57 protein-coding genes (2 of these 57 cut by a window edge) are annotated in these 54,947 nt (G+C 64.0%); 24 read left to right on the top strand and 33 right to left on the bottom strand.

The annotated features are described in order from the left end of the window. The 3 genes from L6D64_RS16540 to L6D64_RS16530 all read right to left on the bottom strand — a co-directional run. On the bottom strand, positions 1 to 494 hold the 5' portion of the coding sequence (locus tag L6D64_RS16540) for an HAD family hydrolase (protein ID WP_176507106.1). It extends 97 nt beyond the left edge of the window; only the first 494 of its 591 coding nucleotides appear in the window; the start codon lies at positions 492 to 494; its stop codon lies beyond the left edge, outside the window. After that, entirely contained in the window at positions 491 to 1,360 is an 870-nt protein-coding gene (tesB, locus tag L6D64_RS16535; protein ID WP_176507105.1) for an acyl-CoA thioesterase II, read from the bottom strand. The genes L6D64_RS16540 and tesB overlap by 4 nt, the downstream gene beginning before the upstream one ends. 147 nt (positions 1,361 to 1,507) lie before the next feature. Then, positions 1,508 to 2,080 carry a GNAT family N-acetyltransferase gene (locus L6D64_RS16530; protein ID WP_176507104.1) on the bottom strand — a complete coding sequence of 191 codons (573 nt, stop codon included), beginning with the start codon at positions 2,078 to 2,080 and terminating at the stop codon, positions 1,508 to 1,510. A gap of 167 nt (positions 2,081 to 2,247) precedes the next feature. On the opposite strand from L6D64_RS16530, the gene pmrG reads away from it, so the two are divergent. The 3 genes from pmrG to L6D64_RS16515 all read left to right on the top strand — a co-directional run bounded on the left by pmrG (position 2,248) and on the right by L6D64_RS16515 (position 5,278). Beyond that, a complete protein-coding gene (gene pmrG, locus L6D64_RS16525; protein WP_176507103.1) occupies positions 2,248 to 2,934 on the top strand; it encodes a lipopolysaccharide core heptose(II)-phosphate phosphatase PmrG in 687 nt (228 codons plus the stop codon). 38 nt (positions 2,935 to 2,972) lie between these two features. Next, positions 2,973 to 3,887, top strand: coding sequence for a histone deacetylase family protein (locus tag L6D64_RS16520; RefSeq protein ID WP_176507102.1), 915 nt, complete (start codon positions 2,973 to 2,975; stop codon positions 3,885 to 3,887). 149 nt (positions 3,888 to 4,036) lie between these two features. After that, positions 4,037 to 5,278 (top strand): TIGR03862 family flavoprotein, encoded by a 1,242-nt coding sequence (locus tag L6D64_RS16515; protein WP_176507101.1) that lies wholly within the window; start codon positions 4,037 to 4,039, stop codon positions 5,276 to 5,278. 21 nt (positions 5,279 to 5,299) lie between these two features. Here L6D64_RS16515 and L6D64_RS16510 read toward each other — a convergent pair whose 3' ends face one another. The 5 genes from L6D64_RS16510 to L6D64_RS16490 form a co-directional block, all read right to left on the bottom strand. Further along, positions 5,300 to 6,631: an RNA helicase RhlE1 gene (locus tag L6D64_RS16510; RefSeq protein ID WP_176507100.1), complete on the bottom strand. Its 1,332-nt coding sequence runs from the start codon at positions 6,629 to 6,631 to the stop codon at positions 5,300 to 5,302. Between the two features lie 55 nt (positions 6,632 to 6,686). Then, the gene (gene yedA, locus L6D64_RS16505; RefSeq protein WP_176507099.1) at positions 6,687 to 7,604 is read right to left on the bottom strand and encodes a drug/metabolite exporter YedA; all 918 of its coding nucleotides are present in this window, start codon (positions 7,602 to 7,604) and stop codon (positions 6,687 to 6,689) included. A 109-nt stretch (positions 7,605 to 7,713) separates the two neighbouring features. After that, the gene (locus L6D64_RS16500) at positions 7,714 to 8,319 is read right to left on the bottom strand and encodes a 3'-5' exonuclease (protein ID WP_176507098.1); all 606 of its coding nucleotides are present in this window, start codon (positions 8,317 to 8,319) and stop codon (positions 7,714 to 7,716) included. Between the two features lie 8 nt (positions 8,320 to 8,327). Beyond that, positions 8,328 to 8,807: a LabA-like NYN domain-containing protein gene (locus L6D64_RS16495; RefSeq protein ID WP_176507097.1), complete on the bottom strand. Its 480-nt coding sequence runs from the start codon at positions 8,805 to 8,807 to the stop codon at positions 8,328 to 8,330. 67 nt (positions 8,808 to 8,874) lie between these two features. Next, positions 8,875 to 9,648, bottom strand: a complete 774-nt coding sequence (locus tag L6D64_RS16490) for a DUF2076 domain-containing protein (RefSeq protein ID WP_176507096.1) — start codon at positions 9,646 to 9,648, stop codon at positions 8,875 to 8,877. A gap of 155 nt (positions 9,649 to 9,803) precedes the next feature. On the opposite strand from L6D64_RS16490, the gene L6D64_RS16485 reads away from it, so the two are divergent. Next, positions 9,804 to 10,454, top strand: a complete 651-nt coding sequence (locus tag L6D64_RS16485; RefSeq protein ID WP_176507095.1) for a YciC family protein — start codon at positions 9,804 to 9,806, stop codon at positions 10,452 to 10,454. A gap of 16 nt (positions 10,455 to 10,470) precedes the next feature. On the opposite strand, the gene hrpB is transcribed toward L6D64_RS16485, so the two are convergent. After that, on the bottom strand, positions 10,471 to 12,999 hold the full coding sequence (hrpB, locus tag L6D64_RS16480; RefSeq protein ID WP_176507094.1) for an ATP-dependent helicase HrpB: 2,529 nt from the start codon (positions 12,997 to 12,999) through the stop codon (positions 10,471 to 10,473). Between the two features lie 115 nt (positions 13,000 to 13,114). On the opposite strand from hrpB, the gene L6D64_RS16475 reads away from it, so the two are divergent. Together L6D64_RS16475 and L6D64_RS16470 are read left to right on the top strand one after the other, a co-directional pair. Beyond that, a complete protein-coding gene (locus L6D64_RS16475; RefSeq protein ID WP_054886744.1) occupies positions 13,115 to 13,534 on the top strand; it encodes a hypothetical protein in 420 nt (139 codons plus the stop codon). A 25-nt stretch (positions 13,535 to 13,559) separates the two neighbouring features. Further along, positions 13,560 to 14,429, top strand: coding sequence for a cation diffusion facilitator family transporter (locus L6D64_RS16470; protein ID WP_176507093.1), 870 nt, complete (start codon positions 13,560 to 13,562; stop codon positions 14,427 to 14,429). A gap of 1 nt (position 14,430) precedes the next feature. Here the strand turns inward: L6D64_RS16470 and L6D64_RS16465 are convergent, their stop codons facing one another. Next, complete coding sequence (locus L6D64_RS16465; RefSeq protein WP_176507092.1) at positions 14,431 to 15,249, bottom strand: DUF6515 family protein; 819 nt, start codon at positions 15,247 to 15,249, stop codon at positions 14,431 to 14,433. A gap of 391 nt (positions 15,250 to 15,640) precedes the next feature. On the opposite strand from L6D64_RS16465, the gene L6D64_RS16460 reads away from it, so the two are divergent. Both L6D64_RS16460 and L6D64_RS16455 read left to right on the top strand, forming a co-directional pair. Beyond that, positions 15,641 to 16,117, top strand: coding sequence for an Lrp/AsnC family transcriptional regulator (locus tag L6D64_RS16460; RefSeq protein ID WP_003249795.1), 477 nt, complete (start codon positions 15,641 to 15,643; stop codon positions 16,115 to 16,117). A gap of 52 nt (positions 16,118 to 16,169) precedes the next feature. Continuing rightward, entirely contained in the window at positions 16,170 to 16,373 is a 204-nt protein-coding gene (locus tag L6D64_RS16455) for a DUF2788 domain-containing protein (protein ID WP_027917747.1), read from the top strand. A gap of 17 nt (positions 16,374 to 16,390) precedes the next feature. Here L6D64_RS16455 and L6D64_RS16450 read toward each other — a convergent pair whose 3' ends face one another. The 4 genes from L6D64_RS16450 to L6D64_RS16435 all read right to left on the bottom strand — a co-directional run bounded on the left by L6D64_RS16450 (position 16,391) and on the right by L6D64_RS16435 (position 22,349). Further along, positions 16,391 to 17,020 (bottom strand): pseudouridine synthase, encoded by a 630-nt coding sequence (locus L6D64_RS16450; protein WP_236192504.1) that lies wholly within the window; start codon positions 17,018 to 17,020, stop codon positions 16,391 to 16,393. A gap of 6 nt (positions 17,021 to 17,026) precedes the next feature. Further along, positions 17,027 to 18,490 carry an AMP nucleosidase gene (gene amn, locus L6D64_RS16445; RefSeq protein ID WP_176507091.1) on the bottom strand — a complete coding sequence of 488 codons (1,464 nt, stop codon included), beginning with the start codon at positions 18,488 to 18,490 and terminating at the stop codon, positions 17,027 to 17,029. Positions 18,491 to 18,574: 84 nt separating this feature from the next. Then, positions 18,575 to 20,227, bottom strand: a complete 1,653-nt coding sequence (locus L6D64_RS16440) for an acyl-CoA dehydrogenase family protein (protein ID WP_176507090.1) — start codon at positions 20,225 to 20,227, stop codon at positions 18,575 to 18,577. Positions 20,228 to 20,369: 142 nt separating this feature from the next. Next, on the bottom strand, positions 20,370 to 22,349 hold the full coding sequence (locus tag L6D64_RS16435; protein WP_176507089.1) for a sensor histidine kinase: 1,980 nt from the start codon (positions 22,347 to 22,349) through the stop codon (positions 20,370 to 20,372). Between the two features lie 265 nt (positions 22,350 to 22,614). Here L6D64_RS16435 and L6D64_RS16430 point away from each other — a divergent pair, with 265 nt between their 5' ends. The 4 genes from L6D64_RS16430 (at position 22,615) to L6D64_RS16415 (ending at position 26,132) form a co-directional block, all read left to right on the top strand. Next, positions 22,615 to 23,412 (top strand): hydroxymethylpyrimidine/phosphomethylpyrimidine kinase, encoded by a 798-nt coding sequence (locus L6D64_RS16430; RefSeq protein ID WP_176507088.1) that lies wholly within the window; start codon positions 22,615 to 22,617, stop codon positions 23,410 to 23,412. A 13-nt stretch (positions 23,413 to 23,425) separates the two neighbouring features. Then, complete coding sequence (gene thiE / locus L6D64_RS16425) at positions 23,426 to 24,049, top strand: thiamine phosphate synthase (protein ID WP_176507087.1); 624 nt, start codon at positions 23,426 to 23,428, stop codon at positions 24,047 to 24,049. Positions 24,050 to 24,065: 16 nt separating this feature from the next. After that, a complete protein-coding gene (hemL, locus tag L6D64_RS16420; protein WP_176507086.1) occupies positions 24,066 to 25,349 on the top strand; it encodes a glutamate-1-semialdehyde 2,1-aminomutase in 1,284 nt (427 codons plus the stop codon). 237 nt (positions 25,350 to 25,586) lie between these two features. Then, positions 25,587 to 26,132, top strand: coding sequence for a tetratricopeptide repeat protein (locus tag L6D64_RS16415; RefSeq protein WP_176507085.1), 546 nt, complete (start codon positions 25,587 to 25,589; stop codon positions 26,130 to 26,132). 3 nt (positions 26,133 to 26,135) lie between these two features. Here the strand turns inward: L6D64_RS16415 and L6D64_RS16410 are convergent, their stop codons facing one another. Continuing rightward, positions 26,136 to 26,462, bottom strand: a complete 327-nt coding sequence (locus tag L6D64_RS16410) for a DUF1820 family protein (RefSeq protein ID WP_176507084.1) — start codon at positions 26,460 to 26,462, stop codon at positions 26,136 to 26,138. Positions 26,463 to 26,636: 174 nt separating this feature from the next. Here L6D64_RS16410 and L6D64_RS16405 point away from each other — a divergent pair, with 174 nt between their 5' ends. From L6D64_RS16405 to lnt, 4 genes are read left to right on the top strand one after another with little or no spacing between them, the layout of a single operon-like run. Further along, positions 26,637 to 27,635, top strand: a complete 999-nt coding sequence (locus L6D64_RS16405) for a PhoH family protein (protein ID WP_176507083.1) — start codon at positions 26,637 to 26,639, stop codon at positions 27,633 to 27,635. Beyond that, entirely contained in the window at positions 27,628 to 28,101 is a 474-nt protein-coding gene (gene ybeY / locus L6D64_RS16400) for an rRNA maturation RNase YbeY (protein ID WP_176507082.1), read from the top strand. Before L6D64_RS16405 ends, ybeY begins: the two co-directional genes overlap by 8 nt. 25 nt (positions 28,102 to 28,126) lie before the next feature. After that, positions 28,127 to 28,966, top strand: coding sequence for an HlyC/CorC family transporter (locus L6D64_RS16395; protein WP_027917759.1), 840 nt, complete (start codon positions 28,127 to 28,129; stop codon positions 28,964 to 28,966). A gap of 8 nt (positions 28,967 to 28,974) precedes the next feature. After that, on the top strand, positions 28,975 to 30,492 hold the full coding sequence (gene lnt, locus L6D64_RS16390) for an apolipoprotein N-acyltransferase (RefSeq protein ID WP_176507081.1): 1,518 nt from the start codon (positions 28,975 to 28,977) through the stop codon (positions 30,490 to 30,492). Between the two features lie 126 nt (positions 30,493 to 30,618). Here the strand turns inward: lnt and L6D64_RS16385 are convergent, their stop codons facing one another. Both L6D64_RS16385 and L6D64_RS16380 read right to left on the bottom strand, forming a co-directional pair. Then, positions 30,619 to 31,380, bottom strand: coding sequence for a YdcF family protein (locus L6D64_RS16385; protein ID WP_176507080.1), 762 nt, complete (start codon positions 31,378 to 31,380; stop codon positions 30,619 to 30,621). A 131-nt stretch (positions 31,381 to 31,511) separates the two neighbouring features. Then, positions 31,512 to 31,826 carry a hypothetical protein gene (locus tag L6D64_RS16380; RefSeq protein WP_176507079.1) on the bottom strand — a complete coding sequence of 105 codons (315 nt, stop codon included), beginning with the start codon at positions 31,824 to 31,826 and terminating at the stop codon, positions 31,512 to 31,514. Between the two features lie 229 nt (positions 31,827 to 32,055). Between L6D64_RS16380 and leuS the strand changes: the two genes are divergently transcribed. The 5 genes from leuS to L6D64_RS16355 all read left to right on the top strand — a co-directional run bounded on the left by leuS (position 32,056) and on the right by L6D64_RS16355 (position 38,058). Next, on the top strand, positions 32,056 to 34,662 hold the full coding sequence (gene leuS / locus L6D64_RS16375) for a leucine--tRNA ligase (protein ID WP_176507078.1): 2,607 nt from the start codon (positions 32,056 to 32,058) through the stop codon (positions 34,660 to 34,662). Positions 34,663 to 34,723: 61 nt separating this feature from the next. Next, complete coding sequence (locus tag L6D64_RS16370) at positions 34,724 to 35,329, top strand: LPS-assembly lipoprotein LptE (RefSeq protein WP_054886153.1); 606 nt, start codon at positions 34,724 to 34,726, stop codon at positions 35,327 to 35,329. A 36-nt stretch (positions 35,330 to 35,365) separates the two neighbouring features. Next, positions 35,366 to 36,403, top strand: a complete 1,038-nt coding sequence (holA, locus tag L6D64_RS16365; protein ID WP_176507077.1) for a DNA polymerase III subunit delta — start codon at positions 35,366 to 35,368, stop codon at positions 36,401 to 36,403. A gap of 113 nt (positions 36,404 to 36,516) precedes the next feature. Further along, a complete protein-coding gene (gene arfA, locus L6D64_RS16360) occupies positions 36,517 to 36,681 on the top strand; it encodes an alternative ribosome rescue factor ArfA (protein ID WP_176507076.1) in 165 nt (54 codons plus the stop codon). A gap of 60 nt (positions 36,682 to 36,741) precedes the next feature. Continuing rightward, positions 36,742 to 38,058 carry a lytic murein transglycosylase gene (locus L6D64_RS16355; protein ID WP_176507075.1) on the top strand — a complete coding sequence of 439 codons (1,317 nt, stop codon included), beginning with the start codon at positions 36,742 to 36,744 and terminating at the stop codon, positions 38,056 to 38,058. Between the two features lie 33 nt (positions 38,059 to 38,091). Here the strand turns inward: L6D64_RS16355 and L6D64_RS16350 are convergent, their stop codons facing one another. The 13 genes from L6D64_RS16350 to L6D64_RS16290 form a co-directional block, all read right to left on the bottom strand. Continuing rightward, a complete protein-coding gene (locus tag L6D64_RS16350) occupies positions 38,092 to 39,030 on the bottom strand; it encodes a S66 peptidase family protein (RefSeq protein WP_176507074.1) in 939 nt (312 codons plus the stop codon). 82 nt (positions 39,031 to 39,112) lie between these two features. Beyond that, positions 39,113 to 40,129, bottom strand: a complete 1,017-nt coding sequence (gene lipA, locus L6D64_RS16345; RefSeq protein WP_054886158.1) for a lipoyl synthase — start codon at positions 40,127 to 40,129, stop codon at positions 39,113 to 39,115. Between the two features lie 2 nt (positions 40,130 to 40,131). After that, the gene (gene lipB / locus L6D64_RS16340) at positions 40,132 to 40,779 is read right to left on the bottom strand and encodes a lipoyl(octanoyl) transferase LipB (protein WP_176507073.1); all 648 of its coding nucleotides are present in this window, start codon (positions 40,777 to 40,779) and stop codon (positions 40,132 to 40,134) included. Next, entirely contained in the window at positions 40,779 to 41,054 is a 276-nt protein-coding gene (locus L6D64_RS16335; RefSeq protein WP_003249736.1) for a DUF493 domain-containing protein, read from the bottom strand. The genes lipB and L6D64_RS16335 overlap by 1 nt, the downstream gene beginning before the upstream one ends. Positions 41,055 to 41,128: 74 nt before the next feature. After that, positions 41,129 to 42,289: a D-alanyl-D-alanine carboxypeptidase family protein gene (locus L6D64_RS16330; protein WP_176507072.1), complete on the bottom strand. Its 1,161-nt coding sequence runs from the start codon at positions 42,287 to 42,289 to the stop codon at positions 41,129 to 41,131. A 209-nt stretch (positions 42,290 to 42,498) separates the two neighbouring features. Then, positions 42,499 to 43,500: a septal ring lytic transglycosylase RlpA family protein gene (locus L6D64_RS16325; protein ID WP_054886162.1), complete on the bottom strand. Its 1,002-nt coding sequence runs from the start codon at positions 43,498 to 43,500 to the stop codon at positions 42,499 to 42,501. Further along, the gene (gene mltB / locus L6D64_RS16320; protein ID WP_176507071.1) at positions 43,500 to 44,510 is read right to left on the bottom strand and encodes a lytic murein transglycosylase B; all 1,011 of its coding nucleotides are present in this window, start codon (positions 44,508 to 44,510) and stop codon (positions 43,500 to 43,502) included. Before mltB ends, L6D64_RS16325 begins: the two co-directional genes overlap by 1 nt. Positions 44,511 to 44,527: 17 nt before the next feature. Continuing rightward, positions 44,528 to 45,631 carry a rod shape-determining protein RodA gene (gene rodA, locus L6D64_RS16315; RefSeq protein ID WP_054886191.1) on the bottom strand — a complete coding sequence of 368 codons (1,104 nt, stop codon included), beginning with the start codon at positions 45,629 to 45,631 and terminating at the stop codon, positions 44,528 to 44,530. Between the two features lie 38 nt (positions 45,632 to 45,669). Continuing rightward, complete coding sequence (gene mrdA / locus L6D64_RS16310) at positions 45,670 to 47,559, bottom strand: penicillin-binding protein 2 (protein ID WP_054886163.1); 1,890 nt, start codon at positions 47,557 to 47,559, stop codon at positions 45,670 to 45,672. A gap of 16 nt (positions 47,560 to 47,575) precedes the next feature. Beyond that, positions 47,576 to 48,043 (bottom strand): 23S rRNA (pseudouridine(1915)-N(3))-methyltransferase RlmH, encoded by a 468-nt coding sequence (gene rlmH, locus L6D64_RS16305; protein ID WP_176507070.1) that lies wholly within the window; start codon positions 48,041 to 48,043, stop codon positions 47,576 to 47,578. Positions 48,044 to 48,052: 9 nt separating this feature from the next. Further along, on the bottom strand, positions 48,053 to 48,475 hold the full coding sequence (gene rsfS, locus L6D64_RS16300) for a ribosome silencing factor (RefSeq protein WP_176507069.1): 423 nt from the start codon (positions 48,473 to 48,475) through the stop codon (positions 48,053 to 48,055). 45 nt (positions 48,476 to 48,520) lie between these two features. Beyond that, positions 48,521 to 49,180: a nicotinate-nucleotide adenylyltransferase gene (nadD, locus tag L6D64_RS16295; protein WP_176507068.1), complete on the bottom strand. Its 660-nt coding sequence runs from the start codon at positions 49,178 to 49,180 to the stop codon at positions 48,521 to 48,523. A 1-nt stretch (position 49,181) separates the two neighbouring features. After that, positions 49,182 to 50,453 (bottom strand): glutamate-5-semialdehyde dehydrogenase, encoded by a 1,272-nt coding sequence (locus L6D64_RS16290; RefSeq protein WP_176507067.1) that lies wholly within the window; start codon positions 50,451 to 50,453, stop codon positions 49,182 to 49,184. A gap of 204 nt (positions 50,454 to 50,657) precedes the next feature. On the opposite strand from L6D64_RS16290, the gene L6D64_RS16285 reads away from it, so the two are divergent. Both L6D64_RS16285 and L6D64_RS16280 read left to right on the top strand, forming a co-directional pair. Further along, on the top strand, positions 50,658 to 51,350 hold the full coding sequence (locus L6D64_RS16285) for a DNA-3-methyladenine glycosylase (protein WP_176507066.1): 693 nt from the start codon (positions 50,658 to 50,660) through the stop codon (positions 51,348 to 51,350). Between the two features lie 3 nt (positions 51,351 to 51,353). Next, a complete protein-coding gene (locus tag L6D64_RS16280) occupies positions 51,354 to 52,670 on the top strand; it encodes a bifunctional DedA family/phosphatase PAP2 family protein (protein ID WP_176507065.1) in 1,317 nt (438 codons plus the stop codon). A 96-nt stretch (positions 52,671 to 52,766) separates the two neighbouring features. Here the strand turns inward: L6D64_RS16280 and L6D64_RS16275 are convergent, their stop codons facing one another. The 3 genes from L6D64_RS16275 to L6D64_RS16265 are packed head-to-tail and all read right to left on the bottom strand — an operon-like array spanning position 52,767 to position 54,445. Continuing rightward, complete coding sequence (locus tag L6D64_RS16275) at positions 52,767 to 53,357, bottom strand: LON peptidase substrate-binding domain-containing protein (RefSeq protein WP_054886169.1); 591 nt, start codon at positions 53,355 to 53,357, stop codon at positions 52,767 to 52,769. Between the two features lie 9 nt (positions 53,358 to 53,366). Continuing rightward, positions 53,367 to 54,083, bottom strand: a complete 717-nt coding sequence (locus L6D64_RS16270) for an LrgB family protein (protein WP_176507064.1) — start codon at positions 54,081 to 54,083, stop codon at positions 53,367 to 53,369. Beyond that, positions 54,080 to 54,445 carry a CidA/LrgA family protein gene (locus L6D64_RS16265; RefSeq protein ID WP_176507063.1) on the bottom strand — a complete coding sequence of 122 codons (366 nt, stop codon included), beginning with the start codon at positions 54,443 to 54,445 and terminating at the stop codon, positions 54,080 to 54,082. The genes L6D64_RS16270 and L6D64_RS16265 overlap by 4 nt, the downstream gene beginning before the upstream one ends. A 144-nt stretch (positions 54,446 to 54,589) precedes the next feature. Here L6D64_RS16265 and L6D64_RS16260 point away from each other — a divergent pair, with 144 nt between their 5' ends. Beyond that, positions 54,590 to 54,947 carry the 5' portion of a MaoC family dehydratase gene (locus tag L6D64_RS16260; protein WP_054886172.1) on the top strand. It continues 98 nt past the right edge of the window, so only the first 358 of its 456 coding nucleotides appear in the window; its start codon is at positions 54,590 to 54,592; its stop codon lies off the right edge, out of view.

Genomic DNA, 54,947 nt, shown 5'->3' with positions numbered 1-54,947 from the left:
GCGCCAGCGGCCCGCCCACAGTCCAGGTCAAAGCGATAATCCCCAACCATCACCAACTCGCCGGGCGCCACGCCCCAGCTGTTGGCAATCTTCAACAGCCCATCCGGGCTCGGCTTCGGCTCGGCCTCATCGCGCCCGAGAATGTGCTCGACCTGGAAGCAATCCGCCAGGCCGATCGCCTCCAGCGTCACATGCGCCAGCTCCCGCGCATTGCGGGTCAGGATGCCCAGCCGGCAGCCACGTTCGGCCAGCTCACGCACCAGCTCCACGGCCCCGTTGGCCGCTGTCGAGGCAATCGCCAGGTCGCGCTCATGTTCCAGCAGCCAGGCATGCTTGGCCGCCGCTTCCGCCGCCGGCAGTGCCGCCAGATGGGTGAGAATGTCGTGCTCGGCCGGGATATCCAGGGCGACGCGGATGGCGGCGAAATCGTGCACCGCCACGGTCAGGGTGCCGTCCATGTCGAACACCCAGTTGCGGATTTCGGCCAGGCTCATGCCCAGTCCTTGCGGTGGCGAATCAGGCCTTCCTGGGTCGACGATGCCACCAACTGGCCGGCGCGGTTGAAGATGCTGCCGCGGCAGAAACCCCGGGCATTACCAGCCCACGGGCTGTCGGTGGCGTACAACAGCCACTCATCGGCGCGCAGGTTACGGTGGAACCACAGCGAATGGTCGAGGCTGGCGATCTGCATGTCGCGCTGCCACACCGATTTGCCATGGGGCAGCAGCGACGTCGTCAGCAGGCCGAAATCGGAAGCGTAGGCCAGCAGGTACTTGTGCAGCGCCGGCACGTCAGGCAAAGAGCCGTCGGCGCGGAACCAGGCGTACTTCACCGGGTCGCCGGGCTGGGGGTTGAACGGATCGCGCTCGGTCACCGGGCGGATCTCGATCGGCTTGGCGCACAGCACCTTGTCGCGGATGCGTTCGGGCAGCTTGTCGGCATGGGCGCTGGCCAACTCGACTTCGGTCGCCAGGTTTTCCGGGCCGACCACGTCGGGCATCTGCACCTGGTGCTCGAAACCTTGCTCGTCGTACTGGAACGACGCGCTGCAGGTGAAGATCGGCTGGCCCTTCTGGATCGCCGTCACCCGCCGGGTGCTGAAGCTGCCGCCATCACGCACGCGGTCGACCGAATACACCACCGGCAAGCTGGCATCGCCCGGGCGCAGGAAGTAACCGTGCAGCGAATGCACATGGCGCGCATCCTCGACCGTCTGGCTGGCCGCCGACAGCGACTGGCCCAGCACCTGGCCACCATACAGCTGCCGGAAGCCGAGGTCCTGGCTGCGGCCACGGAACAGGTTCTCCTCGATCGACTCGAGGCTCAACAGGTCGACCAGGTCGTCCAAAACATGACTCATCGGGGGTTCTCCTTGTAGGAGCGAGCCTTGCTCGCGATGCGCCGCTGAGCGGCGCTCGGTTTCACAGGCGCTGAACATCTTTCGGCGAGCACCTTTCAGGGATGAGTAAATGATACAAGGTTTGTCACCGACACCGTGCATGGCGGCTCATTCAGTGCGCAGGGTCTGCTCCCAATGCGCGCGGTCGATGCGATACAGCACATGAGGGCGCAGCGGGTGGCCGATGGGCAGGCGGGGGTGGTCGAAGCTGCCATCGACGTCCTGGACCATGCCGATGGCCTGCATGACTTTTTGCGACGGCAAGTTGCTCTCGCTAGTGAACGACACCACCTCTTCCACGCGCAATTGGGCGAAAGCACAACGCAGGCAGGTCCATGCCGCCTCGCTGGCAAAGCCCAGGCCCCAGTGACGCCGGGCCAGGCGCCAGCCAATCTCCACCGCCGGGGCGAACGGCGCGTCGAAATTGACATTGAGCAAGCCCGTCATGCCGATGAACGCCCCGCTGTCTTTTCGCTCAAGCGCCCACAGGCCGAAGCCGTATTCGTTGAAATGCCCGCGGATCCTGCCGATCAGCGCCGCCGCTTCAAGCCGCGTCATGGGCGCAGGGAAATAACGCATCACCTGCGGGTCGGCACACATCGCCGCAAATTCGCGCAGGTCGTCATCGTGCCATTGGCGCAACACCAGCCGGGCACTTTCCAGGTGGAGGATGGGGGTCATGGGAACAGCTCCGGTTTTACGCGATGGCATTTTACAGCGTAGGCGCGGCCAGGTTTCTCACGCAACCGGCAGCGCCCGGAATGCAATTTTCACAACCCCTTCACCAGCCCCCGACAGACGGCTGAGCACAATGCCCCCACACCACCGCCGCGCCATTGGAGTGACGCATGCAGCCGAGCAACACCTTGGGCCATCCCGCCATCCACGCCCGTCGCAAGCGACGCATGTCACGCAAAGCCCTTGGTGCCGCTCTCGGTTTGTGCATGGTCATCGCAGCGGTCACCACCTGGCTGTCAACGAGGACCCATATCGTGGACCTTGGCAACGAGCGGCAGTTGAACGAAAGCGGCCTGCTGCAGGACTGGGCCGACGGTGCAGTGATCGTGATGATCCGCCATGCCGAACGTTGCGACAGCGCGCCCGGCCCTTGCCTGAACGACCCCACTGGCATCACCGTGGCCGGCAGCGAGGCCGCCACCCGGGTCGGCCAAGGCTTGAAACAACTGGGCCTGGGCAATGCCGATGTGCTCGCCAGCCCCAAAGTACGTACCCTGCAGACGGCTCACTTCATCCTTGGCCAGGCCGTTGCCAGCGAAGCCTGGCTGGAAAGCTGCGACAACCAGTTCGCCCGCGAAGCGCTGGCGCGCAAGCGTGCTGGGCACAACCTGGTGCTGGTCACCCACAATGGCTGCATCGATCACTTCGCCCGCCAGCAGGGCGTGGCCGGGGGTGAGCGCGAGAGCAACTACGCCAGCGCGCTGTTCGTCTCGGTGGACGCCAACGGCAAGGCGCGCATCCTTGGGCGCTTGAACGAGCCAGACTGGCAACGGGTATTGGCCAGCGTGGGGAAATAACTGGCAAGATCAGCGCTGGCCCCGATTGCGAACGTCCCATGCCGCTGCCGCTGATCTACCACGACGACTACAGCCCGGAATTCCCTGCCGGGCACCGCTTTCCCATGGACAAGTTCCGCCTGCTGCGCGACCACCTGGTGGGCAGCGGCCTGACCACCGACCAGGCCCTGCTGCGCCCGGACATCTGCCCCAACGACATCCTCGCCCTGGCCCATGACCGCGGCTACATCGAGCGCTACATGAATGGCGAACTGTCCCGCGAGGACCAGCGCCGCCTCGGCCTGCCCTGGAGCGAAGCCCTGGCCCGGCGTACCGTGCGTGCCGTGGGTGGTTCGCTGCTGACCGCCGAGATGGCACTGCAGCATGGCATCGCCTGCCACCTGGCCGGTGGCACCCACCACGCCCACTACGACCATCCGGCCGGTTTCTGCATCTTCAATGACCTGGCGGTGATCAGCCGCTACCTGCTCGAAGCCGGGCGCGTGCACCGGGTGCTGATCTTCGACTGCGATGTGCACCAGGGCGACGGCACGGCGCGCATCCTCCAGGACACCCCGGACGCCATCACCGTGTCCCTGCACTGCGAACAGAACTTTCCGGCACGCAAGGCCCACAGCGACTGGGACATTCCCCTGCCACGCGGCATGGGCGATGCGGCATACCTGAAGGTGGTGGACGATGCGCTGAACTACCTGCTGCCGCTCTATCAACCCGACCTGGTGCTGTACGACGCCGGTGTCGATGTGCACAAGGACGATGCCCTGGGCTACCTGCAACTCACCGACGATGGCCTGGCGGCGCGTGACGAGCTGGTGATGCGCCACTGCCTGGGCCGTGACATCCCGGTGGTCGGGGTCATCGGTGGCGGCTACAGCAAGGACCGCGAAGCCTTGGCCAGGCGCCACGGCATTCTTCATCACAGTGCGGCGCGTGTCATAGGTTGTTCACAATGACTGTGGAACCGCTTGTGGATAACCTGCGGGAAAGGCGCTGCAGCCCTTAACCGGTGGGGGCTGTAGAACACTGATCACTTTTTGTTCAGTACGTGGGTTGGCCCGGCTGCGCTAGAATGCGCAATCTTTTCCACAACCTGCTGCCTACCATGCCCGATAAAAAACCCGCTTCCCCTCCCCTGGCCGTCGTGATCGGCGGCGGCCCTGCTGGCCTGATGGCGGCTGAAGCCATGGCCCAGGCGGGCCTGGCGGTGGAAGTGTTCGATGCCATGCCTTCGGTGGGCCGCAAGTTCCTGCTGGCCGGCGTCGGCGGCATGAACATCACCCATTCGGAAGCTTATCCACAGTTCGTTTCGCGCTACGCCGAGCGGCAAGCTGAAATCGACGGGTTGCTGCACGACTTCGATGCCGATGCGCTGCGCCAGTGGATCCACGGGTTGGGTATCGACACGTTTGTCGGTACGTCAGGCCGGGTTTTCCCCACCGACATGAAGGCGGCCCCGCTGCTGCGCGCCTGGCTGAAGCGCCTGCGTGACAATGATGTGGTTATCCACACCCGCCATCGCTGGCTGGGCTGGAATGCCGACGGTAGCTTGCGAATCGCTTATCCACAGGGTGAATTGCAGGTCAAGGCCAATGCCGTGGTACTGGCCTTGGGTGGCGCCAGCTGGGCAAGGCTGGGCTCCGACGGCGCCTGGCAGCCGTTGTTGGCCGAACGCACTGTGGATATCTCGCCGCTGCGGCCGAGCAACTGCGGTTTCGAAGTGGAGGGATGGAGTGCGCTGCTTGTGGACAAGTTCGCGGGGGCGCCGCTGAAGAACATTGCCCTCAGCGTACCGGGCATGGCGCCGCGCAAAGGCGAGTTCATCCTCACCGCGCAGGGCGTCGAGGGCAGCCTGGTATATGCATGGTCGGCGCAGTTGCGCCAGGCCATCGAGCACCAGGGCCAAGCCAAACTACTGCTCGACCTGCTGCCGGACAAGCCTGTGGACAAAATTGCCCAGGCGTTGGCCAAACCACGCGGATCGCGCTCGATGGCCAAGCACCTGCAGGGTCAGCTGGGGATCGATGGGGTCAAGGCAGCGCTGCTGCGGGAGCTGACGGATCAGGCGACGTTCGCTGATCCTCAGGCGCTGGCACGTGCAATCAAAGCGTTGCCGATCGCGCTGGTACGAACGCGACCGCTGGACGAAGCGATCAGCAGCGCCGGTGGCGTGCGTTTCGAAGGGCTGGATGAAGGGTTGATGATTCGCCGGATGCCGGGGGTGTTCTGCGCGGGCGAAATGCTGGACTGGGAGGCGCCGACCGGGGGGTATCTGCTGACGGCGTGCTTTGCCAGTGGTTTGCGCGCGGGGCGAGCTGCAGCAGACTGGCTGAAATCTCGCGGCTGACCCCGCTCCCACAGTGTCTGCTTACGGTTTGCGCTTGCGCGGCCCGCTGTTGAAGCTCGGTACCTTGCGTACGGCCTTCACCGAGGGCTCCGCCACTGCCGACTCGGCACTGTCCATCCAGCGCCCCAGTCCGCGCTTGGCGCCGTTCTCTTTCGGTTTCTTGGGCTTTTTCGGCTTCTTGATCACCTGGCCACTGGCATCGGTCATCGGTACCCGGTGCTCAGGGATGAAGTCCGGTTCCTCATGGCGCGGCAGGGTCTGCCGGGTCAGCACTTCAATCGCCGACAGCATCTGCACTTCATCGGCACACACCAGCGAGATCGCCTCGCCCTTGTTACCGGCGCGGCCGGTACGGCCAATACGGTGCACATAGTCCTCGGCCACGATCGGCAGGTCGAGGTTGACCACCAGCGGCAGGTCGTCGATGTCCAGGCCTCGGGCCGCCACATCGGTGGCCACCAGCACCTGGATCTCCCGCGCCTTGAAGCTGTCCAGTGCACGCTGGCGGGTGGCCTGCGGGCGGTCGCCGTGGATACCGTCGGCATTCACCCCGTCGGCCAGCAAGCGCTCGACCAACTGATCGACGCCATTGCGGGTCTTGGCGAATACCAGCACCTGCTTCCAGCGCTGCTTGCGCAGCAGGTGCATGAACAAGTCGGCCTTGCGCTTCTTGTCCACTGGCACCAGCCACTGCTTGACCGTGGTCGCCGCGGCGTTGCGCGGGCTGACTTCGATGCTCAGCGGGTCGTTCAGGGCCAGGCCGGCGAGCATGCGGATCTGCTCGGAGAAGGTGGCGGAGAACAGCAGCGTCTGACGCTTGCGCGGCAAGGCGGCATAAACCGACTGCAGCTCTTCGGCAAAGCCCAGGTCGAGCATGCGGTCGGCTTCGTCGAGTACCAGTGTCTGCACCTGGTTGAACTTCACCGCATTCTGGCGGAACAGGTCGAGCAGTCGGCCGGGCGTGGCCACCAGCAGGTCGACGCCACGGCGCAGGCGCATCATCTGCGGGTTGATGCTGACCCCGCCGTAGACGGCATAGGTGCTCAGTGGCAGGTTTTCGGCATATTCGCGCACGTTGTCGTGCACCTGCTCGGCCAGCTCGCGGGTCGGTACCAGCACCAGCGCACGGATCGAGTTACTGGCAACCTTCTCACCTTCCAGGGCAAGGCGCTGCAGCACCGGCAAGGCGAAGCCGGCGGTCTTGCCAGTGCCGGTCTGGGCTGCGGCCATCAGGTCGCGGCCGGCCAGCACGGCGGGGATGGCCTTGGCCTGGACGGGGGTCGGGGTGGTGTAGTCCAGCTGCTGCAAGGTGCGCAGCAGCGGTTCGATCAGGCCGAGTTTGGCGAAATTCATGGCAATACCGTCAGGGGGTTCAGCGAAGGCGGCAAGTTTACCGCATCGCCCCTGGCTACTTGCTGCAGATTTCGCCTTTCATCGGCTGCTCTGGCGCCTTGCGCCATTGCGGCAGGCCGATCAGCACCACCGCGCCGATGATCACCGCCATGGCCAGGCACTCCTCGGTGCCGATCTGTTCCCCGGCGAAGAGGATACCCAGCAGCACCGCCACCGCCGGGTTGACGTAGGCGTAGCTGGTGGCCGCTGCCGGCCGCACGTTCTTGAGCAGGTACATGTAGGCACTGAAGGCGAGGATCGAACCGAACAGCACCAGGTAAGCCAGCGCCCCCCAGCCGGCAAGGGTCGGCATCTGTGTCATGCGCTCACCGGACAGTGCACTGCCCAACAGCAATACCGCGCCGCCTACCAGCATCTCGGCGGCACTGGCCATCGGGCCTTGGGGCAATGGCAGGCTCTTGCTCCACACCGAACCGAACGCCCACGACGCCGCAGCGAACACCACCAACGCCGCGCCCACTGGGCTGGCCTGCAGGTTGGAACCGAGGTTGAGCAAGGCGATACCCAGCAACCCGAGCAGGATACCGGCCCACTCCAGCCGCGAGTTGCGGTGGCCAAACAGCAAACCGAACAGCAACGTGAACAACGGCACCGTCGCCACCGCCAGCGCGGCCACGCCCGAGGCCACACCCGCATGCTCGGCCACTGTCACCCCACCATTGCCGCAGCTGAGCAACAGGAAACCGATCGCTCCGGCCGCACGCCATTGCGGCCAGGTCGGGGCCGGCACACCCCGCCAGCGCAGGAAGCCATACAGCAAACCGCCAGCGATGATGAAACGCACACCGGCCATCAGCATCGGTGGCCACGATTCGACACCGATGCGAATGAACAGGTAGGTGGAACCCCAGACCAGATACAGGGCAATGAAGGCGCCGATGAGCAACAGCGGAAAGCGACGGGAGGCAGGCATGGCAGGCAACTCAGAAATCCGTTTTCGGGTGACCGAGTTTAGGGCTGCGTCCAGGCAAAGATAAGTTACAAAACCGCGCGAAATGAGCGGCACACTTTTAGTGCGCCGATCAGACCAGCCTGGACAAGGTGTTGCGGACTTTCGCTGCTGGGGTTTTCTGCAGGCGGCATAGAAGCGCATGGGAGAGTTGCTCGACACCATGGCCCTGGCGTAGCACGCCGGCGAGGTGTTGCAGCAGGTTGGCAGCCATTTCGGCATCGGCCATGGCCCGGTGCGCGGTGCCGGTATCCGGCAGCCCGGCCCAACGGGTCAGGGTACCCAACTTGTGGTTGGGCGCCGCCGGCAGCAAACGCCGTGACAGCAGCAGTGAGCAGGCGAAGGCCTGGCGACGGCTGCGGCCGATACGGCTCAGCTCATAATCCCAGAACTTCTGGTCGAAGGCGGCGTTGTGCGCCAACAGCGGGGTCTCGCCGACGAATTCGGCAACCTCGTTCATCACCCTGTCCACCGGTGGTGCAGTGCGCAACATGGCGGTGGTGATGCCGGTCAGCCCGGCGACGAAGGCCGGGACTGGCACGCCAGCGTTCATCAGGCTCTGATAGCGCTCGACGATGCGCCCGCCCTCCAGCATCACCACCGCCACTTCGGTGGCGCGGCAACCGGCGCCAGGGGAAATACCGGTGGTTTCAAAGTCGATGACTGCAATACGTTCCATGAAAAACCTTAGTGCTTGAGCAACAGCGCACCCTCGATGGGCACATAACGGGTGGCGGCGCGAATCAGCGACAATGCCGTCAGGCCGGGGACGCCATAGACTACCGCCTCGGTGCCATGGCGCTGGATGACTCGCTCCAGCAGCAGGTCAAAGTCACCATCACCCGAGGCCAGCACCACCTGGTCGACCCGGCTGGCGGCATCGATCACATCGAGGGTGATGCCCACGTCCCAGTCGCCCTTGGCCGAACCGTCGCTGCGCTGGATGAACGGTTTCAGGCGCACATCGAAGCCGAGGTTGCGCAGGATCTGCTGGAATTGCTGCTGCTTGCTGTCACCGCGATCGATGGCATAGGCCACGGCCTCGACGATCTCGCCTTCGCGGCTGACCTGCTTCCACAGTGCGGTGTAGTTGAAGTGGCAACCATGGGCCTGGCGCACGGTGTAGTAGAGGTTCTGCACATCGGCGAACAGCGCGATCTTTTTCACCACATACCCTCGACATGAAAAGGGGCGCAAAGCGCCCCTTCGGAATGCCAGCAGTATGCCAGACCGGTCAGACGAACGTATCGTCATCCGAGAAGAAGCCACCCCCATCATTACCGTAGTCGGTATCGGCCCAGCCGCCCTGGTCATTGCCCCAGCCGCCATTATCGGCGACTTGTTGCTGTGCGCCCTGGTCATGCCAGCCGCCGCTGTCACTGGCCGGTGCCGGCTCTTCCTTGATCACCTCGACCACCTCTTCAGGCTGCGAGTTGTGGTGGAACAGGCTGCTGATACCTTGCGCCAGCAACACGCCACCGGCGACGCCCGCAGCGGTCTGCATTGCACCACCGAGGAAGCTGCTGGCGCCGCTGCGCGCTGGCGCGGCGCCAAAGCCAGGCTGTTGCGGCTGTGCTTGAGCCTGCATCTGCGGCTGCGGCTGCGGCTGAGAGAAGCCTGGCGCACTCGGCTCGCGCCAACCGCCACCCGATGCTACCGGCGCACTAGGGCGCTGCGGCTGAACCGGCTCCGGATTGCGCGCACCGGCACCAAAGATGCTGGAGAGGAACCCACCGCCGCCATTGCCACTGCTGGCACGGGTCGCCTCAAGCTGGGCCCGGGCCTGCTTCAGTTCGGCCTCCAGCTGCTTGTTCTGCTCGTCCAGGCGCTTGATCGCGGCTTCCTGAACCAGGATCGCCTGGGCCATGTAGTAAGGCGCTGCCGGCTGCTGGCGGACATGCTCCTCGATCCGTGCCTGCGCCTGCGCATCACGCGGCTGGTTTGGGTCTTCGGCTTGCTTGATGCGACCGAACAGGCCGTCGATCAGGGTTTGTTCATCAGTGTTCATGGGGCTACCTCATGGGCTAGCAGGACATCGGACATGGCAAAGATGGGGCGCCCGGCCCAAGGATTCAATCACCGCGCGGGTGAAACTTTTTTCAGCAAGTGACCGCTCTGGGCTAAAGTTAGGCCCCTGCTTTTACTGCCTTGCGATGTTGACTGATGAATCCGCTGAGCGTTCTGCGCGACTCCCTGTACTTCTTCCGCCGCCACCTGGCCAGCATCATTCCGCTATGCCTGCCGCTGGTGGTGCTCGAAGCCTTTTCCACCCAGCTGCTGTACCGCCAGCTGGGCGAGCAGGCCTCGCCGGCCTACGGCATGCTGATCAGCCTGTTGTTCTACCCGTTGTACAGCGCGGCGCTGATCCTCTACCTGGACACCCGCAGCAACGGCCAGCAGATCCGCAAACGCGACCTGTTCGCCCGCGCCGTGCAGCTGTGGCCGCAACTGGCCCTGCTGATCACGATCAGCTCGCTGCTGATCATGGCCGGCCTGGCGCTGCTGGTGTTCCCGGGCGTGTGGATCATGATCAACCTGGTGTTCGCCGAGTACCTGCTGGTGCTGCGTGGCCTGCCGGTGGTGCAGTCGATGCGTGAAAGTGCGCGCATGACCACCGGGCACTTCCTGCGCATCATGATCTGCGTGCTCGGCGTGCTGGCGCCGATCTGGCTGATCGATGGCCTGCTGCTGATGGCCTTCCCCGAGCCCGCGCCGGGCGTCGAACTGGCCCTGGACAGCTTGAGTGGGTTCTTGCAGTTGTTCAGCACCGTGGTGCTGTATCGCCTGTTCATGCTGCTGGAAGCTGAAGCCTGATCAGCTCCCGCCTTGCTCAGGTACCGCGCGGCTTGGCCCGCGCGGTAGCTTCGGCCACCAGAGGGTCATCCGGCCAGTAGTGCTTGGGATAGCGCCCCTTCAAGTCCTTTTTCACCTCGGCGTAGGTGGTGCGCCAGAAGTTGGCCAGATCCTGGGTCACTTGCACTGGCCGTCGCGCTGGCGACAACAGATGCAGTTTCACCTGCTGGCGGCCCTGGGCGATGCGCGGCGTATCGGCCAGGCCGAACAGTTCCTGCAGCCGCACGGCAAGGATCGGCGGGTGTTCGCTGTAGTCCAGGCGGATGTTCGAGCCAGAGGGCACTGCCAGATGCGCCGGCGCCCATTCGTCGAGGCGCTGGGGCAATGGCCAGGGCAGCAGATTGCGCAAGATCGACGGCAGGTCCAGCGCGGCGAAGTGGCTCAGGCGCGAGACCTTGCCCAGGTAGGGCTGCAGCCAGTCTTCCAGCGTCGCCAACAGCGCCTCGTCCCCCAGGTCGGGCCATTCGCTTTGCCCGTCCTTGTCCAGATCCAGCTGACGCAACAGCGCCACCCGTGCTTGCCACTGGCGCAGCTCCGGGGTCCAGGTGAGCAGGTTCAGGCCCTTGCGCCGCACCAGGCCAAGCAACGCCTTGGCGCGGGCCTGGTCGTCCAGCCCAGGCAACGGCTCGCGCGCCAGGGCCAGCTCGCCGACCTTGGTCTGGCGCTCGGCACGCAGCACCTGCTCGCGCTCGTCCCAATCGAGGATATCGACGTGCTCGACCTGCTCGGCCAGCACATCATCGAGCAGCGTTGGGTCGAACTCGGCCGCCAGGTAGATGCGTTCTTCCCGTTGGCCCTGGCGGCTACCCAGGTCAGCGATCACCAACCACGGGCATTTCATCAACGCGTCGGCCTCGGCGAACAACGCCGCACGGCCATTGGCCAGGCGATATTCAGCGCCACCCTCGCGACGCTGCTGGGCGACCCGATCGGGATAAGCCAGCGCCAGCAATGCGCCAAGCCAGCGCGGATGGTCGGGGTCGGCAACCGCCGCCGTGGCCTTGCCGCGCAACAGGCCACGGTATTGCCGAGCGAGTTGCCGCGCACGCTGCACGCCGCCCTGGCCACCCCGGCTGGCCTTGCTTTCACCGCTGACCAGCGCCAGGCGGCGGTGCAGGTCGGCACCACCACCGCGCTGGATATCTCGCTCGCCAAGCAAGGCAGCGACATCGCAGGCCATCGTTGCCAGGCCAAGGTCCTGCCCGCGCAACAGCAGGTGGGCGATGCGCGGATGGGTCGGCAGTTCGGCCATGGCCTGGCCGTGGTCGCTGAGGTTGTCACGGCTGCCCGGCTTGAACGCGCCCAGCCGCGCCAGCAGGTCCTGGGCTTGGGCGAAGGCCGCTGCCGGCGGCTGGTCGAGCCAGCGTAACTGGTCGGGAGTGACGCCCCAACGCGCAAGCTGCAAGGCCAGGCCGGCAAGGTCGGCCTGGAGGATTTCGGCGCTGCCGTGGGCAGCCAGTTGGTCATGCTGGGCCTCGGACCACAGGCGGTAGCACACCCCGGGTTCCAGGCGCCCTGCCCGGCCGGCGCGCTGGGTGGCGCTGGCGCGGGAAATCCGCTGGGTGTCCAGGCGGGTCATGCCGCTGCCCGGATCGAAGCGCGGCACCCGCGCCAGGCCGGCATCGATGACAACGCGCACGCCGTCGATGGTCAGGCTGGTTTCGGCGATGTTGGTGGCCAGCACCACCTTGCGCAGGCCCTTGGCCGGCGGGTCGATGGCGGCGCGCTGGGCATTGAGCTCAAGCTCACCATGCAGCGGGCACAGCAGCACATCTGGCCGCTCACCCAGGGCGTCCTGCAGGCTTTGATGCACACGGCGGATCTCGGCCTGGCCAGGCAGGAACACCAGCACGCTGCCGGGCTGTTCGGCCAGCGCCAGCAACACGTTGTCCACTACCCGCGGCTCGATGAACTCGCCCGGCTGGAATGGTCGGCCCCAGCGGATATCCACCGGATGCATGCGGCCTTCGCTGCGCACCACCGGCGCGTCGCCCAGCAGCCGCGAGAGGCGCTCGCCTTCCAGGGTCGCGGACATCAGCAGGATTTTCAGCGGCGGATCGTCACGCAGCAGTTCGCGGCCATTGAGGCTCAGCGCCAAGGCCAGGTCGGCGTCCAGGCTACGCTCATGAAATTCGTCGAAGATCAGCAGGCCGACCCCTTCCAGTGCGGGGTCGGCCTGCAGCCGGCGGGTCAGGATGCCTTCGGTGACCACTTCAATGCGTGTGTGCGGCCCGACCTTGCTGTCCAGGCGAATGCGGTAACCCACGGTTTCGCCGACCTTTTCCCCCAGCTCGCTGGCAAGGCGTTCGGCCGCTGCCCGCGCCGCCAGGCGACGCGGTTCGAGCATGAGGATGGTCTGCCCGGCCAGCCACGGCTCGTCAAGCAGCGCCAGCGGTACACGGGTGGTCTTGCCCGCACCGGGGGGCGCTTCAAGCACGGCTTCGTCGCGGTTTTCCAGGGCTGCGCGCAAGGCAGGCAAGACAGCATCGATCGGTAAGGAAATCATGGTGGTCCTCGAACAGTCTGGCGAGTATAACGGCGAACCCAGCCTGCTCTATCATGGTCTTAGCTTCAGGTGCTGGCGCTTCGCTTGCCCTGCTGAATACTTCTCGGAGATTTACATGCGCATCCCATCCCGCGTCATCGGTGGCGCCCTGATCGTCACGCTGCTGACCCAGCTGACGGCCTGCGGCACCATTTTCTATCCAGAGCGCCGTGGCCAGATCGGCGGCAAGATCGACCCCGTCGTGGCGGCAATGGACGCCATCGGCATCCTGTTCTATGTCATCCCAGGCCTGATCGCCTTTGGCATCGACTTCGCCACGGGCGCCATCTACTACAAAGGCGGGCACACCGCCCAGGTCGACCCGGTAAAACTGCGGGACGCCGTCAGCCCGGATGGCAAGGTCGACAACCTCAAGCTGCAGGCCATCCTGGAAAGCGAACTGGGCCAGCGCCTGCCGCTGGATGACCCGCGGCTGATCCAGCACCGCGGCAGCGTCGAGCAGCTGGCGGCGCTGGGCCTGGTACCTGCAGCCTGACAGCGACAAGGACAGTGCCCCGAGCATGATTACCCCGGCTGAACACCAACGCCTGCTGCGCCTGGCCACCCGCGCTTCTTTGGCGGTGGCCAGTATCCTGGTCCTGAGCAAGGCCATCGCCTGGTGGCTGAGCGGCTCGGTCAGCCTGCTCGCCGGGCTGACCGACTCGGCACTGGATGCCGTCGCCTCGTTCCTCAACCTGCTTGCCGTGCATTACGCCCTGCGCCCGGCCGACGACGACCATCGCTTCGGCCACGGCAAGGCCGAGGCCCTGGCCGGCATGGCCCAGGCGCTGTTCATCGGGGTCAGCGCGGTGCTGATCGGGATCCAGGCCTATGAACGCCTGCGAGCCCCGCAACCGCTGGGTGACACGGCCATCGGCATCGGCGTGATGCTGTTGTCGCTGGCGCTCACCGTTGCCTTGCTGGCCTTGCAGCGCAAGGTGATTCGCCTGACCGGCTCGACTGCGGTGCGCGCCGACTCGCTGCACTACCGCTCCGACCTGCTGCTCAATGGCAGCATCCTGCTCGCCCTGCTGCTGGCACGCCTGGGTTGGGCGCAGATGGATGCGCTGTTCGGCCTGGGCATCGCCTTGTACATCCTCTGGAGTGCATTGCAGATCGCCCGCGAGAGCACGGCGATTCTCATGGACAAGGAACTGCCAAGCGACATCGGCGAAGGGATGGTCGAACTGGTGCTGGGCATCCCCGGCGTCGAAGGCGTGCATGACCTGCGCACCCGGGTGTCAGGTAACCAGTGGTTCGTGCAGTTGCACCTGGAGCTACCTGGGCAGCTGCCACTGAATGCGGCACACGACTTGTGCGTGCAGGCATCGGACGTCATCCGCCAGCGTTACCCGCAGGCGGATGTGATGGTGCATGCCGACCCTGTGTGAGTCAGTTGACGCTGTAGCCTCGGCCACTGAAGCATGCACTGAGTGCCCGTCGGTAGTTGCTCGCCACTTCGACCGGTGGCGCATAGGGCGCCGTAGCCGGGTCAAAGCCTGACTGGCTCACTGCCCAGCGATGACACTGGTAACGGTCCTGGTCTTGCTGCTCCTGCCCTTGGCCATACATCGGGTAGGCAATCACGTCGTAGCTGTTGCCGGCCGGCGCTGCCGCCGGCAACGGTGCCGGGGCCATGGCGGGCGGGTTGACCACGACATACTCCTGGCTGTCGGCCAGGTACTGGTAGTAGGTGTCGGCCACCAGGAAGAACAATGCACCACCCAGCCAGACTTCCCGCGCATAGGAAGGCAGGTAGTTGACCCGCACGCCATAGGGCGGGGTCACCACCACGTAGCGGCCCCCATGCGGGCGATACCAGTAACCGCCGGAGTAGAAGTAGTCATCGCCGCGATAGGGCACCTTCCAGTAGCGGTCCGGGAAGTGATCGATGGTGTGCCCGGGGCGATACTGCGGCCCGGGGCCCCAGCCATTACCGTGGCCATCCGGGCGCCCCTGCCAGTCGCCGCCGGGCCGTTGCCCTGGGCCGCCGGCTTGCCAGTGGCGGTTGTCGCCGTTGTGCCGGGGGATATCTTGGTAATAGCCCTGCCGCGCGGGCTGCGTCTGCTGCACTTCGTCACGCGAGTTGAGTGCGCGGCCAGGGGTTCCCTCGTTGCCGTGCCCCTCGCCCGGGCCTTCGGCCATCGCCCCAAGGCTGATACTCAAACCCAGCAAACCAACACCTGCCAACTGCCAGATGCGTGACTTCATGTTGTTCCTCACGGTAAAGAAAACGGCATGCTGCCAGTCTACCGCGCTGGCACCAAGGGCAGATGAAATTGCGGCCATGAAAAAAGGGAGGCCATTGGCCTCCCTTTGAGAATTGTCGTCCGTGCTCGGCACTTGTGGCGCCGGCTCACCTCACAGCGTCTTCTGGAAGCTGTGTAGCCCGGGGGCCTGCAGATCCTGTTGGATGGCTGGCCGCGACCGCCCGCCTAGGGCGCGTCGCCGTGGACTGATGTCCGGGCAGTGATTCTGGGGTTAACGATACGGGAGCGGCTGCGGCACAGGATTGCGAAGATTGCTCAGATAAATAGCACTTGCGCAATTTTTAACCCTGGATCGATAATTCACCGCAATCCGAACAGAAAAGGCCTTTTCCATGAGCAAACTTGACCGCTACGACCTGAGCATCCTCGCCGAATTGCAGCGCGACGCGCGCATCTCCAACCAGGAGCTGGCCGAACGCATCGGCCTGTCGCCATCGCCATGCTCGCGTCGGGTCAAGCAACTGGAAGACGACGGCTATATCTCGCGCCAGGTCGCCCTGCTCGATCGCAAGAAACTCGGCCTGAGCCTCACCGCCTACGTGCTGATCGGCATGGACCGGCATACCCCGGAGCGCTTCGAGACATTCGAAGCCGCCATCCGCAACCTGCCGCAGGTGCTCGAGTGCAGCCTGGTCACCGGCATGGATGCCGACTACCAGCTGAAGGTGGTGGTGCCAGACATGGACCACTACCAGAAACTGCTGCTGGGCAGCCTGACCCGTATCGAAGGGGTGACCAGCGTGCGTTCGAGCTTCGTGCTCAACCAGGTTCTGGCAAGCACCGAGCTGCCACTGACACACCTGCGTTAAACGCCCACCCGCCCGCGTATAATCGCAAGCTCAGCCTGCCTGGAGAACACAGATGGATCCCGCCGTATTCGAAGAGTGGATGATGATCGTGCTGGTCACTGTACTGATCGGCTTCATGGGCTTCATCGTCTGGGACCTGGCAAAAAAATCCAAGGCCGGGCGCTTTGGCACGATGATCCTGTTCTTCGTGCTCGGGCTGGGAGTGCTGGCCTTCATCATCAAGAGCGTGGTGGTGGCGTTTCTCGAAGGCGTTTAGAAGTTCCGCGAATGCTACTAGAGCTTTGCCGCCACTTCGCGCCAGCAACCCTGCTCCAGCCCATCCAGCGTCCAGTCGCCGATGCGCACCCGTACCAGGCGCAAGGTCGGCAAGCCGACTGCGGCAGTCATCCGCCGCACCTGGCGATTGCGCCCCTCGCGGATCACCAGCTCCAGCCAGCGGGTCGGTACGCTCTTGCGAAACCGTACCGGCGGATTGCGCGGCCATAGCTCGGGCTCGTCGAGGCGCCGCGCTTCGGCAGGCAGGGTTGGGCCATCATTGAGCGCCACGCCATCGCGCAAACGCTGGATCTGCTCGTCGCTCGGTTCGCCTTCCACCTGCACCCAATAGGTCTTGGGCAACTTGTGCCTGGGGTCGGCAATGCGCGCCTGCAGGCCGCCATCGTTGGTCAGCAGCAGCAAGCCTTCACTGTCACGGTCGAGCCGGCCGGCCGGGTAGATGCCAGGGATGTCGATGAAATCCTTGAGCGTCGCGCGCCCTTCCCCGTCAGTGAACTGGGTCAGCACATCGAATGGCTTGTTGAACAGGATCAGGCGTGGCTCGGCCGGCGGCGCCTTGGCCTGGCGACGGGGACCGGCAGGCCGCGCCTGGGGGCGGCGCGGCTTGGAACGGGGTGGCAGTGGCATGGATCCTCAGCGGAACGGCGGCTCATCGAAGCTGCGCAGTTTACGCGAGTGCAACGAATTGAGCTCGGTGCGCAGCAGGTCGAGGGCGGCGATGCCGATCTTCAGGTGCTGGCTGACCGCACGGTTGTAGAAGGCATTGGCCGATCCGGGCAACTTGATCTCGCTGTGCAGGGGTTTGTCGGACACGCACAGCAAGGTGCCATACGGTACCCGCAAGCGATAGCCTTGGGCGGCGATGGTGCCGCTTTCCATGTCCACCGCCACGGCACGCGACAGGTTGATCAACGGCCGCTCCTGAGCCCAGCGCAGCTCCCAGTTGCGATCGTCGTAGGTCAGCACGGTGCCGGTGCGCAGGCGCTTCTTCAGTTCTTCGCCACGCTCGCCGGTCACCTGTGCCGCGGCTTCTTGCAGTGCCAACTGCACTTCGGCCAAGGCCGGGATCGGAATGTTCGGCGGCACCACGCGGTCGAGGATCCCGTCGCGGCGCATGTAGGCGTGGGCCAGCACGTAGTCGCCGATGGTCTGCGACTGACGCAGGCCGCCGCAGTGGCCGATCATCAGCCAGCAGTGCGGGCGCAGCACCGCCAGGTGGTCGGTGATGTTCTTGGCGTTGGACGGGCCAACGCCGATGTTGACCAGGGTCACGCCATCACCGTCACCGGCGATCAGGTGATAGGCCGGCATCTGGTAGCGGTGCCAGACCACGCTGGCGACCAATGCCTGCGCTTCGCCGTGGTCCATGCCCTTTTCGATCACCACGTTGCCCGGCAGCACCATGCGCACGAAGCGCGGGTCTTCACGCAGCTGCTCGAGGCCGTGGCTGATGAACTGGTCGACATAGCGGTGATAGTTGGTCAGCAGGATCCACGGCTGCACATGGCGCCAGTCACTGCCGGTGTAATGCACCAGGCGACGCAGCGAGAAATCCACGCGGGCGGCATCGAACAGCGCCAGCGGCAGGGTTTCGGCATTGCCCCAGTCGTACAGGCCATCGGCGATATTGTCGGTGGCTGCCGACAGGTCGGTGCTGGGGAACACCCGCGCCAGCTCGGCGGCGGTAATGCCACTGCCAGCCAGCTCATCGCCCTGGTCAACCACATAGGGGTAAGGGATGTTCTGCTCGCTGACGCCGACTTCCACGGTCACCGTGTAGTCATGCATCAGCGGCCGCAGCTGCTCCAGCAGGTAACCGCGGAATGCCGCCGGCTGGGTGACGGTGACGCTGTAGGTACCCGCCACCTGGACCTTGGCATAGGCGCGAGTGGTGGCAGCCACTTCACCGTGGCTGTAATAGGTCAGGCGCAGTGCCGGGTAGCGGTACAGGGCGCGCTCGTCGGCACTCGGTTCGGTACGGTCCTTCAGGTAACGCTTGAGGGCCTGGCTCAGGGCCCCGGTGGCCTGTTCATGCAGGGCCGCCAGACGGTCGACGGCCTGTTCGGGGGTATCAACGACTACAAAAGCTTGGCTCACACTGGGCTTCCTGTCTGGACATGCATGTCAGCCATCTTGCCTGCCTTTGTTACTAAATACATCCCCGATGGTCAGCCGCCGTGTTCAACTGGGCCAGGCGGGCGTCGCCCGCGCCACCAGTGCCTCGACATCGATGCCTCGCGGCAAGGCGCCATACACCCGCCCGCCACCGCTCAGCCGGCTGCCGATGAATGCATCGCTGACCACGGCATTGCCTGCCTCCAGCAGCAGCTTGGCCTGCAACGCCAATGCAATGTCTTCGGTCAACTGCCGTGCCCGGTACTGAATATCGCTGGTATCGGCGAACGCCCCCTTGAGGTTGCCGATATGCGCGGCCAGGCGCGGGTCGCCATGCCCGTCGCCCAGTTCGGCGAACAGCGCATCGAGCACCCCCGGCTCCTTGGACAACGCCCGCAGCACGTCCAGGCATTGCACGTTGCCGGAACCCTCCCAGGTCGAGTTGACCGGCGCTTCGCGATACAACCGCGGCAGAATGCTGTCTTCGACATAACCGGCACCGCCCAGGCACTCGGCGGCCTCGTTGATCATGGCCGGCGCCCGCTTGCAGATCCAGTACTTGCCCACCGCCGTGACCAGCCGTGCGAAGTGCGCCTGCTGCGGGTCGTCGAGCTGTTCCAGGGCCTGCCCCATGCGTAGGCTCAGGGCCAGCGCGGCCTCGCTTTCCAGCGCTAGGTCGGCCAGCACGTTCTGCATCAGGGGTTGTTCGTTCAGCACCCGGCCGCCGACCTTGCGATGGGCACAGTGGTGCGCCGCCTGGGTCAGCGCCTGGCGCATCAACGCGCTGGAGCCGACCATGCAATCGAAACGGGTCATGGCCACCATCTCGATGATGGTTGGCACGCCGCGCCCCTCCTCGCCCACCATCCACGCCAGCGCGCCACGGAACTCGACTTCGCTGGAAGCGTTGGAGCTGTTGCCCAGCTTGTTCTTCAGGCGCTGGATGTAGAACTGGTTGCGGCTGTCGTCGGGCCGATGGCGCGGCAGCAGGAAGCAGCTCAGGCCCTTGTCGGTCTGCGCCAGGGTCAGGAAGGCATCGCACATCGGTGCCGAGCAGAACCACTTGTGCCCGACCAGCTCGTAGGGCTGCCCGGGGCCGGGGCTGCCGACCGGGTAAGCACGGGTGGTATTGGCGCGCACGTCGGTACCGCCCTGCTTCTCGGTCATGGCCATGCCAAGGGTCACGCCGGCCTTGTGACGGTCACCGACGTTGCGCGGGTCGTATTCGCGGGCGAGGATCTTCGGTAGCCAGTATTCGGCCAGCTTGGGCTGCAACCGCAGCGCAGGCACGGCCGCAAAGGTCATGGTCAGCGGGCAGCCGGTACCGGCTTCGGCCTGGCTGTGCAGGTAGGTCATCGACGCCCGCGCCACGTGGGCACCGGGCCGAGGTTCGGCCCAGGGCAATGATGGCAGGCCGTGTTCGACGGCAGTGCGCATCAACTCGTGGTAGGCGGGGTGGAACTCGACCAGGTCGATACGATGGCCGTAGCGGTCATGGCTGCTGAATTCCGGCTTGTGCGCATTGGCCAGAAAGCCTGCGGCCATCAGCGGACCGCCGGCCAAGGCACCATAGGCGTCGATCCGCGCTTCGGCCCAACCGGCCCCGAAACGCCGCGACCATTCCTGTAGCGGCAGGTCGAGGCGGTACAGGTTGGCACCGTCGAGCGACGGTGGCTGGTTGGTGACTTCGTGGGTTTCAGCGTACTGGTGCAGGTTCATCGGGAGCTCCTGGATCCGGGCATGCGTGAAAGCCCAGTGAAGCACTCCCTGGCGGTCAGTAATAGTGACAATAATGACTAAACATGTGGCTCAGGGCTGCCAAGGGTTCGCCACAACATTTTCAGCGCCTGCAAGGCAGGCCCTAGAACCGCGTAGCCCCCGACACGGCCCGCTGCACCTGGGCAATAGCGACATTCAAGGTCAGCTCGAACCGGCTCCCAAGCCCCCGCGTCGACTCATGGGACAGCTTGGCATCAAGCAGTTCGGCCAGTTGCCGGCAGATCGACAATCCAATGCCGAGCCCGCCATAGCGGCGAGTCATCGAGCCATCGACCTGGAAGAAGCGCTGATAGAGAATCGCCTGGTCCAGATCATCGAAACCGATGCCGCTGTCGCTGATGGTAAAGGTCAACGCCAGGCTGTCTGGGCCAAGGCGGCGCCCGCGAACTTGCATCATCACCCCACCGTGATGGGTGAACTTCAGGCCGTTGTCCACCAGGCAGCCCAGGCAGCGGGCCACTTTCTGCGCATCGCCCAGCAACTCGTCCGGCAGCTCGGCGGGGATGTCCAGGCTCAGGTACAGCCCCTTGCCCAAGGCCGTTCCGGCATAACCGGCACGCAGGTCCTGCAGCGTCCGCCGCAAGCTGAACGGCAGCGCCTGCGGGCGCATGCGGCCGGCCTGCAGTTCGGTCAACGTGAGAATGTCGTCGACCATGTCCATCATGTCCTGGGCCGAGCCGACCGCCGTGCGGTGGTACTGGGCCATCTCGGCAGTCATGGGCAGCGTGTGCATCAGTTCCAGCGAGCCGATCACACCATTCATCGGTGTCCGCAGTTCGTGGGTAACGGTGGCGAGGAATTCATCCTTCAGGTGATTGCTCCTGGCCAGTTGCTGGTTCATCTGCTCCAGCGCCTCACCGGTATCACGCAAGGTCTGTGCCTGCTGTTCTCGCATGCTGTTGATGCGGTCGGCCAGGGCCAGCGACAGCAACGCTACTTCCAGCGCCGACCCCAGCTGGCTGGAATACATGGTGATGAACTGGTTAGGCAGGTAACCCAGCACCATCAGGGTATTGACCAGCCCACCGAGCAGGAATGCCGTCCAGGCGATGATGAACCAGCGCGCCACACGCAGGCCACGCACCCAGGCATACAAGCCGGCGGCAAAGATGCTCACGGTGAACAGCAAGGCCAGCACCGTGGCCATGCGCAAGGCGATGCCGTAGCGCATGCTCACCGACAGCACCATCACCAGTACGCCACCCAGCATCAGCAGTTGCAGCAAGCGGTCAAAGCCGCGACTGATCTTGCCCAGCTGCAGGAAGTGACGGGCGAACTGGCACCCGAACAAGCCCGCAGCACCGATGAACAGCGGTGTTGCGGCGTTGGCCCACCACGGGCTGTCCGGCCAGAAGTAGGCAACCCCTGCCCCGTTCACCGACACCTGATACAAGCCGAACGAGGCAATGTAGAGGATGTAGTAGAGGTAACTGACGTCTCGCACACTGAGGTAGATGAACAGGTTGTACACCGCCATCACCAGCAGTACGCCGTAGATCATGCCCAGCACATAGAGGCGGGTCGGCTGGTCTTCCAGGTAGGCTTCGGCAGACCACAACGACAGCGGTGCCTGTACCGAACCCTGGCTGTGCAAACGCAGGTAGGCGGTGGTCGACTGCCCAGGCTGCAGTGGCAGTTCGAACAGGTAATTGTTCTGGCGGATCTGGCGGCTGGCGTAGGGCAATGCGTCGCCGGTGCGCTGGGCCAGGACGAACTCGCCATCGCTGCCCGGCAGGTACAGCTCGATATGGTCCATGGGGGGGTATGCCAGCTCGAGCAGCCACTGGCGCGGTTGCGCATTGGCAGAAGCCACATAATGCAGCTCGACCTTGAGCCAGAACACCGAATGCGAGTAACCGGCGTTCAGCACGTCCTGGTGATGCGTACGGAAACGGCTGGCAAAGACAGGTGCACTGACCTGGCCGATGCTCGCGCTGCCATCGCGGTCTTCGTAGACCTGCATGATCTTGCCCAAGGGAAGATGCCGAGTCGCCTCGTCGATTTCGACGGCTCCGGCCAGCACGGGCAACAAGCCCAGAAGCATAATCAGCAAATAGCGCATACAGCCCCAGCATGGCCTGTCCGGTCGCGTCGCGATGGCCTCCAATCCCTTTGAGACGACGAAATCCGGCAGAGCCCGTTTGTCGAGTTATCCGAGCACTCTAGCATAGCTTTCATGGCTGGCGACGGGCCACTCCAATTTTCAAAGAAAAGGCTCTAGGACAACAGTTTCAGCGTAACCACGCCATTAAATCTGACCATTCGATCAACAAATCTCATTTGTAGGACGATCCGCACAAAGGGGTTTGGTGGTAAGCTCGCCGACCATGAATACCTACAGCTCCCGCCCCGTTGTCCTCTGTCTCTCCGGCCACGACCCAAGTGGCGGCGCCGGCTTGCAGGCAGATATAGAAGCCCTGCTCGCCCAAGGCTGTCACGCCGCACCGACCGTGACCGCCCTGACGGTGCAGGATACCGTCAACGTTTCCGACTTCCGCGTGCTCGACCGCGAATGGGTCCTGGCCCAAGCCAATGCCGTGCTGGCCGACTCCACCGTCGCCGCCGTGAAGCTGGGCATGCTCGGCTCGATCGGCATGGTCGACACCGTCGCCGAACTGCTCAGTGCCCACCCGCACCTGCCGCTGGTGTGCGACCCGGTGCTGCGAGCCGGTGGCGGTGGCCGCCTGGGCAAGGACGAAGTCGGCTATGCCCTGCGCGAACACCTGCTGCCGCTGGCGACCATTGCCACGCCGAACTTGCCAGAAGCGCGCATCCTGGCCGAACTCCCTGAAGGCACCGCCGACGAGTGTGCCGAGAAACTGTTGCCGTTTTGCAAAAACCTGCTGATTACCGGTGGGCACGGTGACGAGGAAGAAATCCACAATCGCCTGTACAGCCGCGACGGCCAGAGCCATACCTGGACCTGCCAGCGCCTGCCGGGCAGCTACCACGGCTCGGGCTGCACCCTGGCCAGCGCCCTGGCCGGTCGCCTGGCCCTCGGCGAGCAACTGCAAAGCGCGGTGAAAAGCGCCCTGGATTACACCTGGCGCACCCTGCGCGACGCCGAACAGCTGGGCAAAGGCCAGTACGTTCCGCGTCGCCTGCCCCTGGATTTCTGCTCCTGAGACGAGGCGTTCAATGAAGCTACGCGGTCTGTATGCAATCACCGACAGCCAGCTGCTCGCCGGCCGTTTCCTGTCCCACGTCGAAGCCGCGCTGGAAGGCGGTGTGTGCCTGCTGCAGTACCGCGACAAGGGCGATGACGCCGCCCGCCGCCTGCGCGAGGCCGAAGCACTGATGAAGCTTTGCGAACGCTACGGCACCCAGCTGATCATCAACGACGACGCCGAACTGGCCGCACGCCTGGGCGTCGGCGTGCACCTGGGCCAGACCGACGGCCCGCTGACACCCGCTCGCGCCCTGCTCGGCCGCCAGGCCATCATCGGCTCCACCTGCCACGCCAGCCTCGAGCTTGCCGCCCAGGCTGCCAACGAAGGTGCCAGCTACGTTGCCTTTGGCCGCTTTTTCAATTCCGTCACCAAGCCCGGTGCGCCGGCTGCCAACGTCGACCTGCTGGAGCAGGCCCGCGCCCAGGTAAAACTGCCGATCGCCGTGATCGGTGGCATCACCCTCGACAACGCCGCCCCGCTGATCGCCCATGGTGCCGATCTGCTGGCGGTCATCCACGGCTTGTTCGGTGCCGACAGCGCGCAGGAAGTTACCCGCCGCGCCCGCGCCTTCAACGCCCTGTTCGCTTGCTGATTTCGAGAGAAGACCCATGTCCCGTTCCGAAGCCCTGTTCGCCCAAGCCCAGAAGCACATCCCTGGCGGCGTCAACTCGCCGGTCCGCGCTTTCAAAAGCGTCGGCGGCACCCCGCTGTTCTTCAAGCATGCCGAAGGCGCCTACGTCGTCGATGAAGATGACAAGCGCTACGTCGACTACGTCGGCTCCTGGGGCCCGATGATCCTTGGCCACGGCCACCCGGACGTACTCGATGCAGTACGTCGCCAGCTGGAACACGGCCTGTCTTACGGCGCGCCGACCGCGATGGAAACCGAGATGGCCGACCTGGTCTGCTCGCTGGTGCCGTCGATGGAAATGGTGCGCATGGTCAGCTCCGGCACCGAAGCGACGATGAGCGCCATTCGCCTGGCCCGTGGCTACACCGGCCGCGACGCCATCATCAAGTTCGAAGGCTGCTACCACGGCCACTCCGACAGCCTGCTGGTCAAGGCCGGTTCCGGCCTGCTGACCCAAGGTGTGCCCAGCTCGGCAGGCGTACCGGCAGACTTCGCCAAGCACACCCTGACCCTGCCGTTCAACGACATCGCCGCGGTCGAGAAGACCCTCGCCGAAGTCGGCCAGACCGTGGCCTGCATCATCGTCGAACCGGTGGCCGGCAACATGAACTGCGTACCGCCGGCACCCGGCTTCCTCGAAGGCCTGCGCGAGCAGTGCGACAAGCACGGTGTGGTGTTGATCTTCGATGAAGTGATGACCGGTTTCCGCGTCTCGCTCGGCGGCGCCCAAGGTTACTACGGGATCAGGCCTGACCTGTCGACCTTCGGCAAGATCGTTGGCGGCGGCATGCCGGTTGGCTGCTTTGGCGGCAAACGCGAAATCATGGGTTGCATCGCCCCGCTGGGCCCGGTCTACCAGGCCGGTACCCTGTCAGGCAACCCGCTGGCCATGGCCGCTGGCCTGACCACCCTGAAGCTGATCAGCCGCCCTGGCTTCCATGACGAATTGACCGCCTTCACCAGCCGCATGCTCGATGGCCTGCAACAACGCGCCGATGCCGCTGGCGTGCCTTTCGTCACCACCCAGGCGGGTGCCATGTTTGGCCTGTACTTCAGCGGCGCCGACGACATCGTCACCTTCGACGACGTGATGGCCAGCGATGCCGAACGCTTCAAGCGCTTCTTCCACCTGATGCTCGACGGTGGCGTGTACCTGGCGCCGAGCGCGTTCGAGGCTGGCTTCACATCGATCGCCCACGGTGAAAAAGAGCTGCAGATCACCCTGGATGCGGCTGAAAAAGCCTTTGCCGCGCTGAAGTGACGGGCCGCCTGCGCCGGCCTCTTCGCGGGTAAACCCCGCTCCCACAGGTTATGCGTGTACCCTGTGGGAGCGGGTTTACCCGCGAAGAGGCCGGTACAGGCAATAATTGCCAATCCAATCAGCAAACCCTTCTTCTCTACAGAATTTCGCGTAAAACTTTGTAAGGTTGGCGCTGCTTATCCCATAATGTGCCACCAGAGACATTGGCCGCAGCTTTGCAGAGGTAAGTCGATCCCCATGAACCGCACCGGCCGCGCCCTGACCTTGGGCTGCCTGTTGCTTCTTCAGCCCCTGCTGGCCCTGGCGGAGGGTGGTAACTCGTTGCTGATCCCGGCAACGGGGCGCTGCACGCTCAATGTTCAGCCAGAAGACCTGCAGAACGCGCTGAAAGCCTGCGAAGAAACAGCGGCGACCGGGGACGCCCAGGCACAGTTCGAGCTAGGCGAGTATTACTACACGCTGACGCCGAAAAACCTGAAGATGGCCCTGGACTGGTTCCAGAAGGCCTCGCTGCAAGGCCACGCCGAAGCCCAGTACCGCCTTGGCGCCATGTTCTTTCATGGCGAAGGGGTCAAGGCCAACAACGTGCAGGCCTATATCCTGCTGAAGATGGCCGCGGTCAACGGCGCCGAGGATGCGCTGGACATGGCCGACGAAGTGACCGAACAGATGCCTCGCGACGAGCTTGAGCACGCCACCCAGGTACTTGGCCAGATCTTCCGCAAGTACTTGCTGGAACTGCAGAACGCCGAAGGACGCACACCGTTCTCGCCACTGCCCTGATGCTTACCGCTCCGGCATCGGCATGGGGAACGGCATCACGTTGCCGCTGGCCTTCGCCTCGCTGATCTTGGCCGTGCCCAGGCGCTCCACTTCATCGATGCGCACGATCGAATGCATCGGCACGAAACTGCGGATCACCCCTTCGAACTGATTCTTGAGCTTCTCTTCGCTCGGGTCGACCACCACCTGGGTGCGTTCGCCGAAAACGAACTCCTCGATTTCCAGAAAGCCCCACAGGTCGCTCTGGTAGATCTGCTTGGCATACATCTCGAAGACCTGCCCCTGGTTGAGGAAGATCACCTTGTAGATGGCGGGTTCGCGTTTGCTCATGTTCGGCGGGATAACACATGCGTAAGAAAAGGCGCGCATCATAGCAGAGCGGGCCTCGGCCCGGGCGGGTATACAGCCTGAACCCACCCTTGATCGTTTCAGTGCTTTCGCCACTGCCCTTCAGGGGTTATTCTTGAGTTCACATTCATTGCCGTCGAGCGGCTAAAAACGACCTTGAACGCACCCATACAACCTCATCGTTTCATCCTCGAACCCTTCGAGGCCCACCGTTTCGCCAACTTGTGCGGCCAGTTCGACGAGCACCTGCGCCTGATCGAACAACGCCTGGCCATCGAAATCCGCAACCGCGGCAACCAATTCGAGCTGATCGGCGAACCCAAGACCACTTCCGCTGCCGAGCAACTGCTGCGCCGCCTCTACCGCGAGACCAAGGCCACGGACCTGTCGCCGGAAACCGTGCACCTGTACCTGCAGGAGTCGACGGTAGAGAACATCGACAATCCCGCGGTCAATGAAGTCAGCGTCTCGCTGCGCACGCGCAAGGGCAATATTCGCCCGCGCGGCGTCAACCAGCAGCGCTACGTCAAGGAAATCCTGGGCAATGACATCAACTTCGGCATCGGCCCGGCCGGTACCGGCAAGACTTACCTTGCCGTGGCCTGCGCCGTCGACGCCCTGGAGCGTGAGCAAGTGCGCCGCATCCTGCTGGTACGCCCGGCGGTCGAGGCGGGCGAAAAGCTCGGCTTCCTGCCTGGCGACCTGGCCCAGAAGATCGACCCGTACCTGCGCCCGCTGTACGACGCGCTGTACGAGATGCTCGGCTTCGAGCATGTGGCCAAGCTGATCGAGCGCCAGGTGATCGAGATCGCCCCGCTGGCCTACATGCGCGGCCGCACCCTGAACAATAGCTTCATCATCCTCGACGAAAGCCAGAACACCACGCTGGAACAGATGAAGATGTTCCTTACCCGTATCGGCTTCGGCTCGACGGCGGTGATCACCGGTGATATCACCCAGGTCGACCTGCCCCGTGGCACCAAGTCGGGCCTGGCCCATGTGATCGAGGTGCTCAGGGACGTACCGGGGATCAGCTTCACCCACTTCCAACCCAAAGATGTGGTTCGTCACCCACTGGTGCAGCGTATCGTCGAGGCTTATAACCGCTTCGATGCCCGCCAGGCCAAGCCCGAGGCACCCGGCAAAGATGCTTGAACTTGACCTGCAACGGGCCACGGATGCTGCCGCCCCGGACGACGCCGCCTTCCGCCGCTGGTGCGAACTGGCCTTGCGCCAGCGCACGGCCGACTCGGAAATGACCATTCGTCTGGTCGACGAAGGCGAAGGCCGCGAACTCAACCGCACCTACCGGCACAAGGACTACGCGACCAATGTGCTGTCGTTCCCGGCCGACGTGCCGGATGACCTGCTCGATATCCCGCTGCTGGGCGACCTGGTGATCTGCGTGCCAGTGGTCGAGCGCGAGGCGGCCGAACAGGGCAAGTCGCTGGAAGCGCACTGGGCGCACCTGGTCATCCACGGCTGCCTTCACTTGCTCGGCTACGACCACATCGAAGACGATGAGGCCGAGGAAATGGAAGCGCTGGAACGGGAATTGCTGGCGGAACTGGGTCACCCTGACCCGTACGCCGACGATGAAAACGAACCTCTCACACACTGATACACGAAGGATCACGAGAACCGCCATGAGCGAAGATCGATCGAGCAACGGGCAGAAGTCCTGGCTGGGTAAACTGACCCAGGCTTTTGCCCATGAGCCGAAAAACCGCCAGGAGCTCCTTGAGCTGCTGCGCGAAGCCCATCAGAACAAGCTGCTCGACAGCGAAGCGCTGACCATCGTCGAAGGTGCCATCCAGGTCGCCGACCTGCAGGTACGCGACATCATGGTCCCGCGTTCGCAAATGATCAGCATCAAGGCGACCCAATCGCCGCGCGAGTTCCTCCCGGCCGTCATCGACGCTGCCCACTCGCGCTACCCGGTGATCGGTGAAAGCCACGACGATGTGCTCGGGATCCTGCTGGCCAAGGACCTGCTGCCGCTGATCCTCAAGGAGAACGGCGACAGCTTCAACATCAAGGACCTGCTGCGCCCGGCCACGTTCGTGCCGGAGTCCAAGCGCCTGAACGTGCTGCTGCGCGAGTTCCGCGCCAACCATAACCACATGGCCATCGTCATCGACGAGTACGGCGGCGTGGCGGGCCTGGTGACCATCGAGGACGTGCTGGAACAGATCGTCGGTGACATCGAGGACGAGCACGACGTCGAGGAAGACAGCTACATCAAGCCGCTACCGAGCGGTGACTTCCTGGTCAAGGCGCTGACACCGATCGACAACTTCAACGAGTTTTTCGACAGCGAATTCTCGGATGACGAGTTCGACACCGTCGGCGGTCTGGTGATGAGCGCCTTCGGCCACCTGCCCAAGCGCAACGAGACCACCGAAATCGGCGCCTACAAGTTCCGTATTCTCAATGCCGACAGCCGGCGGATACACTTGCTGCGCCTGACCCCGATCACCCGCTAAGGACAAACATGCGTTGGATCACCCGCCCCGGCTGGCCCGGTAATTTGCTGGCCCTGGCGGCCGGCGCATCGACCCTCCTGGCCCTGGCGCCGTTCGATATCTGGCCGCTGGCCCTGCTGTCAATCGCCCTGCTCTACCTTGGCCTGCGCGAGCTCAGCCCGCGCCAGGCCATGTGGCGTGGCTGGTGGTTCGGCTTTGGCCTCTATGGCGCAGGCACGTGGTGGATCTACGTCAGCATGAATACCTACGGCGGCGCCTCGCCGTTGTTGGCGATCGTCTTGCTGCTGGCGTTCTTCGCCGCCCTCGCCTGGTTCTTCGCCCTGCCCACCTGGCTATGGGCACGCTGGTTCAGGCGCAACGAGGCGCCCCTGGCCGATGCCCTGTGCTTCGCCGCCCTGTGGCTGCTGCAAGAGGCCTTCCGTGGCTGGTTCCTGACTGGCTTCCCTTGGCTGTATGCCGGTTACAGCCAGCTCGACGGCCCGCTGTCGGGCCTTGCGCCGCTAGGTGGCGTGTGGCTGATTTCCTTCGCCCTGGCGCTGAGCGCCGCGCTGCTGTGCAACCTGCACCGCCTGCGCGAACGCCCATCGTTCCTGGGCATCGGCGCGGCACTGCTGCTGGCGCCATGGGTGATCGGCATGGCCCTCAAGGGCCACGCCTGGACCACGCCGGCGGGCGACCCGCTCAAGGTCGCGGCCCTGCAGGGCAACGTCGAGCAGGACCTGAAGTGGGACCCGGCCCACATCGACGCGCAACTGGCGCTGTACCGCGACATGAGCTTCAGCTCCAAACCGGTTGACCTGCTGGTGTGGCCGGAAACCGCCGTGCCAGTGCTCAAGGACCAGGCTCAAGGCTATATCGATGTGATGGGCCGCTTTGCTGCCGACCGGCACTCGGCGCTGATCACCGGTGTCCCCGTCCGTGAAGTGGTGCATCACCAGCGCCGCTATTACAACGGCGTCACCGCAACCGGCGAAGGCGACGGTACTTACCTCAAGCAGAAACTGGTGCCGTTTGGCGAGTATGTGCCGTTGCAGGACATGCTTCGCGGCGCGATCGAGTTCTTCAACCTGCCGATGTCGGACTTTGCCCGCGGCCCCGCGGACCAGCCACTGCTGCAAGCCAAGGGCTACCAGATTGCCCCGTTCATCTGCTACGAAGTGGTCTACCCCGAGTTCGCTGCTGGCCTGGCGGCACGCAGTGACCTGCTGCTGACCATCAGCAACGACACCTGGTTCGGCACCTCGATCGGCCCGCTGCAGCACCTGCAGATGGCGCAGATGCGTGCACTGGAAGCCGGCCGCTGGATGATCCGCGCCACCAACAACGGCGTAACCGCACTGATCGACCCGTTTGGCAAGATCACCGCACAAGTGCCGCAGTTCCAGCGGGCGGTGCTGTATGGGGAAGTGGTGCCAATGCAGCAGCTGACGCCTTACCTGCAGTGGCGGTCCTGGCCGCTGGCGATGCTTTGCGTGCTGTTGCTGGGCTGGGCCCTGCTGGCGAGCCGTATCGCCAAGACAGTCTGATTCAGACCGCACCGGCCACTTCGCGGGTGAACCCGCTCCCACAGAACCTCCACAGCCCTCGAGGCTTGTGCAGCACCTGTAGGAGCGGGTTTACCCGCGAAGAGGCCAGCACTAGCAACACATGGCTCAATAGAACAACCGATACCCCACCAACCCCACCGCTTCATTGAGCAACTGCCCGCTCTGCCACATCGCCCGGCTCTCCGGCAGCAAGCCACCGAACGGCCGCGCATGATCGCGCCCGAGGAACCCCACCGGCGCCGGCACCACCTCGAACCCGGCCCGCTCGAAGCTCCAGCGCGAGCGTTGCATGTGCCACGCCTGAGTCACCACCACCACCCGGTGTATGCCCAGCGGTTGCAATATCCTGGCGCTCAGCCGGGCGTTCTCCCAGGTAGTGCGGCTGGCCTCTTCCTGCCATTTCACCTCGACGGCGAAATCCTCACGAAGGCGGTCAGCCATCAACTGTGCTTCGCTCGGTGGCGTCCCATAGTGCAAGCCACCACTGGTCAGTACCGGTAACCCCGAGGCTTTCGCCAGCCGAGCGGCAAAACGCATGCGCTCAAGGGCCGTTGCCGCAGGCTGGTCCACGCCACCCCAGGCCGGGTCGCCCCGCTCACGCCCCGCGCCAAGCACGACGATGGCGTCGGCCCTGCTCGCCAGGCCGGTCCAATCAGCTGTCGCCAGGGGCGGCTCGGTCTCCAGCAGACGGGCAAACTCCTGCACCACCAGCGGCAAACTCATCAGCCACAGGCCTCCCAGCCCCATGACGAAACACAGCGTTGCCAACCGCGGCCGCCGTCTGCGCAACCACCAGGCCGCGAGCAGCAGCAGAAACAGGACGCCAGGCGGCATCAGCCATTGCTTGAAGAAAAACCGGATCGGCATCGACACACCTCCATGGAAGGCGTGCAGCCTATAAAGGATCGACGCCGGTCAACAAGCCCGGGCCGGCGTCGATCATGGGAAGTGTGTTGTAGAACCGGCGCGCGATTGCCTGCGCCTGGCGTCCTGAACGGCTAGCGATGCGGCAGCGTCCTGGATCTCGCCGAGTTGGCGGGGCGTTTCTTGTCCTTGAGCCAGATGATCTTGGCCGTGGCCGGTTCCGCTTGCGGGAATGTACCGGCACAGGCATCACGGCGTTCCGGGAGGGACTCCAGGTAAGCCTTGATCACTTCGAACTCTGCATGGCTCAAGCCACGCAACTCCAGCTCGGCTGGCATCTCGTCGCGTAATCTTACCGAGGTCCTGGCGACTTCCAGTGCCAGGCCAAGACGGTCGATCAGGCGTTCGTAAAGCTCCGGTTTGATTGCGGGTAGCTGCGTCTCTCCCATCCGTTCACCTCATTGAAGATAAAGATTATCTCCCCCCACACCTGAGCTTAGCGTCGCTGTAAAAAGCAGCCGGATGCCGCGACCAGCGGGCATTCGCAATCAAGGTTTCCCACGATGCGCGGCGCTGCTGTATGCTACGGCGTTCACTCTAAAACGACACCGGAGTGCCGGACGCAGCGAGGTTCCGCTGCCTGGAACAAGGTCTCTTCTCTCTCAGCAAAAAGTAGCCATGCACGAACAATACACGCCCCGTGATATCGAAGCCGCCGCCCAGAAATTCTGGGACGAGCAACAATCGTTCGCTGTTACCGAACAGCCAGGCAAAGACACGTACTACTGCCTGTCGATGTTCCCGTACCCGAGCGGCAAGCTACACATGGGCCACGTGCGCAACTACACCATTGGTGACGTGATCGCCCGTTACCAGCGCATGCTGGGCAAGAACGTCCTGCAGCCGATGGGCTGGGACGCCTTCGGCATGCCCGCGGAAAACGCGGCAATGAAGAACAACGTCGCCCCGGCCAAGTGGACGTACGAGAACATCGACTACATGAAGACCCAGCTCAAGAGCCTGGGCCTGGCCATCGATTGGGCGCGTGAAGTCACCACCTGCAAGCCGGATTACTACCGCTGGGAACAGTGGCTGTTCACCCGCCTGTTCGAGAAAGGCATCATCTACCGCAAGAACGGGACCGTGAACTGGGACCCGGCCGACCAGACCGTACTGGCCAACGAGCAGGTCATCGACGGCCGCGGCTGGCGTTCGGGCGCGCTGATCGAGAAGCGCGAGATCCCGATGTACTACTTCCGCATCACCGACTACGCCGACGAGTTGCTGGAAAGCCTCGACGAACTGCCGGGCTGGCCAGAGCAGGTCAAGACCATGCAGCGCAACTGGATCGGCAAGTCGCGTGGCATGGAAGTGCAGTTCCCGTATGACAAGGCCAGCATCGGCCACGAAGGCACCCTCAAGGTCTTCACCACCCGTCCAGACACCCTGATGGGCGCCACTTACGTCGCCGTTGCCGCCGAGCACCCGCTGGCCACCCAGGCCGCCCAGGGCAACCCGGCCCTGCAGGCGTTCATCGATGAATGCAAGAGCGGCAGCGTCGCCGAGGCCGACATGGCCACCCAGGAGAAGAAGGGCATGCCCACTTCCCTGTTCGTCGAGCACCCGCTGACCGGCGAGAAGCTGCCGGTCTGGGTCGCCAACTACGTGCTGATGCACTACGGCGATGGCGCCGTGATGGCCGTCCCGGCCCACGACGAGCGCGACTTCGAGTTCGCCCGCAAGTACAACCTGCCGGTCAAGGCCGTGGTGCGCACCAGCGCCGGCGATGACGTCGGCAGCGAATGGCTGGCCGCCTATGGCGAGCATGGCCAGCTGATCAACTCCGCCGAGTTCGACGGCCTGGACTTCGCCGGCGCCTTCGACGCCATCGAAGCCGCCCTGATCCGCAAGGAACTGGGCAAGTCTCGCACCCAGTTCCGCCTGCGCGACTGGGGCATCAGCCGCCAGCGCTACTGGGGCTGCCCGATCCCGATCATCCACTGCCCGTCGTGCGGCGACGTACCCGTGCCGGAAGACCAGCTGCCGGTCACCCTGCCGGAAAACGTGGTGCCGGACGGTGCCGGTTCGCCGCTGGCGCGCATGCCTGAGTTCTATGAGTGCAGCTGCCCCAAATGCGGTGCTGCGGCCAAGCGCGAAACCGACACCATGGACACCTTCGTCGAGTCGTCCTGGTATTTCGCCCGCTACGCTTCGCCGAACTACGAAGGTGGCATGGTCGACCCGAAAGCAGCCAACCACTGGCTGCCGGTCGACCAGTACATCGGCGGTATCGAACACGCGATCCTGCACCTGCTGTACGCGCGCTTCTTCCACAAGCTGATGCGCGACGAGGGCCTGGTGACCTCCAACGAGCCGTTCAGGAACCTACTGACCCAGGGCATGGTGGTCGCCGAGACCTACTACCGCGTAGCCAGCAATGGCGGCAAGGACTGGTTCAACCCGGCCGACGTCGAAATCGAACGCGATGCCAAGGCCAAGATCATCGGTGCCCGCCTGAAGACCGATGGCCTGCCGGTGGAAATCGGCGGCACCGAGAAGATGTCGAAGTCGAAGAACAACGGCGTCGACCCGCAGTCGATGATCGACCAGTACGGCGCCGACACCTGCCGCCTGTTCATGATGTTCGCCTCGCCACCTGACGCGAGCCTGGAGTGGTCCGACTCCGGCGTCGAAGGTGCAAGCCGCTTCCTGCGCCGCGTCTGGCGCCTGGCCCAGTCTCACGTCGCACAAGGCCTGCCGGGCAAGCTGGACGTCGCCGCACTGGACGACGCACAGAAGGTCATCCGCCGCGCCATCCACGCCGCGATCAAACAGGCCAGCACCGATGTCGGCCAGTTCCACAAGTTCAACACCGCCATCGCCCAGGTGATGACCGTGATGAACGTGCTGGAAAAGGCCCCGCAGGCCACCGAACAGGACCGCGCCCTGCTGCAGGAAGGCCTGGAGGCCGTGACCCTGCTGCTGGCACCGATCACTCCGCACATTTCCCACGAACTGTGGAAGCAGCTGGGCCACGACCAGGCTGTCATCGACGCAGGCTGGCCGGCAGTCGACGAGAGCGCCCTGGTGCAGGACAGCATCACCCTGGTGGTGCAGGTCAACGGCAAGCTGCGTGGCCAGGTTGAAATGCCAGCCGCAGCCAGCCGCGAGGAAGTCGAAGCCGCTGCCCGCAGCAACGAAAACGTCCTGCGCTTCATCGATGGCCTGACTATCCGCAAGGTTATCGTGGTACCGGGCAAACTGGTCAACATCGTCGCCAACTGATGGCAACGCCCACCCGCATCCGGTGCGGGTGGGCGGTATCGGCCCACAAGGGAGCAACAACATGATCAAACGCAATCTGCTGGTAATGGGCCTGGCTGTCCTGCTCAGCGCCTGCGGTTTCCAGCTGCGCGGCACCGGCACCAACGACCTGCGCGTCAAGGAGATGGACGTCAGTGCGCGCAACGCCTACGGCCAGACCGTGGTGCAACTGCGCCAGGTACTTGAGCGCAGTGGCGTCAACGTGCATGCGGGCGCGCCTTATCGCCTGGTGCTGACCAACGAGCAGGAAAGCTCTCGCTCGGCGAGCTACTCCGGTGGCAACAGCACGGCCGAATACGAGCTCACCACCACGCTCAGCTACAGCATCCTCGGCCTGAACAACCTCGAACTGTTGAGCAACAAGGTAGAAGCACGCAAGGTGTACGTGCGTGACGGTGGCAATATCACCGGCTCCGATCAGGAAGCCCTGCGAGCACGCGAAGAAATGCGCCGCGACCTGGTGCAGTCGATGGTTTCGCGCCTGCAACAGCTGAGCCCTGCGCAGCTCGATGAGTTGCAGCGCAAGGCCGACGCACGCGCCAAGGCCGAAGCCGATGCACTGGAAGCTGCACGCCGCCAACAGGCCGAGACGCCGCAGCAGTCACCTATGGAAATCCCGGGCAACTAAGCCCGAACGGGGCACTCCGGTGCCCCGCCTGCTCCCATGAAGCTCGCCCCCGCCCAACTCAACAAGCACCTGCAAGGTAGCCTGGCCCCGGTCTACGTGGTCAGTGGCGACGACCCACTGCTGTGCCAGGAAGCCGCCGATGCCATCCGCAATGCGGCGCGCCAGCAGGGTTATGACGAACGCCAGGTGTTCAGCGCTGACGCCAACTTCGACTGGGGTACCCTGCTGCAAGCAGGTGCCAGCCTGTCGCTATTCGCCCAGCGGCGCCTGCTGGAGCTGCGCCTGCCGTCGGGCAAGCCCGGTGACAAGGGCGCTGCGGCGCTCATGGAATATTGCGCCAAGCCCGCCGAAGATACCCTGCTGCTGATCAGCCTGCCCAAGCTCGACGGCAGCGCGCAAAAGACCAAGTGGGGCAAGGCACTGATCGAAGGTGCCCACTGTCAGTTCATCCAGATCTGGCCGGTGGATGCCCAGCAATTACCCCAGTGGATCAACCAGCGCCTGACCCAGGCCGGGCTGTCGGCGCAACGCGATGCCGTCGATCTGATCGCCGCACGGGTAGAAGGCAACTTGCTGGCCGCCGCCCAGGAGATCGAAAAGCTCAAGCTGCTGGCAGAGGGCAACCAGATCACCGTCGAAACGGTACAGGCTGCGGTTGCCGACAGTGCGCGCTTCGATGTCTTCGGCTTGGTGGACGCCATCCTCAATGGTGAGGCCGCACATGCACTGCGCATGCTCGAAGGGCTGCGCGGCGAGGGTGTGGAACCGCCGGTGATTCTCTGGGCGTTGGCGCGTGAGCTGCGCCTGCTGGCCGGGCTGGCCCAGCAGTTCAGCCAAGGTGTACCGCTGGACAAGGCCTTCAGCCAGGCGCGCCCGCCCGTGTGGGACAAACGCCGGCCGCTGGTCAGCAAAGCGCTTCAGCGCCTCTCGGCGCAGCGCTGGGCGCAGTTGCTGCAGGATGCCCAGCGTATCGATGCGCAAATCAAGGGGCAGGCCGAGGGCTCGCCATGGACCGGGTTGTCACGCCTGGTGCTGTTGATGGCCGGGCAAAAACTCGCGCTCCCTGCACAATAGCCAATGCGCGCGGAGCGGCCCGAAGCGCTCAGCCATAAAGACAATCAATTGGCCCCACCCAGCCCCAAGCCCTAAAGTCCGCCCCGAAACCTACCCTAGCCGGGACCCACACCATGAGCAAAAAGCCGAAAAAGCACGGCCACAACAAGGCCAAATCGATCATCGCCCAACCCTTGTTCCGCTGCCGCCAGGAACAACCGGTAAAAGGCAAAGGCAGCTACCGCCGCGAAGCCTTCCAATCGAGAGATTGGGAGGCTTCTTACTTTTTGGCCGCATGAAAGCATCGCAGGCGCAGGCATGGTATGGTCGGCACCTGACCTGCAATTCTGGATCTGTGCATGCTCTTGAGTCTTCTCCCCCGTTGGAAATCCCGCCAGTTGCTCGCGGCCTCCAGCTTCATCCTGCTCGTCGCCTGCGCGGAAAAACCCACCGCCGCCGACGCCCTGCCGCTGGCCCCCGCCCAGCCCGCGCCGGCAGTGCCCCTGCCCAGCGCCACAGCTGACGTCAGCACTGAAATCCAGCCCCTGCTGTCCTTCGCCGAATGGCAGGCGAACTTCCGCCAGCAGGCCCTTCAGGCCGGGATCGAAGCGAGCACCTTCGACCGAGCGTTCCTCGGCGTGACCCCCGACCTCGATGTGATCAAGGCCGACCGCAGCCAGCCCGAATTCACCCGCCCGGTGTGGGAATACCTGGAGGGCGCGCTGTCGCCCCTGCGCGTGCGCAACGGCAAGAAACTGCTGGAACAGAACGCCGAACTGCTGACCCGCATCGAGCAGCGCTATGGCGTCGATCGTCAGGCGCTGGTTGCGGTGTGGGGCATGGAGAGCAACTTTGGCCAGTTCCAGGGCAGCAAGTCGGTAATCCGTTCGCTGGCCACCCTCGCCTATGAAGGGCGCCGCCCTCAGTTCGCTCAGGACCAGCTGATCGCCGCCCTGCAAATCATCCAGCACGGCGATATCCAGCCTGAGGCCATGCGGGGTTCGTGGGCCGGCGCCATGGGCCAGACCCAGTTCATCCCGACCACCTACAACACCCATGCGGTGGATTTCGACGGTGATGGTCGCCGGGATATCTGGAACAGCACGCCCGATGCCTTGGCATCGACTGCGCACTACCTGCAGAGCTCTGGCTGGAAACATGGCCAGCCTTGGGGCTTTGAAGTGCAGGTGCCGGCCGGTTTCGACTACTGGCAAGCCGACGGCTCGCTGCGAAAGCCGGTGTACGAATGGTTGCAGATGGGCGTGAAACTGCCGGCAGGTACCCAGCTGCCAGCGGGCAGCAATCAGCTGTCGGCAGCCCTGCTGCTGCCTGCGGGCGCCCGCGGTCCGGCATTCCTCGTGCTGGACAACTTCCGCGCCATTCTCAAGTACAACAATTCGTCGTCCTACGCACTGGCAGTGAGCCTGCTCGGTGATCGCTTCTCGGGCTGGGGCTTCATCAGCGGCAGCTGGCCGAAAGAAGACCTTCCATTGAGCCGCAGCGAGCGCATGGAGTTGCAGAATCTGCTGAATGCCAGTGGCCATGAAGCGGGCAACCCGGACGGCATCATCGGGGCCAACACCCGCAAGGCGATTCGTAATGCCCAGCAGCAGCTGGGGTGGCCGGCGGATGGCTATCCGACCCACAAGTTGCTCGACAGTTTGCGTCAACGCTGAAGTCATTGGGGCCGCTGTGCGGCCCCGGCGATTTCAAGCCTTGAACAGGCTCTGCCCCAGCACCAGTGTCTGCTTGTCACTGTCCAGCTTCACCAGCGCCCCCAGTGGCAAGCACACATTCGGATCACAATGCCCACTGCGCCACCCGGCCAGCACCGGCACCCCCAGCGGCCTGAAAGTCTCTTCCAGCAGCGGCGCCAGCGCTGCCACGGTAATCCCGGCAAAATCCCCCACCAGCACGCCCTGGACGCCCTCCAGCTTGCCCGCCAGGCGCAACTGGGTCAGCAACCGGTCCACCCGATACAGCGGCTCATTGACGTCCTCGATGAACAGGATGCAGCCCTGCGTATCAATCTCCGCTACCGTCCCGAGGGTGGCACCCAGCATCGACAGATTGCCACCCAGCAGGCGCCCGCTGGCAACACCGGGTACCACGCCATTCAAGGCGAACGCGGCCGGATGGACAATTTCATCGCCCTCCCGCAAAAGCCCGCCCAACTGCGCCAGCAACGATGACTCGGTCGGTTGCAACTTGGCGCCCAACAGGTCGGCATTGAGCATCGCACCGTGAAAGGTGATCAACCCGGTACGCTGGTAAATGGCGGTGTGCAGCGCGGTGATGTCGCTGTAGCCGATCAGCGGCTTGGGGTTGCGGCGGATCAGCTCGAAATCGAGCCGATCGAGCAGGCGCATGCTGCCATAACCACCTCGCATGCACAGGATCGCGTCGACCTGCGGGTCGGCGAAAGCGGCATGCAGATCCTGCAGGCGCTGCTCGTCGCTACCGGCCAGGTAACCGTCGGCCTGGGAAACGCCCGGGTAGATCCGGCATCGGTAGCCACGCTCACTGAACCACTGGCCGGCCTTCTGCGCATCCAGACGTGCCGGCCCTGCCGGTGCAACGATGGCAAAGCAGGCATTTTCCGCCAGCGCGGCAGGCAAACGGGACTCTGTGGTTTCAACGCAATTCATCGCAGCTCCTTACGGGACAGCAAAGACAAAAATGCCGATGCCGCCTCTCGGCGTGCATCGGCATGTTCAACGCAAGCCCGGGTCAGAGCTTGATCTTGGCTTCGTGCGCCTGCTGGTCGGCATGGTACGACGAACGCACCAACGGGCCGGAAGCGACGTTCTTGAAGCCCATCTTGTAGCCTTCTTCGGCGAACCAGGCGAAGGTGTCCGGGTGGACGAAGCGCTGCACCGGCAGGTGGCTGCGCGATGGCTGCAGGTACTGCCCGAGGGTCAGCATGTCGATATCGTGCTCACGCATGCGCTGCATCACCTCGATCACTTCCTCGTCGGTCTCGCCCAGGCCGAGCATCAGGCCTGACTTGGTCGGCACGTGCGGGACCATCTGCTTGAACTTTTGCAGCAGGTCCAGCGACCAGTCGTAGTCCGAACCCGGACGCGCGGCCTTGTACAGGCGTGGTACGGTCTCGAGGTTGTGGTTGAACACGTCAGGCGGCGTTTGCGCAGTGATTTCCAGGGCAACGTCCATGCGGCCACGGTAGTCCGGTACCAGGGTTTCCAGCTGCACGCCAGGCGACAAGGCGCGGATTTCGCGAATGCAGTCGGCGAAGTGCTGGGCACCGCCGTCTCGCAGGTCGTCGCGGTCCACCGAGGTGATCACCACGTACTTCAGGCGCAGGTCGGCAATGGCAACGGCCAGGTTCTTCGGCTCGTCCAGGTCCAGTGGCTTCGGCCGGCCATGGCCGACGTCGCAGAACGGGCAACGACGGGTGCAGATGTCGCCCATGATCATGAAGGTCGCGGTGCCACCGGAGAAGCACTCGCCCAGGTTCGGGCAAGACGCCTCTTCGCACACGCTGTGCAGCTTGTGCTTGCGCAGCAGCTGCTTGATGCGGTCGACTTCAGGGGAGACCGGGATGCGCACGCGGATCCAGTCAGGCTTTTTCGGCAGCTCATCGGTGGGGATGATCTTCACCGGGATACGCGCGACCTTTTCGGCGCCACGCAGCTTTACCCCGGCTTCCACTTTTTTCGGCGCTGGGCGCGCGGTGGCATCCTGGGTGGGTATCAGGTTCGGCACGGCTTCTTGCACAGTTGTCATATTCAGTCGATTCCGCCCGTCAGGGTCGTCTGCTCAGCATAGTCGAGGTGCCTGACCAGCTGTCCGCGCAGCCTTGTCCTGACCTCGTCGAGTTCGATCGGACCTGCCAGGTCACGCAGCTGGGTCATGGCCAGCCCCGCGTACCCACAGGGGTTGATTCGGCGGAATGGCGCTAGGTCCATGTCCACGTTCAGAGCAAGGCCGTGGAAGGAACGGCCGTTGCGGATTCGCAGGCCGAGGGAGGCGATTTTCGCTCCGTCGACATAGACACCCGGCGCATCTGGCTTGGCCACGGCGTTGACGCCATAGCTGGCCAGCAGGTCGATCAGGGTCTGCTCGATGCGGCTGACCAGTTCGCGCACGCCAAAGCCAAGACGGCGCACGTCCAGCAGCAGGTAGGCCACCAGCTGCCCGGGGCCATGGTAGGTCACCTGGCCGCCGCGGTCGGTCTGCACCACCGGGATGTCTCCCGGAACCAGCAGGTGCTCGGCCTTGCCGGCCTGGCCCTGGGTGAAGACCGCGGGGTGCTCGACCAGCCAGATTTCGTCCTGGCTGTCCGGGCTACGCTGCTCGGTGAAGCGACGCATGGCCTCCAGCACCGGTTCATAGGGCTGCAGGCCAAGTTCGCGAACACCGAGGCAAAGCGACATCAGAGCACCATTTTCACGATGCCGGTGGCACGCAGGGCACTGTTGATGTCATGCAGCTGATTTTCGCTTTCGGCGACGATGTGCAGTTGCACGGTGGTGTACTTGCCTTCCTTGCTCTGGCGCTCGGCCAATGTGGAAAGGTCGACCTTCGCGTGCTTGCTCAGGATCTCGATCACCGTGTCCTTGAAGCCGACTACGGTGTCGCCGATTACCTTGATCGGGTAATCGTCGCAGGGGAATTCGATTTTGTGCGACTTGACGTCAGGTTCGCTCATGGCGGAAACGGCCTCGTAAGCCGTGGCAACAACAACGCCCCCGCTGGTTACGCGGGGGCGTGCAGGTCACGTATTCAGTTGAACAACCCGTAGAAGAATAGACGGATGCTATCCCACATACGGCGGAAGAAACCACCTTCCTCGACGCCATCGAGGGCGATCAGGTCGGCGCTGTGAACCACGTTCTCGTCCAGTTTGACTTCCACTTTGCCGATCACGTCACCTTTGGCGATGGGTGCGGTGAGCTGCGGGTTCATGGTCATCGAAGCCTGCAGGCGCTTCAATTGGCCTTTAGGCATAGTCATGGTCAGGTCGTCGGCCAGGCCAGCCTTGACTTGACTGGTGGCACCCTTCCAGACCGGAGCCTGGGTCAGCTCGGTGCCCTTCTGGTAGAAGGTCTGGGTTTCGAAGAAGCGGAACCCGTAGGTCAGCAGCTTCTGGGTCTCGGCAGCACGGGCTTGCTCGCTGTTGGTGCCGAACACCACGGCGATCAGGCGCTGGCCATCACGAACGGCCGAAGCCACCATGCAATAGCCGGCTTCTTCGGTGTGGCCGGTTTTCAGACCGTCGACGGTCTTGTCACGCCACAGCAGCAGGTTGCGGTTCGGCTGCTTGATGTTGTTCCAGAAGAACTCTTTCTGCGAGTAGATGGCGTAGTGGGCCGGGTCGATGTTGATGATCGCGCGGGCCAGCAGGGCCATGTCGTGCGCCGAGGAGTAGTGCTCCGGGTTCGGCAGGCCGGTCGGGTTCATGAAGTGGCTGTTGGACATGCCCAGTTCGGCAGCGGTCTTGTTCATCATGTCGGCGAAGGCGTCTTCGCTGCCGGCGATGTGCTCGGCCAGGGCAACCGAGGCATCGTTGCCCGACTGGATGATGATGCCGTGCAGCAGGTCGCTCACGGTGACCTGGCTACCGACCTTGATGAACATGCGCGAACCGCCGGTACGCCAGGCGTTTTCGCTGACGGTGACCGGGTCGTTCTCGCCGATCTGGCCGCGACGGATGTCGACGGTGGCGATGTAGGCGGTCATGAGCTTGGTCAGGCTGGCAGGCGGCAGGCGCTCGTCACCGTTGTTCTCGACCAGCACGTTGCCGCTGGACGCGTCCATGAGTACGTAGGACTTGGCTGCCAGTTGCGGTGGCGCCGGCATCATCTGCTCTGCTGCGAAGGCAGCAGGCGTGAGCATCAGCAGTACGGGCAGGCAAAGTCGTTTGGCAAGGTTGGTGATGTTCATCCGTCTCTCGAAAATCGCTAATGGTCTGATGTTCCCTGGGCCACATCGTGTGCCCAGCGCCAGTCAGTCTAGTTTTTGTGGCCTTCGGCCTGGCCCGCGAACTGCGGCTTTATGTCGCTGCGGGCAAAAGCCGATATTGTACATGGCCGGGGCCGGCAATTCATGACAAAACCGACAGTTTGTGGAGGCCCGGGCCCCCACATGAACGGTCAGTCAGCGGTGACCAGCTTAGCCTGGCCAAGATTCGCCAGGCGAATGCTGTCCTGTGCCTGCTGGATCTCGCCCTGGCTGCCGAACGGCCCCAGACGCACGCGGTGCAGGGTTTGCTGGTTGCGCACGATGGAGCTGATGAACACCGGCGCGCTGACCATGGTGCTGAGCTTGGAGCGCAGCAGCTCGGCAGCATCCGGGTTGGCGAAGGCACCTACCTGCAGGACATTGCCAGCAGCGCCGGCTGGCACGTTGCCGCCGCCCACCTGCACCGGCACCACCGGCGCCGCGTGCTGCTGCGGTGGCGGGGTCCACTGCTCGACCCGCCCGGTGCTGGCCGGAATCGCCTGGGTCTGCGCGACCTGCGGTTCTTTCAGCATCAGTGGCGGCTTCTGGCCCTTCTGTGCCCACCACTGCTGCGGGTCGATACCCTCGACCCGCACATGCGCGGTGCCAATCTCGGCGTAGCCGAGCTTCTTCGCCGCCGCATAGGACAGGTCGATGATCCGATCGGAATAGAACGGGCCACGGTCGTTCACCCGCAAGATCACGCTGCGGCCGTTGGCCAGGTTGGTCACCCGGACATAGGCCGGCAGCGGCAAGGTCTTGTGCGCCGCGCTCATGCCGTACAGGTCGTACAGCTCGCCGTTGGCAGTGTTCTGGCCGTGGAACTTGGTGCCATACCACGATGCAGTGCCCTCGGCGCGGTAGTTGCGCGCGTCCTGCATCGGGTAGTAGGTCTTGCCCAGCACGGTATACGGGTTGGCCTTGTAGGCACCGGTATGCACGGTCGGGGTGGCATCGGGGATCTTGTTGACGTCCACATCCCACCACGGCGCACCGTCCTTGTGGGCGCGGTTGATGTCCAGGCCAGGCTGCGAGCGGACGACATTGCCACTGCCCTGGGAGGTCGGGCGGCTGGAGGAACAGCTGACCAGCAACATGCCGACGGTCATGCAGGTCAGCAGCTTGAAGGTATTGGCAGAGATGATTGCGCGCATTACTTGACGCCCCGTACTTGAACCAGCTGTTCCGCAAGCTGATGCACCGCCATGGCATACATCACGCTGCGGTTGTAGCGAGTGATCGCGTAGAAGTTCTTCAGGCCCATCCAGTACTCGGGGCCGTTCTCGCCTTCCAGGCGGAAAGCCGTTACCGGCAGATCATCGCGCAGCGCATCATGGCTCGACCAGCCCAACGCCCGCAACTCCCCGACCGTCTTGACCGGCTCGATGCCCGTGGTGACGCCTTCGTCGACCCGCGTACCACTGACCCGGGCGCGGCTGACCACGCCTTCGCCGGCCACCCAGCCATGGCGCTTGAAGTAGCTGGCCACGCTGCCGATGGCATCGTCGGGGTTGTTCCAGATGTTGATGTGGCCGTCGCCGTCGAAGTCCACCGCGTAGTTGCGGAAGCTGCTCGGCATGAACTGCGGCAAGCCCATCGCGCCGGCGTAGGAGCCCTTGAGGTTGAGCGGGTCGATCTGTTCGTCGCGGGCCAGCAGCAGGAACTCGCGCAGCTCCTTGCGGAAGAATTCGGCTCGCGGCGGGTAGTCGAAGGCCAGGGTGGACAAGGCATCGATCACCCGGTAGTTGCCGGTGTTGCGGCCAAAGAAGGTCTCCACCCCGATGATCGCGACGATGTATTGCGCCGGCACACCATAAGTTTGCTCGGCCCGGGCCAGCACCGCCTCGTGCTGACGCCAGAAGTCCACACCCCGGGCAATGCGCGCGTCGGTGATGAACATCGGGCGGTATTCCTTCCACGGCTTGACCCGTTCGGCCGGGCGCGAGATGGCGTCGAGAATCGACTGCTTGCGCTGCACCTCGCGGAACACCCCGTTCAATTGCTCGGGAGCAAACCCGTAGTCGCGGCTCATCTGGAGAACGAACTCGGTCACCTGCGGGGAGCCGTCGTAGTCACCGGCATGGGCCAGCTGTACAGCGCCGAACAGGCCCACCGCGCCGATCCACGGCGCACAACGGGCAGCCCAGTTACGCACTGCTTGCATGAAATTGTTCACCTTATTCAAACTTGCGCGATCCATTTGCGGTGCGTGTGGATCGACATCAGAACGCCAAACGCTGACAGCAGCGTCACCAACGAAGTTCCGCCATAGCTGATGAAGGGCAGCGGCACCCCCACCACGGGCAACAGGCCGCTGACCATACCGATATTGACGAACACATAGACAAAGAAGGTCATGGTCAGGCTGCCTGCCAGCAACTTGCCGAACAGGGTCTGCGCCTGAGCGGTGATCATCAGCCCGCGGCCGATCAGCAGCAGGTAGACGATCAGCAGCAGGCAGATGCCGACCAGGCCGAACTCCTCGCCAAGCACCGCGATGATGAAGTCGGTGTGGCTTTCCGGCAGGAAGTCCAGGTGCGACTGGGTACCCAGTAGCCAACCCTTGCCGAACACACCACCAGAACCGATGGCAGCCTTCGACTGGATGATGTTCCAGCCGGTACCCAGCGGATCGCTTTCCGGGTCGAGGAAGGTCAGTACGCGCTGCTTCTGGTAGTCGTGCATCACGAAGAACCACATCGCCACCGCTACCGGTACCGTCGCTGCAAGCACGCTGAGGATCCAGCGCCAGCGCAGCCCACCCATGAACAGCACGAATGCGCCGGAGGCAAGAATCAGCAACGCCGTGCCCAGGTCAGGCTGACGGACGATAAGAATGAACGGCACGCCAATCAACACCAGGCTTATTGCCACGTGTTTCAGGTGCGGCGGCAACGTGCGCTTGGAGAGGTACCAGGCGATGGTCGCCGGCATGATGATCTTGAGGAATTCCGAGGGCTGGAAACGGATCACTCCGGGGATGTTGATCCAGCGCGTGGCCCCCATGGCGTTGTGGCCCATGACATCGACCACCACCAGCAGGCACACCCCTACCAGATACGCCAGTGGCACCCAGCGGGCCATGAAGCGCGGCTCAAGCTGGGCGATGACGAACATCGAGACCAGGCCAATACCGAACGAGGTGGCCTGCTTGAGCAGCAGGTCCCAGTTCTTGCCGCTGGCCGAATAGAGGACGAACAGGCTGCCGGCAGCGAGGGTCAGCAGGATGATCAGCAAGGGGCCGTCGATGTGGATGCGCTGCAGGAAGCTGGCGCGTCGACGCATCACGTCCTCGCTGGAGAGCATGCGATCGAAATTGTTCTTCACTGGGCCGTTTCCTGGGCGACGGTGGCAGGTGCGAATTCGCTTTTCAGCCGGCCGCTCTCGTCGAGCAGCCAGGCATCCATGATCTGCCGCACCACAGGCGCGGCAACGCCGGAGCCGGACTCACCGTTCTCGACCATCACCGAGACCACGATCCTTGGGTCGTCGGCCGGGGCAAAGGCCACGAACAGCGCGTGGTCGCGGTGGCGCTCCTGGAGTTTGTTGCGGTCGTACTTCTCGCCCTGCTTGATCGCCACCACCTGGGCGGTACCGCTCTTGCCGGCGATGCGGTACTGGGCGCCGGTCGCCGCCTTGCGCGCGGTACCGCGGGCGTTGTGCATCACCTGCTCCATGCCGTGGGTGACCTTGGCCCAATCGGACTTGTCGCGCAGGACGATGTCTTCCATCGGGTTAGGGTCCACCGGCGGCTGGCCTTCGATGGTCTTGGCCAGGTGTGGACGGTTCCACACGCCCTTGTTGGCGATCAATGCAGTGGCCTGGGCCAACTGCAGCGGCGTGGCCTGCATGTAGCCCTGGCCAATGCCGAGAATCAGCGTTTCACCCGGGAACCAGGCCTGGCGGCGGGTGGCGCGCTTCCATTCGCGCGACGGCATCAGCCCGGGCGATTCCTCGAACATGTCGAGGGCGACCTTCTGGCCGATGCCGAACTTGTTCATGTAGCTGGACAGCCGATCAATACCCATCTTGTGGGCAAGGTCGTAGAAGTAGGTGTCGTTGGAGCGCATGATCGCGGTGTCCAGGTCGACCCAGCCGTCACCGGTGCGGTTCCAGTTACGGTACTTGTGATCGTAATTGGGCAGTTGGTAGTAGCCCGGGTCGAACACCCGGCTGCTGGCGTTGACCACCCCACTGTCGAGGCCGGCAATGGCCACCGCCGGCTTGATGGTCGAACCCGGCGGATACAGGCCGCGCAGAACGCGGTTGAACAGGGGCCGGTCGATCGAGTCGCGCAGTTCGGCGTAGGCCTTGAAGCTGATGCCGGTGACGAACAGGTTGGGGTCGAAGCTCGGCTGGCTGACCATCGCCAGCACTTCGCCGGTACGCGGGTCGAGCGCCACCACCGCGCCGCGCCGGCCACCCAGGGCGGCCTCCGCAGCTTCCTGCAGCTTGATGTCGAGGCTCAGCACGATGTCCTTGCCCGGCTTCGGGTCGGTGCGCTTGAGCACCCGCAGCACACGGCCCCGCGCGTTGGTCTCGACTTCCTCGTAACCGACCTGGCCGTGCAGCTCGGGCTCGTAGAAGCGTTCGATGCCGGTCTTGCCGATATGGTGAGTGCCGCTGTAGTTCACCGGGTCGAGGGTTTTCAGCTCTTTTTCGTTGATCCGCCCGACATAACCGACCGAATGAGCAAAATGCGCGCCCTGTGGGTAATGGCGCACCAGCTGGGCGACGACCTCGACGCCAGGCAGGCGGAACTGGTTGACCGCCACGCGGGCGATCTGCTCTTCGTTGAGTTCGAACAGGATCGGCACCGGCTCGAACGGCCGACGCCCCTGCTTCATGCGCTTTTCGAACAGCGCCCGGTCGTCCGCCGTCAGGTCCAGCACTTCGACGATGGTATCCAGCACTTCCTGCCAGTTCCCCGCACGTTCACGGGTCATCGACAGGCTGAAACTGGGCCGGTTGTCGGCAACGATCACCCCGTTGCGGTCGAAGATCAACCCGCGCGTCGGCGGAATCGGCTGCACATGCACCCGGTTGTTTTCCGAAAGCGTCGAGTGATAGTCGTACTGGATGATCTGCAGGTAATACAGCCGCGCGACCAACACGCAAATGAGCAGCATGACCGCCACCGCGCCGACAACGACGCGGTTGCGCACCAGGCGGGCGTCTTTCTCGTGGTCCTTGAGACGGATCGGCTGCGACATCGGACTGCTTACAGGCTCATTTGTGGTAAGGGTGCCCGGACAATACCGTCCAGGCGCGGTAGATCTGTTCGCCGATGAGTATCCTTACCAACGGGTGCGGCAGGGTCAGCGGCGACAGCGACCAGCGCTGCTCGGCGCGTGCGCAGACCTCAGGCGCCAGCCCCTCCGGACCGCCCACCATCAAATTCACCGTGCGCGAGTCCAGGCGCCAGCGGTCCAGCTCGATCGCCAGCTGCTCGGTACTCCAGGGCTTGCCATGGACCTCGAGGGTGACGATGCGTTCCCCAGGCTGGACTTTGCCCAGCATGGCTTCGCCCTCCTGGCGGATCAGGCGGGCGACGTCGGCATTCTTGCCACGAGTGTTCAGCGGGATTTCCACCAGCTCGAGCGACAGCTCCTGGGGCAGGCGCTTGGCATATTCATGCCAGCCTTCCTCGACCCACTTGGGCATACGCGAGCCGACCGCGATCAGGCGCAGGCGCACGACGCTTCCTTATTCCCGGTCTTTCAGTTTGTCGGTGAAGTAGTCGCTGGCGTTTTCCGGGCTGTGGTGCTTGGCATCGGCCGCACGGCTCTGCTCGGCGCCCATCCACAGGCGCTCCAGGTCGTAGAACTGGCGGGCAGCGGCGGTCATCATGTGCACGATGACGTCGTTCAGGTCCAGCAGTACCCAGTCGCTGTCGCCCTTGCCTTCTTCACCCAGCGGCTGTGCGCCCTTGGCCTTGACCGCTTCACGGACCTTTTCCAGCATCGCGTTGATCTGACGGTTGGAGGTACCGGTGGCAATGATCATGTAGTCGGTCAGGCTGTGCTTTTCGCGCACGTCGATGACCTGGATATCCTGGGCCTTGACGTCTTCCAGGGCGCTGATGGTCAGCTTGACCAGTTCTTCGCCATTGATTTTCTGCTTGCTCATAAAAAACTCTTCAACTCGTTTGGATGAGGCGCCCCGGGGGCACCGTCAGTGAGGGGCACGATACAGTTCGTGCGCCTCGATGTAGGCCAGTACGGCGTCCGGCACCAGGAACCTCACCGATTTGCCGCTGGCCAGCAGCTGTCGGATCTGTGTAGCCGACACCGCGAGCGGCGTCTGCCAGACGAACGAAATATTCCCCGCCGGGCCGGACATGGCGGTGGGATCGCTCTCCGAGCGCGCAGCCAGCAGGTTGCGCAACTCGTCAGGGGGTTCAACGTCCGCATCCGGGCGTTGCAGCACCAGGATGTGACAGTGTTGCAGCAGTTCTTCCCAGCGGTGCCAGGTGGGCAGGCCACAGAAGGCATCCCAGCCAAGCACCAGGAACAGCTGGTCGTCGACGCCCAGCTCGGCGCGAATCGATTCCAGCGTGTCGATGGTGTACGACGGTTTGTCGCGTTCGAGTTCGCGGGCATCGACGCTGAGGCAGTCGACGCCCTGCACCGCTTGACGAACCATGGCCAGGCGGTCCTGCGCCGCCACCTGCGGGGTATCGCGGTGTGGCGGGCGGGCATTGGGCAACAGGCGCAGCTCATCGAGCGCCATGAACTCGGCCACTTCCAGCGCGCTGCGCAGGTGGCCGATGTGCACGGGATCGAAGGTACCGCCAAGAATGCCGATGCGCCGGACTGCCTGGGCCTTGCTCAACTCAGCAGGACTCCTGGCCGCGCAGTTGGCCGTCACCGATCACCACGTACTTCTCGCAGGTCAGGCCTTCCAGGCCGACCGGGCCGCGGGCATGCAGCTTGTCGGTGGAAATGCCGATTTCAGCGCCCAGGCCGTACTCGAAGCCATCGGCGAAACAGGTCGGGGTGTTGAGCATCACCGATGCCGAATCGACCTCGGCCATGAACTGGCGGGCCTGGCCTTGATGTTCGGTAATGATCGAGTCGGTGTGGTGCGAGCCGTACTGGTTGATGTGCTCGATGGCCTGGTCCAGGCCGTCGACGACGCGGATCGACAGGATCGCGTCGAGGTACTCGGTGTGCCAGTCGTCTTCAGTGGCCGGCCTGGCCTCGATCAACCCGCGGGTACGCTCGCAGCCACGCAGTTCGACGCCCTTCTCCTGGAAGCGGCGGGCCATTTCCGGCAGGAAGCCTTCGGCCACGCGCTGGTCGACCAGCAGGGTTTCCATCGCACCACAAATGCCGTAGCGGTAGGTCTTGGCGTTGAATGCCACGCGCCAGGCCTTGTCCAGGTCGGCGTGCTCGGCCACATAGACGTGGCAGATACCGTCCAGGTGCTTGATGACCGGCACCCGGGCATCGCGGCTGATGCGCTCGATCAGGCCACGGCCACCGCGCGGCACGATGACGTCGACGAACTCGGGCATGCTGATCAGCGCGCCAACGGCTTCGCGGTCGGTGGTCTCGACCACCTGCACCACGGCAGCCGGCAAGCCGGCCGCAGCCAGGCCACGCTGGATGCAGGTGGCGATGGCACGGTTGGAGTGGATGGCCTCGGAGCCGCCACGCAGAATGGTGGCGTTGCCCGATTTCAGGCACAGGCTGGCGGCATCGATGGTCACGTTCGGGCGCGACTCGTAGATGATCCCGATCACCCCCAACGGCACGCGCATCTTGCCGACCTGAATGCCCGACGGGCGGTAGCTCATGTCGCGGATGGCGCCGACCGGGTCTGGCAGGCTTGCCACCTGGCGCAGGCCGGTGATCATGCCGTCGATACGCGCCGGGGTCAGCGCCAGGCGGTCAAGCAGCGCCGCCTCCAGGCCATTGGCACGGCCGGCGGCCAGGTCCAGTTCGTTGGCTGCGGCAAGCTCGGCGCGCGCAGCATCCAGCGCATCGGCGGCGGCCTGCAGGGCGCGGTTCTTCTGCGCGGTGCTGGCACGTGCGATGACGCGGGAAGCCTGGCGTGCGGCGCGACCCAGGCGGGTCATGTAGTCAAGAACGGACTCAGTCATGGGTTCGGTGTCTTGGCGAAGGGGAAATCGGCTGATTATAACTGTCGCGCAGGTATACGCCCAGCGGCGGGTGGCGGATGGTCGAAAATGGCTCGGCAGAATCCATAGGAAAGATGTAACCGCGCTTATCGAACTGTCCCGGTTCAGCCTCGATTAAGCTATTCATTGCTATCATCCCCGCCTTTACTGCCACGAACCGCCAGCATGCCAGCCTCAGCACCCTGCCCTGCACGCGCCCTCCCTGACAGCTTTTTCGACCGCGACGCCCAGACCTTGGCCAAGGCGTTGCTGGGCAAAGTCATCCGTCATCGCCAAGGCGACCTGTGGCTGGCCGCGCGGATCATCGAGACCGAGGCCTACTACCTGACCGACAAAGGCAGCCACGCGTCGCTCGGCTACACCGAAAAACGCAAGGCGCTGTTCCTCGACGGCGGGCACATCTACATGTATTACGCCCGCGGCGGCGACTCGCTCAACTTCAGTGCCCAGGGCCCAGGCAACGCCGTGCTGATCAAGTCCGCCTATCCCTGGGTCGACGCCGTCTCCGATGCCAACAGCCTGGCGCAGATGCAACTGAACAACCCCGACGCCAGCGGCAACCTGCGCCCACCTGAGCGCCTGTGCGCCGGGCAGACCCTCTTGTGCAAGGCCATGGGCCTGAAAGTGCCGCATTGGGACGCAAAACGTTTCGACCCCGAGCGCCTGTACGTCGAAGACTGCGGCATCGCCGTGCCAAGGGTGATCCAAACGGCACGGTTGGGCATTCCCCACGGGCGCGACGAGCACCTGCCGTACCGCTTCGTCGATGCCGAATACGCCCGTTTCTGCACCAGGAACCCGCTGCGCCGGGGCCAAGTCGAAGGGCAAGACTTTTTCACCCTCAAACAAGGAAGCTGAAACATGGGCCAATGGCTCGACAGCCTGACAGGCTGGCTCAGCGCCAACCCCCAGTGGCTTGGCCTGGCGATTTTTCTGGTGGCGTGCGTCGAGTGCCTGGCCATTGCCGGCATCATCGTGCCGGGCACGGTACTGCTGTTTGCCGTTGCCGTGCTGGCCGGCAGTGGTGCATTCAGCCTGGGTGAAACCCTGCTGCTGGGGTTCCTCGGCGGCCTGCTCGGTGACGCGCTGTCATACACCGTCGGCAAGTACTTCCACCAGAACATCCGCCGCCTGCCGCTGCTGCGCCATCACCCCGAATGGATCGGCAGCGCCGAGGCCTACTTCCAGCGCTACGGCATCGCCAGCCTGCTGGTCGGCCGCTTCATCGGCCCGCTGCGGCCGATGCTGCCCATGGTGGCCGGGATGTTCGATATGCCGCTGCCGCGCTTCATCGCCGTCAGCCTGGTGGCGGGTGCCGGTTGGTCGGTGGCCTATCTGCTGCCCGGCTGGGCCACCGGTGCGGCCATGCGCCTGCCCTTGCCGGAAGGTTTCTGGCTGGATGCCGGCATCATCGCCGGGACCCTGGCGGTACTGATCGGCCTGAGCCTGAACAGCAGCCTGCGCGATCAGCGTCATGGTACCCGGCTGATCGCCGGCCTCAGCTTCATCGCCCTGACGGCGGTGTTTCTTGGCTGGCCCTACCTGCAGGCCTTCGATCAGGGCGTGATGACGCTGGTGCAGGAACACCGTAGCAAAGCCATTGACGGCACCGTGGTGCTGGTGACCCGGTTGGGCGACTTCAAGACCCAGTTTTTCCTGGGCGGTTTGCTGACCGGCTTGCTGCTCCTGGCGCGTCAGTGGCGCCATGCCCTGTTCGCGGGCGGTACGCTGATTGGCACCGCGCTGGCCAATGGCACGCTCAAATGGCTGTTCGCCCGTGCCCGCCCGGAAGTACTGAGCGACCCGTTGACCAGCTACAGCATGCCCAGCGGGCACAGTTCGGCATCGTTCGCATTCTTCCTGACCCTGGCGGTGCTGGCCGGGCGCGGCATGCCGCCGCGCATGCGCCTGACCTGGGTGATGCTGGGCTGCATCCCGGCGCTGGCGATTGCCTTGTCGCGGGTGTACCTGGGTGCCCATTGGCCGACCGACATCATGGCCGGTGCCCTGCTGGCCTGTTGCGTGTGCGCCCTGAGCCTGACCCTGGTGCAGCATCGGCAGCCGCTGACAGCACTGCCGCAAAAAGTCTGGTGGCTGGTGCTGCCGGCGTGTATCGCGCTGCTGGCGTTCTTTGCCATGCACGCGCTGCCTCACGCCCTGCTTCGCTACCAGTATTGATGTTGCCTTCACCGGCCTCTCGCGGCTCAAGCCGCTCCTACAGGTATTGTGCGGTCCTGTGGGAACGGCTTCAGCCGCGAAGAGGCCTGAGCTTGATCAGGCGAACAACTCACCCTGGATCCGCTCCAGCAGCTTCTGGATCTCTTCCAGCCGCTGCGCCGGCGAGTCGATCGCCAGCAAGTCCAGCTTGTCCTCTTCCATGAACGGCAACAGGTACGCCAGTTGGTTGGCCAGGGCCTGGCGCCCGTCGACGTCCCGCGGCATGTCCAGCGCCTCGACCATCGGATGCTCGCCCAGGGCCACCAACAGCGCCAGCAAGTCATCGTCGTGATCGGTGAGCGGGCTGTCCGGTTGCTCCGCCAGCCAATGCACCTCGCCGACCAGCAATTGGTCCTTCTGCACTTCGGTCTGGCTCAACTCGAAGCGCCGTACACCTTCCACGCGAATACCCAGCAAGCCGTTGTCCTGCTGGACGAAGTCACGAATCATCGCCTCGCAACCGATCGAAGCCACCACCGGCGGCGCCTTGCCGACCTGCTCGCCTTCGACGATGCACACCACGCCAAAGCCAGTGCCCTGCTTCATGCAGCGGCCAATCATGTCCAGGTAACGCGCCTCGAAGATCTGCAGATCCAGCAGGCAACCGGGAAACAACACGGTATTGAGGGGAAACAGCGGTAGCGTCATCACAACTCCTCAAGCCACCAGGCTGACCGCCAACGGCAGGAACACCGCCGTGGCCACCCCCATCAGGCTCATCGCCAGCGCGGCAAAAGCGCCGCACTCGTCACTTTCCTGCAAGGCCACCGAAGTGCCCACGGCATGAGCCGTCACACCTAGCGACATGCCACGCGCCTCCGGGCTGTGCACACCCAGCCGGGTCAGCAGTGCCGGGCCGAAGATTGCCCCAATCACCCCGGTAATCAACACGAACACGGCCGCCAGCGCCGCCACGCCACCAATCTGTTCCGCCACCAGCATGGCGATCGGCGAAGTGACCGATTTCGGCGCCATGGTCATCAGGATCATGTGTTCGGCACCGAACCACCAGCCCAGCAGCAAGCAGCAGACCGTGGCGAACAGGCCTCCGATTACCAGCGTAGTAAAAGTCGGCCAGAACAGCTGCCGGATGCGCCGAAGGTTGAGATAGAGCGGCACCGCCAGGGCCACGGTGGCGGGGCCGAGGAGGATGTTCATGATTTCGGTGCTTTTGCGGTATTCGGCGTAGCCGATGCCGCAGGTCAGCAGCACGCCGATCACCAGCAGCATCGACACCAATACCGGTTGCAGGAACAGCCAGCGGGTCTTTTCGTAGGCGGCCAGCACTATCTGGTACGCGCCCAACGTGATGCCGATACCGAACAAGGGATGGTGGATGACCGCGTCGAGCGCGCCCTGCCAATCAAAGATCATGGCGACTCCTCGTGCTTGCCGTGTTGGCGGTCGATGAGCTTCTGCATCAGCAGGCCGACGAACACCAGGGTGACCAGGCAGGAAATCAGCAACGCACCGGCAATCGCCCAGAAGTCTGCGGCAATGTCCTTGGCGTAGACCATCACCCCCACCGCCGGTGGCACCAGCAGCAATGGCAGGTAACGCAGCAGGCTCCCGGCGGCCTCGCTCAGCGGCTTGCCGACCTCGCCGCGAGCCATGAGGAAAAACAGCAGCAACAACAGGCCAATGATCGGGCCCGGCAGAATCGGCACACACAAGTGATTGAGCGCCGTACCCAGCAGCTGAAACAGCACCAGCCAGGTCAAACCACGCAACAGCATAAGGATCTCCTTCAGGCACGCCACGTCATTATAAGCACGCGCTGCGTATAAGCCGATATTCGCCGAAATGCGGGCTTCTTGACTGAAACGGTTCGCCGTGCTGATCTTGCACTTTCGTACCAAATGACAACCTGGAGAGTCGCGATGCCCTATGTACCGGTAAACGAGCTATCGCAGTACGTTGGAAAGGAGCTGGGACGTTCCGACTGGCTGAAGATCGACCAGCAGCGCATCAACCTGTTCGCCGAAGCCACCGGCGATTTCCAGTTCATCCATGTCGACCCGGAAAAAGCGGCGAAAACCCCGTTCGGCACCACCATCGCGCATGGTTTCCTGACCTTGTCGCTGATCCCCATGCTGATGATGGACATCCTGGTGCTGCCTGAAGGGTTGAAGATGGTGGTCAATTATGGACTCGACAGCGTGCGTTTCATCCAGCCGGTAAAGGTCGACAGCAAGGTTCGACTGAAGGTGGACCTGGGTGAGGTGACCGAGAAGAAGC

Source organism: Pseudomonas urethralis, from assembly GCF_021602465.1.
In the GTDB taxonomy this organism is placed as follows: domain Bacteria; phylum Pseudomonadota; class Gammaproteobacteria; order Pseudomonadales; family Pseudomonadaceae; genus Aquipseudomonas; species Aquipseudomonas vlassakiae.
The sequence above is the reverse complement of the archived record's forward strand: the minus strand, read 5'-3'. Positions and strand labels throughout refer to the sequence as shown.

Excerpts from the sequence above, each read along its gene's own strand:
- tesB (WP_176507105.1), bottom strand. The coding sequence starts at position 1,360 with ATGAGTCATGTTTTGGACGACCTGGTCGACCTGTTGAGCCTCGAGTCG.
- L6D64_RS16530 (WP_176507104.1), bottom strand. The coding sequence starts at position 2,080 with ATGACCCCCATCCTCCACCTGGAAAGTGCCCGGCTGGTGTTGCGCCAA.
- pmrG (WP_176507103.1), top strand. The coding sequence starts at position 2,248 with ATGCAGCCGAGCAACACCTTGGGCCATCCCGCCATCCACGCCCGTCGC.
- L6D64_RS16520 (WP_176507102.1), top strand. The coding sequence starts at position 2,973 with ATGCCGCTGCCGCTGATCTACCACGACGACTACAGCCCGGAATTCCCT.
- L6D64_RS16515 (WP_176507101.1), top strand. The coding sequence starts at position 4,037 with ATGCCCGATAAAAAACCCGCTTCCCCTCCCCTGGCCGTCGTGATCGGC.
- L6D64_RS16510 (WP_176507100.1), bottom strand. The coding sequence starts at position 6,631 with ATGAATTTCGCCAAACTCGGCCTGATCGAACCGCTGCTGCGCACCTTG.
- yedA (WP_176507099.1), bottom strand. The coding sequence starts at position 7,604 with ATGCCTGCCTCCCGTCGCTTTCCGCTGTTGCTCATCGGCGCCTTCATT.
- L6D64_RS16500 (WP_176507098.1), bottom strand. The coding sequence starts at position 8,319 with ATGGAACGTATTGCAGTCATCGACTTTGAAACCACCGGTATTTCCCCT.
- L6D64_RS16490 (WP_176507096.1), bottom strand. The coding sequence starts at position 9,648 with ATGAACACTGATGAACAAACCCTGATCGACGGCCTGTTCGGTCGCATC.
- L6D64_RS16485 (WP_176507095.1), top strand. The coding sequence starts at position 9,804 with ATGAATCCGCTGAGCGTTCTGCGCGACTCCCTGTACTTCTTCCGCCGC.
- hrpB (WP_176507094.1), bottom strand. The coding sequence starts at position 12,999 with ATGATTTCCTTACCGATCGATGCTGTCTTGCCTGCCTTGCGCGCAGCC.
- L6D64_RS16475 (WP_054886744.1), top strand. The coding sequence starts at position 13,115 with ATGCGCATCCCATCCCGCGTCATCGGTGGCGCCCTGATCGTCACGCTG.
- L6D64_RS16470 (WP_176507093.1), top strand. The coding sequence starts at position 13,560 with ATGATTACCCCGGCTGAACACCAACGCCTGCTGCGCCTGGCCACCCGC.
- L6D64_RS16465 (WP_176507092.1), bottom strand. The coding sequence starts at position 15,249 with ATGAAGTCACGCATCTGGCAGTTGGCAGGTGTTGGTTTGCTGGGTTTG.
- L6D64_RS16460 (WP_003249795.1), top strand. The coding sequence starts at position 15,641 with ATGAGCAAACTTGACCGCTACGACCTGAGCATCCTCGCCGAATTGCAG.
- L6D64_RS16455 (WP_027917747.1), top strand. The coding sequence starts at position 16,170 with ATGGATCCCGCCGTATTCGAAGAGTGGATGATGATCGTGCTGGTCACT.
- L6D64_RS16450 (WP_236192504.1), bottom strand. The coding sequence starts at position 17,020 with ATGCCACTGCCACCCCGTTCCAAGCCGCGCCGCCCCCAGGCGCGGCCT.
- L6D64_RS16440 (WP_176507090.1), bottom strand. The coding sequence starts at position 20,227 with ATGAACCTGCACCAGTACGCTGAAACCCACGAAGTCACCAACCAGCCA.
- L6D64_RS16435 (WP_176507089.1), bottom strand. The coding sequence starts at position 22,349 with ATGCGCTATTTGCTGATTATGCTTCTGGGCTTGTTGCCCGTGCTGGCC.
- L6D64_RS16430 (WP_176507088.1), top strand. The coding sequence starts at position 22,615 with ATGAATACCTACAGCTCCCGCCCCGTTGTCCTCTGTCTCTCCGGCCAC.
- thiE (WP_176507087.1), top strand. The coding sequence starts at position 23,426 with ATGAAGCTACGCGGTCTGTATGCAATCACCGACAGCCAGCTGCTCGCC.
- hemL (WP_176507086.1), top strand. The coding sequence starts at position 24,066 with ATGTCCCGTTCCGAAGCCCTGTTCGCCCAAGCCCAGAAGCACATCCCT.
- L6D64_RS16415 (WP_176507085.1), top strand. The coding sequence starts at position 25,587 with ATGAACCGCACCGGCCGCGCCCTGACCTTGGGCTGCCTGTTGCTTCTT.
- L6D64_RS16410 (WP_176507084.1), bottom strand. The coding sequence starts at position 26,462 with ATGAGCAAACGCGAACCCGCCATCTACAAGGTGATCTTCCTCAACCAG.
- ybeY (WP_176507082.1), top strand. The coding sequence starts at position 27,628 with ATGCTTGAACTTGACCTGCAACGGGCCACGGATGCTGCCGCCCCGGAC.
- L6D64_RS16395 (WP_027917759.1), top strand. The coding sequence starts at position 28,127 with ATGAGCGAAGATCGATCGAGCAACGGGCAGAAGTCCTGGCTGGGTAAA.
- lnt (WP_176507081.1), top strand. The coding sequence starts at position 28,975 with ATGCGTTGGATCACCCGCCCCGGCTGGCCCGGTAATTTGCTGGCCCTG.
- L6D64_RS16385 (WP_176507080.1), bottom strand. The coding sequence starts at position 31,380 with ATGCCGATCCGGTTTTTCTTCAAGCAATGGCTGATGCCGCCTGGCGTC.
- L6D64_RS16380 (WP_176507079.1), bottom strand. The coding sequence starts at position 31,826 with ATGGGAGAGACGCAGCTACCCGCAATCAAACCGGAGCTTTACGAACGC.
- leuS (WP_176507078.1), top strand. The coding sequence starts at position 32,056 with ATGCACGAACAATACACGCCCCGTGATATCGAAGCCGCCGCCCAGAAA.
- L6D64_RS16370 (WP_054886153.1), top strand. The coding sequence starts at position 34,724 with ATGATCAAACGCAATCTGCTGGTAATGGGCCTGGCTGTCCTGCTCAGC.
- holA (WP_176507077.1), top strand. The coding sequence starts at position 35,366 with ATGAAGCTCGCCCCCGCCCAACTCAACAAGCACCTGCAAGGTAGCCTG.
- arfA (WP_176507076.1), top strand. The coding sequence starts at position 36,517 with ATGAGCAAAAAGCCGAAAAAGCACGGCCACAACAAGGCCAAATCGATC.
- L6D64_RS16355 (WP_176507075.1), top strand. The coding sequence starts at position 36,742 with ATGCTCTTGAGTCTTCTCCCCCGTTGGAAATCCCGCCAGTTGCTCGCG.
- L6D64_RS16350 (WP_176507074.1), bottom strand. The coding sequence starts at position 39,030 with ATGAATTGCGTTGAAACCACAGAGTCCCGTTTGCCTGCCGCGCTGGCG.
- lipA (WP_054886158.1), bottom strand. The coding sequence starts at position 40,129 with ATGACAACTGTGCAAGAAGCCGTGCCGAACCTGATACCCACCCAGGAT.
- lipB (WP_176507073.1), bottom strand. The coding sequence starts at position 40,779 with ATGTCGCTTTGCCTCGGTGTTCGCGAACTTGGCCTGCAGCCCTATGAA.
- L6D64_RS16335 (WP_003249736.1), bottom strand. The coding sequence starts at position 41,054 with ATGAGCGAACCTGACGTCAAGTCGCACAAAATCGAATTCCCCTGCGAC.
- L6D64_RS16330 (WP_176507072.1), bottom strand. The coding sequence starts at position 42,289 with ATGAACATCACCAACCTTGCCAAACGACTTTGCCTGCCCGTACTGCTG.
- L6D64_RS16325 (WP_054886162.1), bottom strand. The coding sequence starts at position 43,500 with ATGCGCGCAATCATCTCTGCCAATACCTTCAAGCTGCTGACCTGCATG.
- mltB (WP_176507071.1), bottom strand. The coding sequence starts at position 44,510 with ATGCAAGCAGTGCGTAACTGGGCTGCCCGTTGTGCGCCGTGGATCGGC.
- rodA (WP_054886191.1), bottom strand. The coding sequence starts at position 45,631 with ATGCGTCGACGCGCCAGCTTCCTGCAGCGCATCCACATCGACGGCCCC.
- mrdA (WP_054886163.1), bottom strand. The coding sequence starts at position 47,559 with ATGTCGCAGCCGATCCGTCTCAAGGACCACGAGAAAGACGCCCGCCTG.
- rsfS (WP_176507069.1), bottom strand. The coding sequence starts at position 48,475 with ATGAGCAAGCAGAAAATCAATGGCGAAGAACTGGTCAAGCTGACCATC.
- L6D64_RS16290 (WP_176507067.1), bottom strand. The coding sequence starts at position 50,453 with ATGACTGAGTCCGTTCTTGACTACATGACCCGCCTGGGTCGCGCCGCA.
- L6D64_RS16285 (WP_176507066.1), top strand. The coding sequence starts at position 50,658 with ATGCCAGCCTCAGCACCCTGCCCTGCACGCGCCCTCCCTGACAGCTTT.
- L6D64_RS16280 (WP_176507065.1), top strand. The coding sequence starts at position 51,354 with ATGGGCCAATGGCTCGACAGCCTGACAGGCTGGCTCAGCGCCAACCCC.
- L6D64_RS16275 (WP_054886169.1), bottom strand. The coding sequence starts at position 53,357 with ATGACGCTACCGCTGTTTCCCCTCAATACCGTGTTGTTTCCCGGTTGC.
- L6D64_RS16270 (WP_176507064.1), bottom strand. The coding sequence starts at position 54,083 with ATGATCTTTGATTGGCAGGGCGCGCTCGACGCGGTCATCCACCATCCC.
- L6D64_RS16265 (WP_176507063.1), bottom strand. The coding sequence starts at position 54,445 with ATGCTGTTGCGTGGTTTGACCTGGCTGGTGCTGTTTCAGCTGCTGGGT.